General features: G+C 52.4%; 52 protein-coding genes, 1 other RNA gene and 1 other annotated feature (2 of these 54 cut by a window edge). Of the genes, 32 read left to right on the top strand and 21 right to left on the bottom strand.

The genetic code is table 11. The features are described from left to right. Positions 1 to 459, top strand: the 3' portion of a protein-coding gene (locus EYY67_RS10765) for a C39 family peptidase (RefSeq protein ID WP_131693482.1). It extends 192 nt beyond the left edge of the window; only the last 459 of its 651 coding nucleotides appear in the window; the start codon falls outside the window, past its left edge; its stop codon occupies positions 457 to 459. 43 nt (positions 460 to 502) lie between these two features. Here the strand turns inward: EYY67_RS10765 and EYY67_RS10760 are convergent, their stop codons facing one another. The 5 genes from EYY67_RS10760 to yebS all read right to left on the bottom strand — a co-directional run bounded on the left by EYY67_RS10760 (position 503) and on the right by yebS (position 8,487). Then, the gene (locus tag EYY67_RS10760) at positions 503 to 745 is read right to left on the bottom strand and encodes a YebV family protein (RefSeq protein ID WP_013576157.1); all 243 of its coding nucleotides are present in this window, start codon (positions 743 to 745) and stop codon (positions 503 to 505) included. A gap of 201 nt (positions 746 to 946) precedes the next feature. Beyond that, a complete protein-coding gene (locus EYY67_RS10755) occupies positions 947 to 2,668 on the bottom strand; it encodes a sensor domain-containing diguanylate cyclase (RefSeq protein WP_131693481.1) in 1,722 nt (573 codons plus the stop codon). 370 nt (positions 2,669 to 3,038) lie between these two features. Further along, positions 3,039 to 4,556: a 16S rRNA (cytosine(1407)-C(5))-methyltransferase RsmF gene (gene rsmF, locus EYY67_RS10750; protein WP_131693480.1), complete on the bottom strand. Its 1,518-nt coding sequence runs from the start codon at positions 4,554 to 4,556 to the stop codon at positions 3,039 to 3,041. An 84-nt stretch (positions 4,557 to 4,640) separates the two neighbouring features. Beyond that, positions 4,641 to 7,271 carry a PqiB family protein gene (locus EYY67_RS10745; protein WP_119826323.1) on the bottom strand — a complete coding sequence of 877 codons (2,631 nt, stop codon included), beginning with the start codon at positions 7,269 to 7,271 and terminating at the stop codon, positions 4,641 to 4,643. Then, the gene (gene yebS / locus EYY67_RS10740) at positions 7,240 to 8,487 is read right to left on the bottom strand and encodes a membrane integrity lipid transport subunit YebS (protein WP_095921418.1); all 1,248 of its coding nucleotides are present in this window, start codon (positions 8,485 to 8,487) and stop codon (positions 7,240 to 7,242) included. The genes EYY67_RS10745 and yebS overlap by 32 nt, the downstream gene beginning before the upstream one ends. A 255-nt stretch (positions 8,488 to 8,742) precedes the next feature. On the opposite strand from yebS, the gene EYY67_RS10735 reads away from it, so the two are divergent. The 4 genes from EYY67_RS10735 to htpX all read left to right on the top strand — a co-directional run bounded on the left by EYY67_RS10735 (position 8,743) and on the right by htpX (position 13,253). Further along, complete coding sequence (locus tag EYY67_RS10735; RefSeq protein ID WP_131693479.1) at positions 8,743 to 9,228, top strand: GAF domain-containing protein; 486 nt, start codon at positions 8,743 to 8,745, stop codon at positions 9,226 to 9,228. 106 nt (positions 9,229 to 9,334) lie between these two features. Further along, positions 9,335 to 10,024 (top strand): RNA chaperone ProQ, encoded by a 690-nt coding sequence (proQ, locus tag EYY67_RS10730; protein WP_015697850.1) that lies wholly within the window; start codon positions 9,335 to 9,337, stop codon positions 10,022 to 10,024. A gap of 19 nt (positions 10,025 to 10,043) precedes the next feature. Continuing rightward, complete coding sequence (gene prc, locus EYY67_RS10725; protein WP_119826319.1) at positions 10,044 to 12,116, top strand: carboxy terminal-processing peptidase; 2,073 nt, start codon at positions 10,044 to 10,046, stop codon at positions 12,114 to 12,116. A 258-nt stretch (positions 12,117 to 12,374) separates the two neighbouring features. Beyond that, positions 12,375 to 13,253: a protease HtpX gene (htpX, locus tag EYY67_RS10720; protein WP_119826317.1), complete on the top strand. Its 879-nt coding sequence runs from the start codon at positions 12,375 to 12,377 to the stop codon at positions 13,251 to 13,253. Positions 13,254 to 13,306: 53 nt separating this feature from the next. Here the strand turns inward: htpX and EYY67_RS10715 are convergent, their stop codons facing one another. Beyond that, complete coding sequence (locus tag EYY67_RS10715) at positions 13,307 to 14,704, bottom strand: MFS transporter (protein ID WP_119826315.1); 1,398 nt, start codon at positions 14,702 to 14,704, stop codon at positions 13,307 to 13,309. Positions 14,705 to 14,943: 239 nt separating this feature from the next. Here EYY67_RS10715 and kdgR point away from each other — a divergent pair, with 239 nt between their 5' ends. Then, a complete protein-coding gene (gene kdgR, locus EYY67_RS10710) occupies positions 14,944 to 15,735 on the top strand; it encodes a DNA-binding transcriptional regulator KdgR (RefSeq protein ID WP_119826313.1) in 792 nt (263 codons plus the stop codon). 73 nt (positions 15,736 to 15,808) lie between these two features. On the opposite strand, the gene EYY67_RS10705 is transcribed toward kdgR, so the two are convergent. The 5 genes from EYY67_RS10705 to hxpB all read right to left on the bottom strand — a co-directional run bounded on the left by EYY67_RS10705 (position 15,809) and on the right by hxpB (position 20,738). Further along, positions 15,809 to 17,200: an L-cystine transporter gene (locus EYY67_RS10705; RefSeq protein ID WP_131693478.1), complete on the bottom strand. Its 1,392-nt coding sequence runs from the start codon at positions 17,198 to 17,200 to the stop codon at positions 15,809 to 15,811. Between the two features lie 188 nt (positions 17,201 to 17,388). Further along, positions 17,389 to 17,946, bottom strand: a complete 558-nt coding sequence (locus EYY67_RS10700; RefSeq protein ID WP_131693477.1) for a metal-dependent hydrolase — start codon at positions 17,944 to 17,946, stop codon at positions 17,389 to 17,391. Between the two features lie 152 nt (positions 17,947 to 18,098). Then, on the bottom strand, positions 18,099 to 18,860 hold the full coding sequence (kduD, locus tag EYY67_RS10695) for a 2-dehydro-3-deoxy-D-gluconate 5-dehydrogenase KduD (protein WP_131693490.1): 762 nt from the start codon (positions 18,858 to 18,860) through the stop codon (positions 18,099 to 18,101). A 76-nt stretch (positions 18,861 to 18,936) separates the two neighbouring features. Beyond that, positions 18,937 to 19,773: a 5-dehydro-4-deoxy-D-glucuronate isomerase gene (gene kduI / locus EYY67_RS10690; RefSeq protein WP_119826307.1), complete on the bottom strand. Its 837-nt coding sequence runs from the start codon at positions 19,771 to 19,773 to the stop codon at positions 18,937 to 18,939. 299 nt (positions 19,774 to 20,072) lie between these two features. After that, positions 20,073 to 20,738, bottom strand: a complete 666-nt coding sequence (gene hxpB, locus EYY67_RS10685) for a hexitol phosphatase HxpB (protein WP_095921428.1) — start codon at positions 20,736 to 20,738, stop codon at positions 20,073 to 20,075. A 193-nt stretch (positions 20,739 to 20,931) separates the two neighbouring features. Between hxpB and EYY67_RS10680 the strand changes: the two genes are divergently transcribed. Then, positions 20,932 to 21,480, top strand: a complete 549-nt coding sequence (locus tag EYY67_RS10680; RefSeq protein ID WP_119826305.1) for a YniB family protein — start codon at positions 20,932 to 20,934, stop codon at positions 21,478 to 21,480. A 65-nt stretch (positions 21,481 to 21,545) separates the two neighbouring features. Here EYY67_RS10680 and EYY67_RS10675 read toward each other — a convergent pair whose 3' ends face one another. Beyond that, entirely contained in the window at positions 21,546 to 22,415 is an 870-nt protein-coding gene (locus tag EYY67_RS10675; protein ID WP_095921430.1) for a fructosamine kinase family protein, read from the bottom strand. Positions 22,416 to 22,737: 322 nt separating this feature from the next. Between EYY67_RS10675 and EYY67_RS10670 the strand changes: the two genes are divergently transcribed. Then, entirely contained in the window at positions 22,738 to 23,373 is a 636-nt protein-coding gene (locus EYY67_RS10670; RefSeq protein WP_119826303.1) for a transglycosylase SLT domain-containing protein, read from the top strand. A gap of 23 nt (positions 23,374 to 23,396) precedes the next feature. Here the strand turns inward: EYY67_RS10670 and EYY67_RS10665 are convergent, their stop codons facing one another. Continuing rightward, positions 23,397 to 24,077, bottom strand: coding sequence for a MarC family NAAT transporter (locus tag EYY67_RS10665; RefSeq protein WP_095921432.1), 681 nt, complete (start codon positions 24,075 to 24,077; stop codon positions 23,397 to 23,399). Positions 24,078 to 24,366: 289 nt separating this feature from the next. On the opposite strand from EYY67_RS10665, the gene thrS reads away from it, so the two are divergent. The 23 genes from thrS (at position 24,367) to EYY67_RS10550 (ending at position 47,732) form a co-directional block, all read left to right on the top strand. Further along, on the top strand, positions 24,367 to 26,295 hold the full coding sequence (gene thrS, locus EYY67_RS10660) for a threonine--tRNA ligase (RefSeq protein WP_095921433.1): 1,929 nt from the start codon (positions 24,367 to 24,369) through the stop codon (positions 26,293 to 26,295). A 3-nt stretch (positions 26,296 to 26,298) separates the two neighbouring features. Then, the gene (gene infC, locus EYY67_RS10655) at positions 26,299 to 26,850 is read left to right on the top strand and encodes a translation initiation factor IF-3 (RefSeq protein WP_013576136.1); all 552 of its coding nucleotides are present in this window, start codon (positions 26,299 to 26,301) and stop codon (positions 26,848 to 26,850) included. 95 nt (positions 26,851 to 26,945) lie between these two features. Then, positions 26,946 to 27,143, top strand: a complete 198-nt coding sequence (rpmI, locus tag EYY67_RS10650) for a 50S ribosomal protein L35 (protein WP_013576135.1) — start codon at positions 26,946 to 26,948, stop codon at positions 27,141 to 27,143. A 40-nt stretch (positions 27,144 to 27,183) separates the two neighbouring features. Continuing rightward, entirely contained in the window at positions 27,184 to 27,540 is a 357-nt protein-coding gene (gene rplT / locus EYY67_RS10645) for a 50S ribosomal protein L20 (protein ID WP_056773451.1), read from the top strand. 128 nt (positions 27,541 to 27,668) lie between these two features. After that, positions 27,669 to 27,793, top strand: a sequence feature (Phe leader region). Then, the gene (gene pheM / locus EYY67_RS24500; protein WP_106120997.1) at positions 27,674 to 27,718 is read left to right on the top strand and encodes a pheST operon leader peptide PheM; all 45 of its coding nucleotides are present in this window, start codon (positions 27,674 to 27,676) and stop codon (positions 27,716 to 27,718) included. It overlaps the preceding feature by 45 nt. A 99-nt stretch (positions 27,794 to 27,892) precedes the next feature. Then, positions 27,893 to 28,876, top strand: coding sequence for a phenylalanine--tRNA ligase subunit alpha (gene pheS / locus EYY67_RS10635; RefSeq protein WP_095921434.1), 984 nt, complete (start codon positions 27,893 to 27,895; stop codon positions 28,874 to 28,876). A gap of 14 nt (positions 28,877 to 28,890) precedes the next feature. Further along, positions 28,891 to 31,278 (top strand): phenylalanine--tRNA ligase subunit beta, encoded by a 2,388-nt coding sequence (pheT, locus tag EYY67_RS10630; RefSeq protein ID WP_131693476.1) that lies wholly within the window; start codon positions 28,891 to 28,893, stop codon positions 31,276 to 31,278. A gap of 4 nt (positions 31,279 to 31,282) precedes the next feature. Continuing rightward, positions 31,283 to 31,579 carry an integration host factor subunit alpha gene (gene ihfA / locus EYY67_RS10625; protein WP_004089944.1) on the top strand — a complete coding sequence of 99 codons (297 nt, stop codon included), beginning with the start codon at positions 31,283 to 31,285 and terminating at the stop codon, positions 31,577 to 31,579. A gap of 809 nt (positions 31,580 to 32,388) precedes the next feature. After that, on the top strand, positions 32,389 to 32,835 hold the full coding sequence (locus EYY67_RS10620) for a DUF2502 domain-containing protein (RefSeq protein WP_131693475.1): 447 nt from the start codon (positions 32,389 to 32,391) through the stop codon (positions 32,833 to 32,835). Positions 32,836 to 32,986: 151 nt separating this feature from the next. Next, positions 32,987 to 33,994, top strand: a complete 1,008-nt coding sequence (gene btuC, locus EYY67_RS10615; protein ID WP_131693474.1) for a vitamin B12 ABC transporter permease BtuC — start codon at positions 32,987 to 32,989, stop codon at positions 33,992 to 33,994. A 74-nt stretch (positions 33,995 to 34,068) separates the two neighbouring features. Further along, the gene (locus tag EYY67_RS10610; RefSeq protein WP_131693473.1) at positions 34,069 to 34,620 is read left to right on the top strand and encodes a glutathione peroxidase; all 552 of its coding nucleotides are present in this window, start codon (positions 34,069 to 34,071) and stop codon (positions 34,618 to 34,620) included. Between the two features lie 19 nt (positions 34,621 to 34,639). After that, on the top strand, positions 34,640 to 35,407 hold the full coding sequence (gene btuD, locus EYY67_RS10605) for a vitamin B12 ABC transporter ATP-binding protein BtuD (protein WP_119826296.1): 768 nt from the start codon (positions 34,640 to 34,642) through the stop codon (positions 35,405 to 35,407). Between the two features lie 341 nt (positions 35,408 to 35,748). Continuing rightward, positions 35,749 to 36,891: a UDP-4-amino-4-deoxy-L-arabinose aminotransferase gene (gene arnB, locus EYY67_RS10600; RefSeq protein ID WP_131693472.1), complete on the top strand. Its 1,143-nt coding sequence runs from the start codon at positions 35,749 to 35,751 to the stop codon at positions 36,889 to 36,891. Then, a complete protein-coding gene (arnC, locus tag EYY67_RS10595) occupies positions 36,891 to 37,871 on the top strand; it encodes an undecaprenyl-phosphate 4-deoxy-4-formamido-L-arabinose transferase (protein WP_119826292.1) in 981 nt (326 codons plus the stop codon). The genes arnB and arnC overlap by 1 nt, the downstream gene beginning before the upstream one ends. After that, complete coding sequence (gene arnA / locus EYY67_RS10590) at positions 37,871 to 39,853, top strand: bifunctional UDP-4-amino-4-deoxy-L-arabinose formyltransferase/UDP-glucuronic acid oxidase ArnA (RefSeq protein ID WP_131693471.1); 1,983 nt, start codon at positions 37,871 to 37,873, stop codon at positions 39,851 to 39,853. Before arnC ends, arnA begins: the two co-directional genes overlap by 1 nt. A 13-nt stretch (positions 39,854 to 39,866) precedes the next feature. Continuing rightward, on the top strand, positions 39,867 to 40,766 hold the full coding sequence (gene arnD, locus EYY67_RS10585; protein WP_095925099.1) for a 4-deoxy-4-formamido-L-arabinose-phosphoundecaprenol deformylase: 900 nt from the start codon (positions 39,867 to 39,869) through the stop codon (positions 40,764 to 40,766). Then, positions 40,766 to 42,436 carry a lipid IV(A) 4-amino-4-deoxy-L-arabinosyltransferase gene (gene arnT / locus EYY67_RS10580; RefSeq protein WP_119826287.1) on the top strand — a complete coding sequence of 557 codons (1,671 nt, stop codon included), beginning with the start codon at positions 40,766 to 40,768 and terminating at the stop codon, positions 42,434 to 42,436. The genes arnD and arnT overlap by 1 nt, the downstream gene beginning before the upstream one ends. Beyond that, positions 42,433 to 42,765 (top strand): 4-amino-4-deoxy-L-arabinose-phosphoundecaprenol flippase subunit ArnE, encoded by a 333-nt coding sequence (gene arnE, locus EYY67_RS10575; protein WP_095921444.1) that lies wholly within the window; start codon positions 42,433 to 42,435, stop codon positions 42,763 to 42,765. Before arnT ends, arnE begins: the two co-directional genes overlap by 4 nt. Beyond that, positions 42,762 to 43,151, top strand: coding sequence for a 4-amino-4-deoxy-L-arabinose-phosphoundecaprenol flippase subunit ArnF (gene arnF, locus EYY67_RS10570; protein WP_131693470.1), 390 nt, complete (start codon positions 42,762 to 42,764; stop codon positions 43,149 to 43,151). The genes arnE and arnF overlap by 4 nt, the downstream gene beginning before the upstream one ends. Positions 43,152 to 43,306: 155 nt before the next feature. Next, positions 43,307 to 43,786, top strand: coding sequence for an NlpC/P60 family protein (locus tag EYY67_RS10565; protein ID WP_082465713.1), 480 nt, complete (start codon positions 43,307 to 43,309; stop codon positions 43,784 to 43,786). A gap of 96 nt (positions 43,787 to 43,882) precedes the next feature. Further along, positions 43,883 to 44,896: a lipoate--protein ligase gene (gene lplA / locus EYY67_RS10560; RefSeq protein ID WP_095921447.1), complete on the top strand. Its 1,014-nt coding sequence runs from the start codon at positions 43,883 to 43,885 to the stop codon at positions 44,894 to 44,896. Between the two features lie 510 nt (positions 44,897 to 45,406). After that, positions 45,407 to 46,135, top strand: a complete 729-nt coding sequence (locus EYY67_RS10555; RefSeq protein ID WP_119827410.1) for an EAL domain-containing protein — start codon at positions 45,407 to 45,409, stop codon at positions 46,133 to 46,135. Between the two features lie 142 nt (positions 46,136 to 46,277). After that, positions 46,278 to 47,732 carry a protein adenylyltransferase SelO gene (locus EYY67_RS10550; RefSeq protein WP_131693469.1) on the top strand — a complete coding sequence of 485 codons (1,455 nt, stop codon included), beginning with the start codon at positions 46,278 to 46,280 and terminating at the stop codon, positions 47,730 to 47,732. Between the two features lie 58 nt (positions 47,733 to 47,790). On the opposite strand, the gene EYY67_RS10545 is transcribed toward EYY67_RS10550, so the two are convergent. The 6 genes from EYY67_RS10545 to ppsR form a co-directional block, all read right to left on the bottom strand. After that, positions 47,791 to 48,579 (bottom strand): heme ABC transporter ATP-binding protein, encoded by a 789-nt coding sequence (locus tag EYY67_RS10545; RefSeq protein WP_131693468.1) that lies wholly within the window; start codon positions 48,577 to 48,579, stop codon positions 47,791 to 47,793. Then, entirely contained in the window at positions 48,572 to 49,579 is a 1,008-nt protein-coding gene (locus tag EYY67_RS10540) for a FecCD family ABC transporter permease (protein WP_119826279.1), read from the bottom strand. The genes EYY67_RS10545 and EYY67_RS10540 overlap by 8 nt, the downstream gene beginning before the upstream one ends. A 17-nt stretch (positions 49,580 to 49,596) precedes the next feature. Next, a complete protein-coding gene (locus EYY67_RS10535; protein ID WP_131693467.1) occupies positions 49,597 to 50,427 on the bottom strand; it encodes a heme/hemin ABC transporter substrate-binding protein in 831 nt (276 codons plus the stop codon). After that, positions 50,424 to 51,458 carry a hemin-degrading factor gene (locus tag EYY67_RS10530; protein ID WP_131693466.1) on the bottom strand — a complete coding sequence of 345 codons (1,035 nt, stop codon included), beginning with the start codon at positions 51,456 to 51,458 and terminating at the stop codon, positions 50,424 to 50,426. Before EYY67_RS10530 ends, EYY67_RS10535 begins: the two co-directional genes overlap by 4 nt. Before the next feature lie 339 nt (positions 51,459 to 51,797). Continuing rightward, positions 51,798 to 52,844 carry a 3-deoxy-7-phosphoheptulonate synthase gene (locus EYY67_RS10525; RefSeq protein ID WP_095921453.1) on the bottom strand — a complete coding sequence of 349 codons (1,047 nt, stop codon included), beginning with the start codon at positions 52,842 to 52,844 and terminating at the stop codon, positions 51,798 to 51,800. 128 nt (positions 52,845 to 52,972) lie between these two features. Beyond that, entirely contained in the window at positions 52,973 to 53,794 is an 822-nt protein-coding gene (ppsR, locus tag EYY67_RS10520; protein WP_131693465.1) for a posphoenolpyruvate synthetase regulatory kinase/phosphorylase PpsR, read from the bottom strand. A 523-nt stretch (positions 53,795 to 54,317) separates the two neighbouring features. On the opposite strand from ppsR, the gene ppsA reads away from it, so the two are divergent. Then, positions 54,318 to 56,693, top strand: a complete 2,376-nt coding sequence (ppsA, locus tag EYY67_RS10515) for a phosphoenolpyruvate synthase (RefSeq protein WP_131693464.1) — start codon at positions 54,318 to 54,320, stop codon at positions 56,691 to 56,693. A gap of 133 nt (positions 56,694 to 56,826) precedes the next feature. Here ppsA and rprA read toward each other — a convergent pair. Beyond that, an RNA gene (gene rprA / locus EYY67_RS10510) (antisense sRNA RprA) lies at positions 56,827 to 56,937 on the bottom strand. 187 nt (positions 56,938 to 57,124) lie between these two features. After that, on the bottom strand, positions 57,125 to 57,671 hold the 3' end of the coding sequence (gene ydiK, locus EYY67_RS10505; protein ID WP_095921456.1) for an AI-2E family transporter YdiK. Its footprint extends 551 nt past the window's final position; the window shows 547 of its 1,098 coding nt (coding positions 552-1,098); its start codon lies beyond the right edge, outside the window — the gene reads right to left on this strand; its stop codon occupies positions 57,125 to 57,127.

The raw sequence follows: 57,671 nt of genomic DNA, 5'->3' as shown, positions 1-57,671 counted from the left end.
GGAATGTGTTGCCTGAAAATGGTTCTGGCGGCAGTTTCCGGCAAAGTCGAGCCAATCCTGTCGCTGACGCAACGCAGCCTGGCGTATGGCGCTTACGTTCGTGAAGGGGACAATATTAAGGGGCTGATCTACGCACCTTTTGTCGATTATGTTGGTCAGGAATTAGGGTTAACGGCGCGGGTACGGGTAGATATTTCAGCACAAGATATTGCAGGCGAGCTGGAACAGCACCGGTTCTTCATCGCCTCGGTGCATCCGTCGATTCGAATCCCTGATTCTGTGCCGCCTCGCAAAGGCGGGCATCTGGTTCTGGTCACAAGGGCCGATCAGGCGTCGGTGACTTTTCATAATCCATCGGGCCACGATGTGTCCACCCAGCAAGATGTCACCTTGCCCGTGGCGGTTTTCAGCCGCTTTTTTGCCGGACGCGGTATTGCACTTGTCGAAAACGTGGACTGACCGCAAGCGGCATGGCGAACAAAATCCCGTTCGCCATGCTGTGTTACTCCAGTCGCATAATCCACTCATCTTTCTGCTCGTCATACTTTTCCTTGTACAACACAGAGTGACGACCATCGACTACCGCCGGAACACTGGTGTGATCATCCCAGGCATCAAGTTGCATACATAAATCAGGGTCTGACTTGCACGGGATATGCACTTTATCTCCGCCTTTTGCTTCGGGCGTCGAGAGATGTGCATCGTCAATTTCATAACTGCCAATTCTGATACTCGATTTTCCCATCAGGTACTCCTTGCCAGTGGTGACACGATTGATTGATAAAACATCAGGTATGACCAGTTGGTCTCCCCTCTATTGAGGATAGCCGACAGCACAAAAAGTGCCACCCGAATTTTTACGGATGCACAAAGCAGGCAGGGGACATAGGGGAAAACCGGAAGGGTAAGGAACCGTACGGCAGAGGCGCGCGGTTCCCGGATGACGTCAGAGCTGATTAAATCTTACGGAGACCGGCATGGCGTTAATCTGGTTACGGCCATTGTTTTTCGACAGATACAGGGCTTCATCGGCGGCGCTCACGATATCGGACTGATCTTCAATGCCCGGATCCTGATCCGGCATATAGGTCGCAATCCCCTGACTGATGGTCACGCGGTTGAACTCGCTGAAACTGTGTTTAATGCCCAGCGATTCAATCGATTCCATGATGTGCTGTGCCACAATCCACGCGCCTTTCAAATCGGTGTCCGGCAGAATGGCGGCAAATTCTTCGCCACCAAAACGGGTCACCACGTCGGTACTACGTTTGAGAGATCGCCGTAACGTACGGGCGACCAGACGCAGACAGGCATCGCCGGAAAGATGGCCGTAATGATCGTTAAAATGCTTGAAGTAATCGATGTCGATCATCACCACGGTCAGCGGCGTCCGGTTACGTTTGGCGCGCATATATTCGTGGCTGAGCACCTTTTTAAACTCACGGCGGTTGGGCAGCTTGGTCAGCGAATCAGTGCGTGCCTGAATTTCCAGGCGGCGGTTGGCCTTCACCAGTTTCAGTTCCAGCAATTTGCGCTCATGCACGTCTTCGGCGGTGCCATACCAGCGTTGGATGGAACCGTCGGTCGCATAGCTCGCAGCGGCACGAATGCGCATCCAGTTCCAGCCACGATCGACATGGCAGAAACGGACTTCAATATCGAGTGGCGCACCGGTTTTCAGACATTGTTCCCAGGTCTGTACCGCTGCACGGCGGTCTTCGACATGCATGCTCTGGATCCACTTATCCGCCAGAATATCCTGTCGCGTCATGCCGGTGATCCGCTGAAAACGTGAACTCACGTCGTTGAGCATGCCGCGCGGATCCGCCGTCCATGGGATCTGCGGGTTCAGCTCGACCATATTGCGGTAGTGTTCCTGACTTTCACGCAGCGCCCGCTCCATCCGCTTGAGGCTGGTGATATCCGTCATCGCGACAGACAGGCCATTAAGTTGATTTTGCGCGTCATAAGCGGCTTTGATACGCACGAAGAACACCTGATTTTTTCCGGGTACGGAAAATTCGCGGTCGGGTGTCGTTTCGTTGCGCTGTGCCAGTTCCAGTGCGTTATTGAGCAGCGGAGAAAGCCCTGGCAGAAATACCCCGATTTTGCGGCCAATCGCTTCATAGGGTTGCAGGCCGATAATGTTTGCCATGGCATCATTGACCGTGACATAGCGCATCTGCAAATCAATGAAACACAGGCCCACCGGGGCATTGGAATAGATGTTTTCCAGCTGGAAAAGACGCTGACCGGGTGCCTGATCCAGACTGGTCAGGTTGCGGTCGATTCCACGGTATCCGCGAAAATTACCTTCGGCATCGAAGAGCGGAACGCCGCTGGTTTCGAGAATCACTTCCGTACCATCGGGGCGGATATTGCGATTTAACAGACCGCCAAAAGGCGCGCGACGTTCCACGATGGCGGCGAACTGTTCGCCGACCCGTTTTGCCTCATCAGGGGGCATAAAGTCAAAAGGGGTTTTTCCTAATACTTTTTCGGGCGGGACGCCCAGAAATTCGATGCACTTATTCGAGGAGAAAACATAACGCCCCTGCGTATCGACTTCCCAGATCCAGTCAGAATTGTTATCGATAATATCCCGCAGGCTGGCCATTTGCTGTAAAAGCAGTCCATCTGCTGATTCGAGTTTCATTTCATCTGACATGGCACTTCTCCGACTGGCAGGTCTTTACTCAACATCTGGCATTAAGATTTATATCTGAAAAGGATATATCACTGGCAATGTTTTCCAGACGGCAATAATACATGCCACGATAGGATTATTCCTACTTATAATTCAATAAACCTTTCTTGATAATATAAATAGTTATCCACGATAAGCAGCATAAAATTTTCCAGAGGGAATTGTTCTATGCACTTTGTCACCCTGATTTCACCTAAAGGCTATGTTGTACAGAATTCGCCTAAACTCCTATTAGGATAATTTTAATCGTTTTTGCTGCGGATTAAATAGAATATTCTGCGCCATCAGGAGGTTCTCATGGCACAGAAGTTTGCATAATGGTTAAATTAATTTAATCGTTTGATAACGTCTGTGGCCGTATTGCACCGTCTCTCACCAGTTCGCGCGGCAGACTGTTTTTTATCCGGCTGCCGATACGTTTGGCGATCCCCAGTGGCTGATTGAGCCACGTCACCAGACATTCATCGGCGGGCGGAGCCGTTTCCGGATAAATATCCACCCCGCGCAACCAGTTTTGCGCCAGCTCGTCATCGATTTCAAAACGGTTTTTAGCCTGCGGATCGCTGAACGCCACCACGGCTTCATGCTGCCAGCGGAAGCCTTTTGGAAAACGCTCTGCCAGCCTGACGCCGATGCGTGAGAAACGTACTTTACCGAACAAAGGTTCCAGTACAGCAGGGAACAACCAGATCTCTTTGTCACGTTGCCAGATCGTGTACTGCTTCGCGGGCCATGACAGTCCGGACTGACCGGCAGCGGCGATGATTTCCGCGCTGTCCTGACGGGAAAGCGGAGAGAATGGGAAACGGCCCACTTTATATCCCGGTACCGGCAATCGCGGAACGGAATTCGTTTTACGAAAACGGGCAACGAAGAAGCCTTCGCTATCATAAACCTGAGGAAAAACGTGCAGATAGCCTTCCGGGGTGACGGCTTTCTGCGCACCGGCGAACAGGTCTGCCAGCGATTCCGTTTCTACTGCATCAGCATAGGTTTCAAGCAGCCACTGGCAGACTTGCTGATTCTCCTGCGCGTTCAGGGTGCAGGTGGAATAAACCAGCACGCCGCCGGGTTTGAGGGCATGAAATGCACTGTCGATCAGTTCGCGCTGGGTTGCGGCGATTTCCGTCACGCTGTTTTCAGACCAGTTACTCATGGCATCAGGATCTTTGCGGATAACGCCTTCGCCTGAGCAGGGCGCATCCAGCAAAATAGCATCAAAGGTTTCCGGCAGTGCGGCACCAAATACGCGCCCGTCAAAGTGCGTCAGCGCCGTGTTGCTGACGCCACAGCGGCTGATATTGGCATGCAGCACTTTGACACGGCTGGCGGAATACTCATTGGCGACGATGCCGCCCCGGTTTTCCATCAGTGCGGCAATTTGCGTGGTTTTGGAACCCGGTGCGGCCGCGACATCCATCACCAGCGCCGGTTGCGTATCATGCGCAAATAACGCGGTAACCGGCAGCATCGAACTGGCTTCCTGAATGTAGAACAGCCCCGCCAGATGCGACAGGGCATTACCCAGACGTGATTCATCCAGCGCATGGCGGTTGATCCAGAAACCTTCGGCACACCACGGTACCGGTTCTAAATCCCACTGATAACGGCTGGCAAGTGCCAGGAAATCATCCACGCTGATTTTCAGGGTGTTGACCCGCAGGCTGGGACGAAGAGGGCGCTGACAGGCTGCAATAAAATCATCCATGCTCAGGCTGGCAGGCATGATGGCGCGGGTCGCGTCCAGAAAAGCGGCGGGTAATTTATCAGCAAAACTGCTGGCAGGAGTGAGCTTTGACAAGAGTGCGGTTCCAGAACTGAATAAGTTTTCTGTCGCGGAGTTTAGCATATTTACCTGCCGCAATAGGATGTTCCCTCGCGGGCTGGCAATGAAAAGGCCACCCGAAGGTGGCCCCGATAAAAACAATACCGGTTAATTTCTCGGAATTGCCGTTCCCCATTTCTGCCAGTCTTTTGGCGCTTCCGGATTGAGCAGGAAATGGTTGCCGTTGGCGGCTTTCGGTGCCAGTGGCGTGGTCGGTGGCGTCGCGAAGGCGATACCGCCGCGGATAAACTGCTGGAACGTCCCGCTTTTGAACACCCCACCGGTCAGGCCAAACTGCAGGTCATAACCGGATGCCAGCCAGAACACCGAGTTTTCGCGGACCAGATACTGGTATTTCTTGCTGATCCGCAGAGTCACGTTAACGCGGTCGGCCATCGCACCCAGGTAGAAGCCTGACACCGTGCCGACTTCAATGCCACGGAACAGCACCGGAGTGCCGATCTGCAGTGAACCGACTTCAGCCGCATCCACGACAATGCCCAGTCCGTCGGTGTAGCGGGAATCGGTGATAGTGGATTCCTGCAAATCGAAATTCCGCGCCGGGACACCTTTGCCCGCCTCAACGTTGATGTAAGGCTGCAGCAGCGTTTCCAGATTGCTGACGCCGCCGGCTGAAATCTCAGGCGAGACAATGGAGAACCGCGAACCGCGACGGGCGAAATTATCCACGTATTCCGGATACAGCACGGCTTTGGCGGATACCTGATTCAGTTGCGGATCCAGTTTCAGCGATTCAACCTGACCAATCGTGATACCCAGATAACGGATTGGCATACCGGCAGAAAGCTTGCTGGCGTCATAAGTGTTCAGTGTGATCTGACTGCCGACAGCCCGCGCCGAGGTTTCTGAATCATACAGAACCCGCTTCGCCCCCTTGCTGGTGGTGACGCCTTCCAGGTTATCGAAGCTGATGGCGCCTTTCAGCGCACGATCCAGCGGAGAGGCCTGAACGGTCAGTCCGCTGCCGTTTAACTGTACTTTTGCGCCACCCTCTGCCCAGAAAATACTCTTGTCGCTGAGCAGGTTACGGTATTGCGGCTGGATATAAACATCCACTTCAAACTCGTTCGCTTTAGGACGCACGTTGACAATCTGTCCTACCTGGAATTTGCGGTAGAGCACCACAGAACCCGCCTGCACATCTGGCAGGCTTTTGGCTGTCAGCGTCAGGGTGGCGCCGGGCTGGTCGCCCTGAATGCCTTCTGCCGCTTTTTCCGCATTACTGTAAAGCGGGTATTTCTGCGCAGGTGCGCCTTTGCTGCCGGGAATAATGCGGATACCGCCATCTACCCATTCCTGCGCGCTGGCCCCCAGCACTTCCATGCCATCAACACCCAGTTTCACGTCAACGCGGCTGTTAACCACGAACTTACTGTCTTTGTGCAGCAGGTTTTTGTATTCCGGTTTGATGGCGGCATTGAACAGAATGCCTTCATCGGTCAGGGTCCGGTCAATCACCGTACCGACGTTAATACCGTAAAGCTTGATTGGCTGTCCCGCATCAATGCCATAGCTTTGCGGTGCAATCAGCTGGACTTTAACGGCACCGGGGTTTTGCAAAAGCCGCTGGTTACTGTCGAGGACCACAAAGTGTTTTTGGGGTTCGCCGTCGCCCGGGATCAGTTCAAGGGTGTTGCCGGTCAGCAACTGGCTGAGGTTGGCATTATCGAGACTGATTTTCGGGCTGTTCATTTCGATGCGCGTACCGTCGCGCATCATATCGAGCACGGAGGGATCGACCGTCAGCTTGCCGGTGACTTTATTATCCGGCTGTAAGGTGACTTTGGTCAGCGTGCCGACCTGCAGCCCCTGATAGAGCAGCGGCGTCTGTCCTTCGGACAATCCGTTGCCGTTTGGCAGATCCAGCGTGATTTCAACGCCGCGCTGGCTTTGTGCCAGATCGGGATACAGCACGTAAGACTGATCGGCTTTGGCCGGTTTTCCGTCATTCGGGGAGTCCATCGCCACTGCGCCGTTGACCAGCGCGGCGAGGCTTTCCATCTGCACTTTGGCTCCGCTCAGGCTGAAATCGCCCTTGAAACCGGACACATTCCAGAAGCGCGTGTTGTCCTTAACCAGACCGGCGAAACGTTTGTCGATCAGCAAATCAATGGTGACGCCGTCGTTACCGCTTTCAATGTCGTAATCGTAAACTTTACCGATCGGGATTTTACGGTAATACACCAGCGAGCCGGTGCTGAGTGAGCCCAGATCTTTTGCGTGCAGATGAATCATCAGTTCGCCGGTATTCAGGCGGAATTTAGGCTGAGTATCGAGGGCGGTGAAATGATTTTTCTCGTTGCCCGGACCGGGCATCATGCCGATGTAGTTACCGCCTACCAGCGCATCCAGACCGGAAACCCCGGCCAGTGACGCCTTCGGCGTGACCAGCCAGAACTGTGTCCCGTCGCGCAGTGCATCTGATAAATCACTTTTGATACTGACTTTCACCTGAATAGTGCGCAGGTCTTTCGTCAGGCTGATGGATTCCACGGTGCCGACTTCTACGCCCTGATAGCGTACAGGTGTCCGGCCCGCAACAATGCCCGCTGCCGACTGGAAATCAATCGTGACAGTGGTTCCGCGTTCCTGATAGTTGCTGTAAATCAGCCATCCGGCGATGAGTAAAGCAATAAACGGCAGAAGCCAGAAAGGCGAAATCCGGCGCCTGTGTTTTATCCGTGCTTCAGTCGGTGTATTCGGCGTTTCCTGTTGCATGTGCATCCCAAATCAAGCGGCTATCAAGCCATTCAACGGCAAGAATGGTCAGGATCACGGCAGAGCCAAAGTAAAAGGCAGCCGGTCCCATTGTAAAAGACAAAAGCTGGTCACGGTTTACCAGCGACATCATTAATGAAATAACAAATAAATCGAGCATCGACCAGCGTCCGATCCAGGTGACCAGCCGGAGTAAACGGATACGCGTTTTCAGTCCCTGAATCGCTTTGAAATGAATACTGAGCAACAGCGTCAGCATCACAATGACTTTGGTAAAAGGCACCAGCACGCTGGCGATAAACACAATCGCCGCAATCGGTACGTTCCCGGACGTGGCGAGGGAAACAACGCCGGAAAATATGGTGTCCTTCAGTTGCTGCCCGTTGGCGTAAATGATGGAAATCGGCAGCAAATTGGCGGGAATGAGAAACATGATTGCCGCGATCAATGCCGCCCAGGTTTTTTGCAGACTGTGTTTGTAGCGTAGTCGCATGGGGACATGACAGCGAGGACAACGATCGCGCTCATCCGGCAAACCGGTGAATTTACAGGCGAGGCACAGACGCAGTGATGACGGTACGCCCTTCGGCTGGCGCTGCGGATAAAACTCTTCCCACAGTTGTTCAATATTCAGATTAATCATCGTCAGCGTGACCATCACGGTCATCATCAGATAGGCCGCCAGCGCCATACCGGCATTGATATCGGCATATTCTTTGACCTTGATGCTGGCGACGGCCATGCCGATCAGATAGATATCGAGCATTACCCAGTCTTTCAGGCGATCAAGCATCAGCAACACGGGTTTGAGATTCATCCCCAGTTTGTGGCCAAAATGCAGATAAAGAATGGAAACCGCCAGTGTCAGTGGCGCACCGATGGTACAAAACGCCACCATGCTTGCGGTGACCGGATCGCCCTGACGCGACATCTGCCAGATGCCTTCGAGCAGGCTGGCATCGATACGCGTGCCGAGAAGACGGATGCTGATCAGCGGTTCGGTATAGGCGAATGGCATCAGCAACAAAATACTGATGGCCATCGTGATCAGCCGGGGCAGGGAGCAGACCTTGCCTTTCTCCACTTTGGCGTTACAACGCGGGCAATGCGCTGTCTGCGTCCGTTTCAGCGCCGGGAGCGTGAAAAGGTAATCGCATTCATTGCATCGCTGGTAACGAACGTGCGGTAACTGGGCTGATATTGTGTGTATTTTCATAGTACCTGGAATAGTAAAGAATACCTGTTGTTACAATTACGCATCCCCGTCAGGGGTCAGGCGAGGCCATCAGGCCAAGATCAGCCAGGTTTTTTTGACAAAATAACGTATTATGCGGTCGGCAAACAGTTATTGTAGGTGAGTCTTTTTGATGTCACACAGGATTAACCTTGTTCATATGGGCATTTAATGCTTATTTTATAGAGGTTAAGCACAACAGAACGGCTCAGTGCCCTTAGGTTATTATTGGTTACTATGAATAAAGAAGCATTCTACACGGAATTAAAACGTGATTTGAACGCGTTGATCGCCGGAGAAAACAATTTCATTGCGACTCTGTCGAACGCAAGTGCCTTACTTTATGAGCGTCTTGAAGGCGTGAACTGGGTAGGTTTTTATCTGATGGACGGCACAACGCTGGTGCTGGGGCCATTCCAGGGTAAAATTGCCTGCGTGCGTATTCCGGTAGGAAAAGGCGTCTGCGGTACTGCAGTAGCGGAAAACACCGTACAGCGTGTAGGGGATGTTCATGCCTTCCCGGGGCATATCGCCTGTGACGCAGCAAGTAATGCTGAAATTGTGTTGCCGGTGACGGTAAATGGCACAGTGATCGGCGTATTAGACATTGATAGCACCGTTTATCAACGCTTCGATGAAGCTGATGAACAGGGGCTGACAGAGTTGGTCAGCGGGCTTTGCCAGCATCTCGAACACTGCGATGCTAAAAATATGTCAATCTGATCGTAAGTTGATCGTCGGATAACGTGGCATTTAATAACGGCGTCATTATAATGACGCCTGTTCATGCCTGCGCCGGTTGGCAAACCCGTTGTAATCAGGAAATTTCATGGAAAATCAACCTAAGTTGAACAGTAGTAAAGAAGTCATCGCCTTTTTGGCTGAGCGGTTCCCGCTCTGTTTTACCGCCGAAGGCGAAGCACGCCCATTAAAGATCGGTATCTTTGCGGATTTGGTCGAACGCGTGCAAGGTGAAGAGAATCTGAGCAAAACTCAGTTACGCTCTGCTCTGCGTCTGTATACCTCAAGCTGGCGCTATCTGTACGGCGTTAAAGTTGGCGCGGAACGCGTTGACCTTGATGGTAATTCATGTGGCGTTCTCGAAGAGCAGCACGTAGAACATGCCCGTAAACAGTTGGAAGAAGCGAAAGCCCGTGTTCAGGCACAACGTGCAGAACAACAGGCTAAACGTCGTGAAGCCGGTGAAACCACTGAGCCACGTCGTCCACGTCCGGCCGCTAAAAAACCTGCGCCGCGTCGTGAAAATGCGCCCGCAGCTGTGGCTGGTCAGGAAAATCGCAAACCACGTACACCTCGCCCACCGCGTGAGGAAAAACGTGAACCGCGTCAGGTGCCAGTAACAGACATTTCAAAACTGCAAATTGGCCAGGAAATCAAAGTCAGAGCAGGTAAGAGTGCGATGGATGCAACCGTATTGGAAATTGCCAAAGACGGTGTTCGCGTTCAACTCTCTTCGGGTCTGGCGATGATTGTACGCGCAGAACATTTGCAGTTCTGATACGGAGGCCAACTCAGGCATGAACAAATTTGTCAGATTAAGCGTTATTGCGGGTCTGTTAATGGCGGGAGCAGGGCTGGTGAATACCAGCTTTGCAGCGAACGAGAGTACACCGGTGACTCTCGCTCAACTTCCTGACTTAACGCAAGATCCGCAGGATGCAACGGTGAGCGAGCGTGTCACTGCTCGTTTTACCCGTTCGCATTATCGTCAGTTCGACCTTAATGCAGATTTCTCAGCGAAAATCTTCGACCGTTACCTCAACATGCTCGATTATGGCCATAACGTATTAATGGCTTCCGATGTTGCACAATTTACTGATAAACGTGCCACGTTGGGGGAGGAACTGAAATCCGGTCAGTTAACCACACCTTATGCCTTATTCAATCTGGCGCAGAAACGCCGCTTTGAACGCTATGATTATGCGTTGAAAGTGCTTGAGCGCCCGATGGATTTCACCGGCAATGACACCATTGAACTTGATCGCAGTAAATCACCGTGGCCGAAAGACCGCGCTGAGCTGGATAAATTGTGGGATGCGAAAGTCAAATATGACGAGCTGAACCTCAAACTGACCGGCAAAAACGATCAGGAAATTCGTGATGTGCTGTCCAAGCGTTATCATTTTGCGATGAAGCGCCTGACACAAAGCAACAGCGAAGATGTTTTCCAGCTGGTCATGAATGCCTTCGCGCATGAAATTGACCCGCACACTAACTATCTTTCCCCGCGCAGCACTGAGCAGTTTAATACCGAAATGAGCCTGTCTCTGGAAGGTATTGGTGCGGTCCTGCAGGGTGACGACGATTATACCGTTATCAACTCGATGGTAGCTGGCGGCCCGGCGGCCAAAAGCAAAGCCATTGCAGTGGGTGATCGTATTGTCGGCGTCGGCCAGGTTCAGGCTGGCAAGCAGACCCCTATTGTTGATGTGATTGGCTGGCGTCTCGACGATGTGGTGGCGTTAATCAAAGGGCCGAAAGGCAGTAAAGTCCGCTTGCAGATCTTGCCCGCGGGTAAAAATGCCAAGAACCATGTGATTACGCTGACCCGCGAGAAGATTCGTCTGGAAGACCGCGCCGTCAAGATGACCATTAAAAATGTAGGTGCCCAGAAAGTTGCAGTGATGGACATTCCTGGCTTCTATGTCGGTCTGACCGATGACGTCAAAGTTCAGTTGCAGAAAATGGCCAAGCAGAACGTTAACAGTCTGGTTATCGATCTGCGGACCAACGGCGGTGGCGCACTGACAGAAGCGGTTTCTCTGTCTGGTCTGTTTATCCCAAGTGGTCCGGTGGTTCAGGTTCGTGACAACAACGGCCGCATCCGTCAGGACAGCGATACCGATGGTGTCGTTTATTACAAAGGCCCGCTGGTGGTGTTGGTTGACCGTTTCAGTGCCTCTGCATCTGAAATCTTTGCCGCAGCCATGCAGGATTATGGCCGTGCGCTGATTGTCGGTGAACCGACCTTCGGGAAAGGTACCGTTCAGCAGTACCGCTCACTGAACCGTATTTACGACCAGATGCTGCGTCCTGAGTGGCCTGCTCTCGGTTCTGTGCAATACACTATCCAGAAGTTCTATCGTATCAACGGTGGCAGTACTCAGCGTAAAGGCGTAACGCCTGATATCCTGATGCCAACCGGTATCGAATCGATTGAAACCGGCGAGAAGTTCGAAGATAACGCCCTTCCGTGGGATAGCATTAACGCGGCCACTTACACCAGATTAGGCGACATGAAACCGTTCCTGCCTGAACTGTTGAAAGCGCACGAAGCCCGTATTGCGCAAGATCCTGAATTCCAGTACATCCAGGAAGATATCGCCCGTTACAAGGCGCTGAAAGACAAACGTAACATCGCTTCTCTTAATTACATGCAACGTGATAAAGAAGATAAAGAAGATGATGCACTGCGTCTTAATCGCCTGAATGAACGCTTCAAGCGTGAAGGCAAGAAGCCACTGAAATCTCTCGACGATCTGCCGAAAGATTACGTTGCTCCGGATCCTTACCTTGATGAAGCTGACCATATTGCTGTCGATCTGGGCAAGCTGGAAAAGTCTCAGGCTGATCAGGCCCCGGCGAAATAATCCTTGTGAAAGTCACACTGAAAGCGCACTCCGGTGCGCTTTTTTTTGTCCTGAATTTAGGGGGATTGTCGATATTTCAGGCCTGTCTGTGAAATCAAACACTTCAAAATGTAAAGTATTGTGAATTAAGGCCTTCAGAACGCATGGGCTCTTGAATCCTGATAAGAAGCCCATAGGATCAGTACAACCGTGCGTGCTATGTGCCGGTGGTATGACTCTGCTAATAACAACGAAGTAACAATGAGGAAGTAAAATTTTATGATGCGTATAGCGTTGTTCCTGCTGACTAACCTGGCCGTTATGCTGGTATTCGGGCTGGTGCTTAGCCTGACTGGCATTCAGCACAGCAGCGTGCCGGGGCTGATGATCATGGCCGGGCTGTTTGGCTTCGGTGGTGCAATTGTTTCATTGCTGATGTCGAAATGGATGGCGTTACGCTCAGTGGGTGGTGAAGTCATTGAGCAGCCGCGTAATGAAACTGAGCGCTGGTTGATGAACACCGTACGTCGCCAGTCTCAGCAGGCAGGTATTGCGATGCCGCAGGTGGCGATTTACCACGCACCCGATATTAATGCGTTCGCCACGGGCGCGCGCCGCGACGCCTCACTGGTGGCCGTCAGTACCGGTTTGCTGCAAAGCATGAGTCAGGATGAAGCCGAGGCGGTTATCGCCCACGAAATCAGCCATATTGCTAACGGCGATATGGTGACGATGACGCTGATTCAGGGCATCGTGAACACCTTCGTGATTTTCATTTCACGTATTATTGCGCAGGTGGCTTCCGGGTTCCTTTCCGGTAACCGTGATGGCGAAGAAAGTAACGGTAACCCGATGATTTATTTTGCTGTAGCGACCGTGCTGGAACTGGTTTTCGGTATCCTCGCCAGCATCATTACGATGTGGTTCTCGCGTCACCGTGAGTTCCATGCGGATGCGGGTTCAGCAAAACTGGTGGGCCGTGAGAAAATGATTGCTGCGTTGCAGCGCCTGAAAACCAGCCATGAACCGCAGGAAGCGGGCAGCATGATGGCGTTTTGCATCAACGGCAAATCGAAATCATTCAGCGAGCTGTTTATGTCTCACCCGCCGCTGGATAAACGTATCGAAGCGCTGCGCAGTGGTGCTTACATTAAGTAATTCGCTTGTGCGATACACACAAAAGCCCGGCTATTTTGCCGGGCTTTTTCATATCAGGATTTCAGGTTTTCAGCCTCTTTCTGACTGCTGGTCTTCTGGGTCATCCTCAGCAAACTGACTAATGCTCCGGTCCCCGCCAGCGTGCCGGCAAGGATCAGCGAGGCGTGGGTGCCGTGCTGCGGGAACAGGTTAAACATCAGTGCCACCATCGCCGCACCGGTTGTCTGACCTAAAAGACGGGCGGTGCCCAGCAGTCCGCTCGCGCCGCCACTGCGGTTGCGCGGGGCTGAACTGATGATCGTATGGTTGTTTGGCGACTGGAATAAGCCGAAGCCTGCGCCGCACAGCAACATGCGCCAGATGATATTCAGATGCGAAGGTTCCGGCGGCAGTAACGACAGGGAAAAGAGGCCGAAGGAAAAGACCACCAGACCAATGCCACCGAGCATTCCCGGATGGAAACGCTCGACCAGACGTCCCGCTATCGGAGCCATCACCATGGTTGCCAGCGGCCACGGCGTCAGCAGAAGTCCGGTATCTACGGAATTCAGTCCCAGCGTATTTTGCAGGAAGAAGGGCAGCGAAACGAAGGCCAGCATCTGAGCACTGAAAGAACACAGCGAGGTTCCCAGAGACATGCTGAAAATCGGGATGCGCAACAAATCGATCGGCAGCAACGGGAAGGGCTGCGAAAGCTGCCGGCGCACGAAGAACCAGCCGATGACCAGCAGGGCAATCACTTCACCCAGTATCAGCAGGTGGTTCTGGCCTTGTGCAAAGCCGCTGATGGCGCTGATCAGCAGGCCGAACGTCAGGGCATTCATCACGCTGCTGACAATATCAAAGCGTTGTCCCTGACTGCGCGTCGAGTTAGCGGGTAAAAACTTCAGGCCAAGGATCAGCGCCACAATACCGATAGGGACATTAATGGCGAACAGCCATTGCCATGAGGCAACGGACAGAATACCGGCCGCAATTGTCGGACCTGCCGCCGCAGAGACTGCCACAATCAGCGCGTTGATGCCGACACCGCGACCCAGGAAACGTTGCGGGTAAATAATGCGTATCAGCGCCGTATTCACGCTCATGATCGCCGCCGCCCCGAAACCCTGTAACACGCGGGCTACGGTCAGCGTCATCAGGGAATCCGACAGGGCGCAGAACAGAGAGGTAATACTGAACACCAGTAAACCGGTCTGGTAAATCCGCCGGTAGCCGAATATGTCACCGAGCGAAGCCAGTGAAAGCAGCGAGATGGTGATCGCCAGCTGATAGGCGTTCACTACCCAGATGGAGGTTGCCGGGCTGGCATGGAAATCATTGGCAATCGTCGGCAGCGCCACGTTCGCGATCGCGCCATCCAGTACGGAAACGGTGATACCCAGCGCAATCGCCAGAATGGCACCGTATCGTTGCGGTATAGGAAGTCCGTCAGTCGGTGTTGAAGTCATGAGTTATGTCAGTACGTAGTCATCAGTGAGGGGAATATTACTACGCTAATCAACCTAAAGTGACAATTGTCACATGATGAAATGAATTTTATCTCTCTCTCGCAGGAATGAAACTGGCTTAACAGTTCTTACATTCTCAATCAATGGGTTGATTGCTTCTCAGCGATGCTTGCCACTATAATAAAAACCACGTTCTATTTTTTTTGAAACAAAACTAACGCGAGCAGGTAACTCACCCTATGGCTATCGCAGATCTTGATAAGCAACCCGATTCCGTTTCCTCTGTCCTGAAAGTGTTCGGTATTTTACAGGCACTGGGCGAAGAGCGTGAGATTGGTATTACAGAACTTTCTCAGCGCGTAATGATGTCTAAAAGCACGGTGTACCGTTTTCTTCAGACGATGAAATCGCTGGGTTATGTGGCACAGGAAGGGGAGTCAGAGAAATATTCCCTGACGCTAAAGTTGTTCGAACTGGGAGCCAGGGCGCTGCAAAACGTCGATCTGATCCGCAGTGCCGATATTCAGATGCGCGAACTGTCCCGCCTGACCCGCGAAACGATCCACCTGGGTGCGCTGGATGAAGACGGGATTGTCTACATTCATAAAATCGATTCCATGTACAACTTACGCATGCACTCGCGTATCGGTCGCCGCAACCCGTTGCATACCACCGCGATTGGTAAAGTGCTGCTGGCCTGGGGCGATAAAGCGGAAGTCAGTGCGTTGTTGCAGGAAATTGAGTTCACCCGCAGCACTGAAAACACCATCATGAATGCCGCCGATTTACAGACAGCGTTGGATCAGGTGCGTGCGCAGGGTTACGGTGAAGATAATGAAGAGCAGGAGCAGGGACTGCGTTGCATTGCGGTGCCGGTATTCGACCGCTTTGGCGTGGTGATTGCCGGTCTGAGCATTTCATTCCCGACCATTCGTTTCTCCGAAGAAAGCAAAAGTCACTACGTGGAAATGCTGCATACCGCCGCACGGAATATTTCAGAGCAAATCGGTTTTCACGATTATCCGTTCTGAATAAAACGGCCGTTTCAGATATAAAAAAAACCGAAGCCACTGGCTTCGGTTTTTTGTTTATCAGGGTCCGGACTTAACGGTGAGCCAGCTCAGCCGTTTCCTCAGAATCCATCACGGTTTTGTCGGTTTGTTTCAGTAACTGGCTGGTGATCGTCCCGGCAGTCATTGAACCGCTGACATTCAGCGCAGTACGGCCCATATCAATCAGTGGCTCGACCGAAATCAGCAGGGCAACCAATGTCACCGGCAGCCCCATAGCAGGCAGAACGATCAGCGCGGCGAAGGTTGCGCCACCGCCCACACCCGCAACGCCGGCAGAGCTCAGGGTAACGATACCCACTAAGGTAGCAATCCACACCGGATCAAACGGGTTGATGCCCACCGTCGGTGCAACCATCACTGCCAGCATCGTCGGATACAGACCCGCACAACCATTCTGACCAATTGTTGCGCCGAAAGAGGCCGCAAAGCTGGCGATAGATTCCGGAATACCCAGACGACGAGTCTGCGCTTCCACGCTCAGCGGGATCGTTGCGGCACTGGAACGACTGGTGAACGCAAAGGTCAGCACCGGCCAGACTTTACGGAAGAATTTCGCCGGGTTCACGCCGGTGAAAGACAACAGCACTGCGTGAATGACAAACATAATCGCCAGACCCAGGTAAGACGCGACAACGAAGCTGCCGAGCTTAATGATGTCCTGAATGTTCGAACCTGCGACCACTTTGGTCATCAGCGCCAGCACGCCGTACGGGGTCAGTTTCATGATCAGACGTACCAGCTTCATCACCCAGGCCTGAAGGGTATCAATGAAGGCCAGAACACGCGGGCCTTTTTCAGCATCGTCTTTTACCAGTTGCAGGGCAGCGACACCCACAAAGGCAGCAAAAATCACCACGCTGATGATTGACGTCGGGCTTGCGCCGGTCAGATCAGCAAACGGGTTCTTAGGAATAAAGGAAAGGATCAGCTGCGGAACGCTCAGGTCAGCCACTTTGCCGACATAGTTGGACTGAATCGCGGTCAGTCGTGCCGTTTCCTGCGTACCTTGTACCAGCCCGTCAGCGGTCAGGCCGAACAGACCCGTGACGAAGATACCCACCAGAGAGGCAATCAGCGTAGTGAACAGCAGGGTGCCGATGGTCAGGAAGCTGATTTTGCCCAGAGACGACGCGTTATGCAGTTTCGCTACTGCACTCAAAATCGACACGAAGACCAGCGGCATGACGATCATTTGCAGCAACTGAACGTAGCCATTACCGACAATATTGAACCATGTGATTGAGGTTTTCAGAACCGGGTCATCTGAACCGTAAATCAGCTGTAATGCCAGGCCAAAGACGACGCCCATCGCCAGACCCAGAAGGACTTTTTTTGCCAGACTCCATTGCTTATGGCGGGTTTGCGCCAGCAGCAACAGCAGGACCACGAAAGCCACTACGTTTAGAACGAGCGGAAGATTCATACCAGACTCCAGTCTTATAATTTTGATAAACGAAACGGGTGTTTCCGGAAAGGATTGCACCATCCCAAAGCAATGCGGTGAAGAATATCAGTTTGGGAGCCTGAGTATTTATATCCAAAAGGAATTCATTATAACTTTTTGGTGGTATTTGTATAAATTACATCCGATGCGGGCGTATTTTGTTCACGTCAGATGAACAGTTTCAGAATGTGATTAAAAAAGTCCGGATTGATTGCACCAATGATGGGCGTCCAGTCTGGCCAGAAAAGCGTTAAACCGACCAGCAATAAGCAGAGCGTTCTTTCCAGCTGGTTGCCTTTCTGGCTGTTAATCAGCGGCAAACGGAAACGCCAGCGGCAGGGCCAGAGCAACGGTACACCCGCAGGCGTCAGCATATCAGCCAGAATGTGACTCAGATACCCTATGATCATGGCGTGGAATGCATCGGCTGGGATCACCCAGTCGTGGGGGAAATGGGTACGCAGCAGGAAAATACCGCCTGCCACTGCCAGCAAACTGTGGGTAAATCCTCGGTGACCGAAAGCGCGGGCGATAGGTGTGGAAAGCCATTTGAGCCGCTGACCCAGTACGGATTTCGGATGGTCGATATCAGGTAACAGACAGGTGAGCAAAGACCCTGGAATGATGTGCCACCAGTCACCATGCGCCAGTTCGGGAGAAAGCTGTGCCTTTTTAGCAAATACTGCACAGGCTATTGAGAAAATGAGATGGCCTTCCGCCGTCATGACGCGTCCGAACTGGATAACTGTTATTTTATCCAGTATAAGTGAAACTGTCACAATCTTGGAAGAGCGACCCTGTAACTAATTGTCAACGGCATGATAAAAAAGAAAAAGGCGTATATAAATACGCCTTAATCATGTCACTTATCTTGTTGCTACCGTGCCAGCCACCCGCCATCGACAGCAATAGTGTAGCCATTCACATAATCCGACGCTTTTGACGCCAGGAAGACCACCGGCCCCATGACATCTTCCGGCAATCCCCAGCGTCCGGCCGGGATCCTGTCGAGGATTTCTTTGCTGCGATCTCCATCAGCACGTAACTGCTCGGTGTTATTCGTGGCCATGTATCCCGGAGCAATCGCATTCACATTCACGTTGTGCTTCGCCCATTCATTGGCCATCAGTCGTGTCAGACCCATGACGGCGCTTTTGGATGCGGTATAGGAAGGCACGCGGATCCCGCCCTGATAGGACAACATGGAAGCGATATTGATGATTTTGCCGCCGTTGCCCTGTTTGATGAATTGCTTCGCCACGGCCTGTGACATAAAGAACAACGTTTTGCTGTTCACATTCATCACATCGTCCCAGTTTTTCTCGCTGAATTCGATGGCATCTTCACGACGGATAATCCCGGCGTTATTAATCAGAATATCGATATGACCAAATTCCCCGACCGCTTTCTCAATCAGATCAGGAATGCCGTTGATACTACTCAAATCCGCCCGCAGGTCGAGAAAACGACGGCCCAGCGCGGTGACTTTCTTTTCGGTGTCTTCCGGTGCGGAGACGTTAACGCCGACGATATCACATCCCGCCTGCGCAAGGCCGAGCGCCATGCCCTGACCCAGTCCGGTATTGCATCCGGTTACGATGGCGACTTTGCCGCTTAATTCAAAGGAATTGAGGATCATATTCAGAGTCTCTTTTGCCACGGCACATTCGCCATAAAGATGAGTCGCTCTGCCGGTTAAGGCAGAGCGCGGGGGGTTAGCGCAGTTCGCTGACTTTGACGTGATCCATGTCGTCGAATACCTGATTTTCACCGACCATACCCCAGATAAAGGTATAGTTTTTAGTGCCCACGCCAGCATGAATCGACCAGCTTGGGGAGATAACAGCCTGTTCGTTATGCACCAGCAAGTGACGGGTTTCCTGTGGTTGCCCCATCATGTGGAACACTGCTGTTTCCGCTTCCATATTGAAGTAGAAATACACTTCCATACGGCGTTCATGGGTATGGCAAGGCATGGTGTTCCACAGGCTGCCTTCTTCCAGTTTGGTCAGCCCCATGGTCAGCTGGCAGGTTTCCAGCACGTCAGGCACGATGAATTTATTGATGGTCCGGCGGTTGCTGGTCGCAGCGTCGCCGATAGTTTGCGGAGAGGCTTCCGCCAGGGTGATTTTTTTGTTCGGGAAAGTGGTATGCGCCGGGGCGCTGTTGTAATAGAACTTCGCCGGTTTGGCCGCATCTACACTGCTGAATTCGACCTGTTTCGCCCCTTTACCGACATACAACGCTTCTTCATGACCGATTTCATAGGTTGTGCCATCAACCACAATCAGGCCCGGTCCGCCAATATTAATGACGCCCAGCTCACGCCGTTCCAGAAAATAGCTCACACCGAGTTGCTTACCGACTTCATCGCCTACGGTGACCGTTTTTTCAGCAGGCATGACACCGCCGACAATAATGCGGTCAATGTGGCTGTAGGTCATGGTGTAGGCATTTTTTTCAAAGATTTTCTCAATGAGAAATTCACGGCGTAATTCAGCGGTATCAAGCGTTTTAGCGTGGTCGCTGTGGATGCTTTGACGAACTTGCATGTCGGTGCCTCTCATAGATTGACAATATTAAGGAGGACTTACCGGGCTAGTCTGACCGTTGCGTGGCAGTGACAGCGTACAGAAGCAGGAGAGCTCCCGGCTCGTCCTTGTTGCAGGAATCATAGGTTCATTGGCATACGAATTCAATAAAAATGAAATAACGTTTTATTTATTTTATGAGTCAGTTCAAGCTTTACGAAATTAAACGTCGCCTGGAAAATGATGGCAGGGGAAATGCGTGAGGAACGGGAAGGAAAGTGCGGAAGGTGCGCAGCAACGCCCGCTGCTGCGCATTCCATTCAACTGATATGCGCCGGACGCAATTCTTCGAGAGAAGACAGTTTGACATCGGCCAGTGCCCAGCGGGGATCGGCGCTGTATTCATGGTCAGGCACCACCACCGAACGCATGCGTGCGGCTTTGGTGGCGATCATGCCATTAAAGGAATCTTCCAGCGTGACGCAGTTCAGAGGATCAACCTGCAATTGCCCGGCTGCGAGCAGATAGACTTCCGGATGAGGCTTGCTGTACGGCAGATTCTCGGCAGAGACACGGACCTGAAAATAGGATTGCAGGTTAAACATTTCCAGCACGGTATCGAGCATATAAAGCGGTGAAGCAGAAGCGAGACCAATCTTCAGCCCCTGATCACGGCAAAGCTCAAGGGCATGGTTCACGCCTGGCAGCAGAGGGCGGGTTTGTTCCACCAGTTCAATGGTCCGGGCAATGATCCGTGAAGAGACCTCCTCAAGACCCGGCCCCTGCCAAGGCAGCGCCTGATACCACATCCTGACCACCTGATCGATGCGCAAACCCAGCGTATCCGGTAACAAATGTCGCTGGGAAATATCCACGCCCAGACTACTGAAAACATCCAGTTCGGCCTGAACCCATAACCGTTCAGAATCAATTAACAGACCATCCATATCAAAAATTGCTGCATTAACAGGGCGGACATAAGCCATGAAAGCGGACTCCCTTACAATAAATTGAAACCCACTCTACCATTGGCTGTCAGGCAGGTGAAACCCGTTGTGAACGGGGGCGCGTTGCCTGTTGTGGGGATACCGGTACGCTAACTGATTAAAACATTGGGCGGGAAAACCTTTCTGTGGGTAAACTTAGCAGTTGCTTCAGGCATCCTAACAAGGGGAATTCATGACGTACCAACAAGCCGGACGTGTGGCAGTGATTAAACGAATTGCAGGATGGATCATTTTTATCCCTGCGCTGCTTTCTACGCTGATTTCATTGCTGACTTTTATCAATGAGCATACTAAAACCGAACAGGGCATCAACGCCGTCATGCTGGATTTCGTCCATGTGATGGTGGATATGGTCAAATTTAATACTTCGTTTCTCAATGTCTTTTGGTACAACTCACCGGTGCCGGCTTTAGGCCAGGGCGTTACTACCGCCAACATCATGTTTTTCATTATTTACTGGCTGATTTTTGTGGGGCTGGCGTTGCAGGCGTCTGGCGCGAGAATGTCCCGTCAGGTGAAACACATCCGTGAAGGTATTCAGGATCAGCTGATCCTGGAGCAGGCGAAAGGCACGGAAGGGCGCACCCGTCCGCAAATTGAAGAACGTATCGTGATACCGCGACACACCATTTTGGTACAGTATTTCCCGCTCTATATTTTGCCGATTATCATTGCGGTTATTGGCTATTTCATTCTGAAATTATTAGGTTTAATCGCCTGATCAATAAGGCCAGAATATTGATATGTTCTGGCCTTATTTGTCTTATCGCGAAAGCCTCCTTTCGGCTAACTGATATCTTCGTGCAACAGTCTTTCCACTGCACGTTGCGCGACGACAAGATGCTGACCTCCAAATAAATTACTGCGGTTAAGCAAATAATATAACTGGTAGACCGCTTGCCTCGAAATGAAGTCATCAGGGAGCGGCGTCTTACTCTGATAACCGTCATATAATTGCGGGGGGACATTGGGATATAACGGCAGCATCGCCAGATCACATTCCCGATCACCCCAGTAACACGCCGGGTCGAAAATGACCGGTCCCTCCCCGGATAATCCGCAGTTATGTGGCCACAAATCGCCGTGCAAAAGTGAAGGCTGGGGCTGATGGTTTTGCAGTCGGGCATGAACCATGGCGGTGATATCTTCAATGCTGCCGAACGTCATGCCTTTTTCCGCCGCCAGCTGCAGCTGCCAGCCAATGCGCTGCTCGGCGAAGAACGTGGCCCAGCGGCGTTGCCAGCTGTTGGGTTGCACAAGCGTTGCCAGTTCATTATCAAAATCCAGACCGAATTGCAGTTGCTCACTCCACTGATGCAGCGCGGCCAGTTGCTGGCCTAATACGAAAGCATTATGTGCATCGAGAGGTTTCAGCGGGATGTATTCGAGAAGCAGAAAACTGTAATCGCGATCGCTCCCCACGCCATACACTTCCGGCACCCTGACGCTCTGACTGCGGGCGAGCAGGGCGAGCTGATCGGCTTCCGCCGCAAAGATAGGCAGCATTTCGCGCGCATTGCATTTTACAAACACGTCCCTGTCGCCGTAGCTCAGCCGCCATGCCGGATGGATTTCCCCTCCGGGCAGCTCAACACGTTCGCGGATTTCAGCACTGCCAAGGTGTTCACTCAACAAACGATTGACGGCTTGCCACATGGTATTACCCCTTCTGACTGGCCCGATAATTCATTAAGTTAGCGTTTTTTCTGCTTCGAAAACCCGATCCGGCGCACGGCTGAATCAGATGATGATGTTAATTTATGCATTTTTTGGAATGACGAAATAGAAAGTGTAATCAGTGAATCACTTAATTTAGGAATATGTGACATCAAACGGGTTTTATAACCGGAATTGTCTTATCGACATGTTCCTAACCCCCTTGTTTAACAAAACAATAATAATAATAGACTAAAAATATATTCAGGTGTGGGAAGAAGATGTATATGCTACATCTCGTCCCAGTCGCGAGAGAGATAACGTGAAACCAAACATTCTTTATTTGATGGCCGCGCTATTGCTGGCGGGTTGCGCTAAAGAAACACCGGTTCAAAGTACGCATTTTCTGAATCCTTCGCCGCCACCTCAGCGGGAAACTTCATTAATGCATCCGGGGCCTTATGGTGATGTTATTCATCAGGCGGCAAATACTTACGGCGTCGACGAAACACTTGTTAAAGCAATCATTCAGGTCGAATCTGGATATAACCCAACCGTTGTCAGTAAATCGAATGCGATTGGGTTAATGCAGCTAAAGGCCTCAACGGCAGGACGCGATGCCTACCGGATGAAAGGACGTTATGGACAGCCGACACCGCGTGATTTAAAAGATCCGGCGGTAAATATTGACCTGGGTACGGCCTACCTGAGTATTTTACAACAGCAGCTGGCAGGTATTAACAACCCGGAAACCCGTCGTTATGCCACCACGCTGGCGTATGTGAACGGGGCAGGGGCACTGCTGAGAACGTTCGATAAAGACAAGACTTATGCGATTGCGAAAATCAATCTGATGACGCCAGCTGAGTTTTCTGCCCATGTGCAGAAAAAACACCCGGCGCCTCAGGCTCCACGTTATCTGTGGAAAGTGAACAATGCCTACCTCGCGATGCGGTAAGCATTGAGTTTTCCGCCAGCGGCTCAGGCTGCTGGCGGAAAGTTTTTAATAATCTCAATAATGCCGTTGATCACGAACTGAACGCCCATACACACCAGCAAAAATCCCATCAGACGCGAAATCGCTTCAATCCCGCTTTTCCCCACCAGTCGCATAATGGCACCCGAACTGCGCAGGGAAATCCATAAAATCAAACCGACCAAAAAGAAAATCATCACTGGCGCGACCGTAATGATCCAGCCGGGGAAATCAGACGTTCTGACCGTTGAGGCGCTGCTGATTATCATGGCAATGGTGCCCGGTCCCGCTGTGCTTGGCATGGCAAGAGGGACAAACGCAATGTTCGGTGAATCCTGTTTCTTCATTTCCGCCGTTTTGTTTTCGATCATGACTTTCTCTTCCACATGAGGCTGCGGGAAAAGCATTCTGAAACCGATAAACGTAACGATCAGACCGCCCGCGATGCGCAGGCCGGGAATGGAAATCCCGAACGTGTTCATCACCACCTGGCCGGCGTAGTAGGCCACCATCATGATGATGAAGACATACACAGAGGCCATCAGCGACTGATGGTTTCTTTCCTGTGTCGTCATATTCCCTGAAAGACCGAGCATCAGGGCTACGGTGGTCAGGGGATTTGCCAGCGGAAGCAGCACCACCAGACCTAATCCAAGTGCCTCAAATAATTGCCTGACTTCTGTCATATCCTTCCCTTTTTTTAAATGCTGCCCTGATTACCTTAACGTGTCCGGGGGATTACACGAAAAATATCCGCGTTTAGCAACACAGGTTGCTGGAAATTCGCACTTTACGAATGGTAAACTCATCGCCTGTTTTCACGTCGCATCCCGGTACAATTCTCTGATGTATACAGGGTGTCTATATTTGGCAAGGTAAAGCTAAATAGCGTGAATAACTACGTGAATTTAAACTCAAATATTTTTCTAGATGTGCTCTGTCGTGTGGGGCACCACTGTAGATTAAGGAATTAGCATGCCTGTCATTACTCTTCCTGATGGAAGCCAGCGCGTTTTTGATCGCCCCGTTTCTCCTCTTGATGTTGCCCTTGATATCGGTCCTGGTCTGGCGAAAGCCTGTATCGCCGGACGTGTTAACGGCGAACTTGTTGATGCTACCGATCTCATTGAGGTGGATGCACAACTGGCGATCATCACCGCGAAAGACGAAGCCGGTCTTGAAATTTTGCGTCACTCCTGTGCGCACCTTTTGGGTCATGCCATTAAACAACTGTGGCCAGACACCAAAATGGCAATCGGCCCGGTTATCGATAATGGCTTCTATTACGACGTCGATTTAGATCGCACGCTGACTCAGGAAGATATCGAACTGCTTGAAAAGCGCATGCACGAACTGGCTGAAAAGAATTACGACGTAATTAAAAAGAAAGTCAGCTGGCAGGAAGCACGCGATACCTTTGCAAGCCGTGGCGAAGAATACAAAGTGGCGATTCTGGATGAAAACATCAGTCATGATGATCGTCCGGGTCTGTATCACCACGAAGAATACGTCGATATGTGCCGCGGTCCGCACGTACCGAACATGCGTTTCTGCCATCATTTCAAACTGCAGAAAACCTCCGGTGCTTACTGGCGTGGCAACAGCGACAACAAAATGCTGCAACGTATTTACGGCACTGCGTGGGCGGATAAAAAGCAGCTGAATGCTTACATCCAGCGTCTGGAAGAAGCCGGTAAACGTGACCACCGTAAAATCGGTAAGCAGCTTGACCTGTACCACATGCAGGAAGAAGCGCCGGGTATGGTGTTCTGGCATAACGACGGCTGGACTATCTTCCGTGAACTGGAAGCCTTTGTACGCATGAAACTGAAGTCTTATGACTATCAGGAAGTTAAAGGTCCGTTCATGATGGACCGCGTACTGTGGGAAAAAACAGGTCACTGGGAAAACTACAAAGAAGCGATGTTCACCACGTCTTCTGAGAACCGTGAATATTGCATCAAGCCAATGAACTGTCCGGGCCATGTTCAGATCTTCAATCAGGGTCTGAAATCCTACCGTGACCTGCCATTGCGTATGGCGGAGTTCGGCAGCTGCCACCGTAATGAGCCATCCGGCGCATTGCACGGCCTGATGCGTGTTCGCGGCTTCACACAGGACGATGCGCACATCTTCTGTACTGAAGAGCAGGTGCGTGATGAAGTAAACAGCTGTATCCGCATGGTGTACGACATGTACAGCACTTTTGGCTTTGAAAAGATCGTGGTGAAATTGTCCACCCGTCCTGAGAAGCGCATCGGTACTGACGAAATGTGGACGCGTGCTGAGGATGACCTGGCCGCTGCGCTGACTGAAAACGACATTCCGTTCGAATATCAGCCAGGTGAAGGGGCGTTCTACGGTCCAAAAATTGAATTTACCTTGCATGATTGTTTGGATCGTGCGTGGCAGTGTGGTACCGTGCAGCTCGACTTTTCATTACCGGGTCGTTTGAACGCCTCTTATATTGGCGAAAGCAACGACCGTCAGGTACCGGTAATGATTCACCGTGCTATCCTGGGTTCAATGGAGCGCTTCATCGGTATTCTGACTGAAGAATACGCGGGCTTCTTCCCAACCTGGATGGCTCCGGTTCAGGTAGTGATCATGAACATCACTGATGCACAAGCTACCTATGTCGAAGAATTAACTAAAAAACTGCAAGATGCAGGCATTCGCGTTAAAGCCGACTTGAGAAATGAGAAGATTGGCTTTAAAATTCGCGAACACACGCTACGCCGTGTTCCTTACATGTTAGTTTGTGGCGATAAAGAGGTCGAAGCAGGCAAAGTTGCTGTTCGTACCCGCCGCGGCAAAGACCTGGGAAGCATGGATGTTAGCGAAGTCGTTGACAAACTGCTGGCGGAAATCCGCAGCAGAAGTCTTCATCAACTGGAGGAATAAAGTATTAAAGGCGGAAAACGAGTTCAACCGGCGCGTCCTAATCGCATTAACAAAGAGATTCGCGCGCAAGAAGTTCGCCTCACAGGCGTCGATGGCGAGCAGATTGGTATTGTCAGTCTGAATGAAGCTCTTGAAAAAGCTGAGGAAGCGGGCGTCGATTTAGTAGAAATCAGTCCGAATGCCGAGCCGCCAGTTTGTCGAATCATGGATTACGGCAAATTCCTCTACGAGAAGAGCAAGTCGACCAAAGAGCAGAAGAAGAAACAAAAAGTTATTCAGGTTAAGGAAATCAAATTCCGACCTGGTACCGATGATGGCGACTATCAGGTCAAACTACGCAACCTGATTCGCTTTCTGGAAGATGGCGATAAAGCCAAAATCACCCTGCGTTTCCGTGGGCGTGAAATGGCGCACCAACAGATCGGTATGGAAGTGCTTAACCGCGTCCGTAAAGACCTGTGTGAAGATTCTGAACTGGCCGTTGTCGAATCCTTCCCTACGAAGATCGAAGGTCGTCAGATGATCATGGTGCTCGCACCTAAGAAGAAACAGTAAGGCTTCCAAGTAATCCTGTTACGCGGTGTTCGCACCGCGTATGCTGGATTCGCCTTTCTGATTCATGTTAATAACAATGCGAAGTGGAATTTAAAATGCCAAAGATCAAAACAGTACGCGGCGCCGCTAAACGCTTCAAAAAAACCGCCAACGGTGGTTTTAAGCGTAAGCACGCAAACCTGCGTCATATTCTGACCAAAAAAGCTACTAAGCGTAAACGTCACTTGCGTCCAAAAGGCCTGGTATCCAAGAACGATTTGGGTCTGGTCTCTGCATGTCTGCCGTACGCATAAATACACTTTTTCATTTAGAATATAAAACTCAGGAGAGCATATGGCTCGCGTAAAACGTGGTGTGATTGCACGTGCACGTCACAAGAAAATCTTAAAACAGGCGAAAGGTTACTACGGTGCCCGTTCTCGCGTATATCGTGTTGCATTCCAGGCTGTTATCAAAGCTGGTCAATACGCTTACCGTGACCGTCGTCAAAAGAAACGTCAGTTCCGTCAGCTGTGGATCGCGCGTATCAACGCAGCAGCTCGTCAGAACGACATGTCTTACAGCAAATTCATTAACGGCTTGAAAAAAGCTTCTATTGAAATTGACCGTAAGATCTTGGCTGACATCGCAGTCTTCGACAAAGTGGTATTTGCCGCTCTGGTTGAGAAAGCGAAAGCAGCACTGGCGTAAGTCAGGTGAAAGAGGGAGCTTGCTCCCTCTTTTATATTTTGTGTTTAAAAACATTCTGTTTCGTTGTTTAATACCACCGGTAGTTTCGTTTGAACGTCAGCACAAGATTTCCAACCGATAAGGTAACGCAAGCATGAATGCTGCTATTTTCCGTTTCTTTTTTTACTTTAGCGCCTGACTCAGGAAGGCTTTCGCGCGTAAGAGAAGAAACGAAAAGTAGCGCCTAAGCCTCCCTCGTGGAGGCTTTTTTGTATCTGTGCTTTATACACTAAGGTTCAGGGTCAAAATCGCGCCCCTGATTAATCACGGTTATTTTACATCGGGCCATATTGGCCAGAAGAAGAGGAAAGCAATGCCACATCTCGCAGAGCTGGTTGCCAATGCCAAGGCAGCCGTAGAGAGTGCTCAGGATATCGCCGCGCTGGATAACGTGCGTGTCGAATATCTGGGTAAGAAAGGCCACCTGACACTCCAGATGACAACCCTCCGTGAATTACCTGCGGAAGAACGCCCGGCTGCGGGCGCGGTCATCAATGAAGCGAAAGCGCAGGTTCAGGAAGCCCTGAACGCGCGTAAAAATACGCTGGAGTCCGCCGAGCTGAACGCCCGTCTGGCGGAGGAAACCATCGACGTTTCCCTGCCTGGTCGTCGCATCGAAAACGGTGGCCTGCACCCGGTGACCCGTACTATCGATCGCATTGAAACTTTCTTCGGTGAATTAGGCTTTACCGTGGAAACCGGCCCTGAAATCGAAGATGACTATCACAACTTTGATGCGCTGAACATTCCGGGTCACCATCCGGCACGTGCCGACCACGATACTTTCTGGTTTGACGCCAGGCGTTTGCTGCGTACACAAACTTCCGGCGTTCAGATCCGTACAATGAAAGATCAGCAGCCGCCGATCCGTATCATTGCGCCGGGTCGCGTTTATCGTAATGACTACGACCAGACGCACACCCCGATGTTCCATCAGATGGAAGGTCTGATCGTTGATAAAGACATCAGCTTCTCCAACCTGAAAGGCACACTGCACGATTTCCTGAACAACTTCTTTGAAGCTGATTTGCAGATCCGTTTCCGTCCTTCCTATTTCCCGTTCACTGAACCTTCCGCTGAAGTGGATGTGATGGGTAAAAATGGTAAATGGCTGGAAGTGCTGGGTTGCGGCATGGTGCATCCCAATGTCCTGCGCAACGTCGGCATTGACCCGGAAGTCTATTCCGGTTTTGCCTTCGGCATGGGGATGGAGCGCCTGACCATGTTGCGCTATGGCGTGACAGACCTGCGTGCATTCTTCGAAAATGATCTGCGTTTCCTCAAACAGTTTAAGTAAGGCGGGAATATCACATGAAATTCAGTGAACTCTGGTTGCGTGAATGGGTAAACCCAGCCATCAGCAGCGAAGCATTATCAGACCAAATCACCATGGCCGGCCTTGAAGTCGATGGCGTGGATCCTGTTGCCGGCACATTTACTGGTGTCGTTGTCGGTGAAGTTGTCGAATGTGGTCAGCACCCGAACGCAGATAAACTGCGTGTCACCAAAGTGAATGTGGGCGGCGCTCGCCTGCTGGACATCGTGTGTGGCGCACCAAACTGCCGTCAGGGCCTGAAAGTGGCGGTTGCCACTGTGGGGGCTGTCTTGCCGGGTGATTTCAAAATCAAAGCCGCTAAGCTGCGTGGCGAGCCTTCAGAAGGCATGCTGTGCTCCTTCTCTGAGCTGGGTATTTCAGAAGATCACGACGGTATTATCGAATTACCGCTGGATGCACCCGTCGGTACGGATATCCGCGAATTCCTGAAACTGGATGACACCACCATTGAAATCAGCGTGACGCCAAACCGTGCTGATTGTCTGGGGATCCTCGGCGTGGCGCGTGATGTTGCGGTGATTAATCAGTTGCCGCTGGTCGAGCCGGAAATCAATCCGGTGAAAGCCACCGTTGATGCCACAATCTCCATTGATGTGCAGGCGCCACAGGCGTGTCCGCGTTATCTGGGTCGTGTTGTCAAAGGCATCAACGTTAAGGCGCCTACACCACTGTGGATGCGTGAAAAGCTGCGTCGTTGTGGCACCCGCTCTATTGATGCGGTAGTGGATATCACCAACTACGTGCTGCTCGAACTCGGTCAGCCAATGCATGCGTTCGACCTGAACCGCATCCAGGGTGGCATCGTTGTGCGTATGGCACAGCAGGGCGAACCGCTGACCCTGCTTGACGGCACGCAGGCGAAACTGAACGAAGATACGCTGGTTATCGCTGACCATGAAAAAGCACTGGCGATGGCCGGTATCTTTGGCGGCGAACATTCCGGTGTGAACGATGAAACGCAGGATGTTCTGCTGGAGTCTGCGTTCTTCGCGCCACTGTCCATTACTGGCCGCGCACGCCGCCAGGGGCTGCACACCGACGCCTCACATCGCTATGAGCGTGGTGTTGACCCGCAACTGCAATACAAGGCTATCGAGCGCGCTACCGCGCTGTTGCTGAGCATTTGTGGTGGTGAAGCCGGTCCGGTGATTGACGCATCTTCTGAAGAGCATCTGCCGAAAGCGGCGACCATCACGCTGCGTCGTGAAAAGCTGGATCGCCTGATCGGGCATCACGTTGAAGATGCACAGGTCACGGACATTCTGACCCGTCTGGGCTGCCAGGTTCAGCATCACGGCGATCACTGGGTGGCTGTGGCACCGAGCTGGCGCTTCGATATGCAAATCGAAGAAGATTTGGTGGAAGAAGTGGCCCGCGTTTACGGCTACAACAACATTCCTGATGTGCCGGTGAAAGCCAGTCTGGTGATGACTAAACACCGCGAAGCGAACCTGTCGCTGAAACGTGTGAAAAATCTGCTGGTTGACCGCGGTTTCCAGGAAGCGATTACCTACAGTTTTGTCGATCCAAAAGTGCAGGCTCTGCTGCATCCTGGCGAAGAAGCGCTGATTCTGCCTAGCCCGATCTCGGTAGAAATGTCCGCCATGCGTCTTTCCCTGTGGTCAGGTCTGCTGACTGCGGTGGTAAATAACCAGAATCGTCAGCAAAGTCGCGTGCGTTTATTTGAAAGCGGCCTGCGCTTTGTCCCTGATACACAAGCCGATTTGGGTATCCGTCAGGACGTCATGCTGTCTGGTGTGATCTCCGGCACGAAAAATGAAGAGCATTGGGATCTGGCGCGTCAGGCAGTTGACTACTACGATTTGAAAGGTGATCTTGAGGCTATTCTTGAGCTTACCGGCAAAATGAACGATGTACAGTTCAAGGTGGAAGCGAATCCTGCGTTGCACCCTGGACAGAGCGCAGCGATTTATTTACGCGGCGAACGTATTGGTTTCATTGGTGTAGTCCACCCTGAGCTGGAACGTAAACTCGATCTTAATGGTCGTACTGTGGTCTTCGAACTGTTATGGAATAAGGTTGTAGACCGCGTACTGCCTGATGCGAAAGAGATTTCTCGCTTCCCGGCGAACCGTCGTGACATCGCTGTTGTAGTCGCCGAAAACGTGCCCGCAGACGATATTTTGGCAGAGTGCAAGAAAGTTGGCGCAAATCAGGTAGTTGGCGTAAACTTGTTTGATGTGTACCGTGGCAAGGGCGTAGCTGAGGGTTACAAGAGCCTGGCTATCAGTCTGGTGTTGCAGGATACCGGCCGTACACTGGAAGAAGAGGAGATCGCCGCTACCGTTGCAAAATGTGTAGAGGCTCTAAAACAGCGATTCCAAGCATCCTTGAGGGATTGAACCTATGGCGCTTACTAAAGCTGAAATGTCAGAACACCTGTTTGAGAAGCTCGGGCTGAGCAAACGGGATGCCAAAGACCTTGTTGAAATATTTTTCGAAGAAGTTCGTCGTGCTTTGGAAAATGGTGAGCAAGTTAAACTGTCTGGCTTTGGCAACTTTGATCTGCGTGACAAAAACCAACGTCCGGGACGTAACCCGAAAACCGGTGAAGATATTCCGATCACGGCGCGTCGTGTGGTGACTTTCCGTCCGGGACAGAAATTGAAAAGTCGTGTAGAGAATGCCACGCCGAAAGAATAAGTGAAAACATCAAAAAGGCCGCGAGAGCGGCCTTTTTTTTCGCCTGCGATTTACGCCGCATTTCCCCGGTTATTTTGTGAGCACCTTCACAACTTTCCGGCCTGTCATTTTACGGATTTAAGTAATCAGCACAGGAAGTGAAAAGATAGTGTTAAGAGGGTGGGCGGTTCAGGATTAGTCTGATAGATTAAATTTCAAGGCAGGAAGAGCAGTGTGCTTTATTCTTTCTTCACAAGCCTGATAATAAAAAAGGGGCCGAAGCCCCAGGAGTCAATGACTCATATTGTTCAGTGAATAATGCGCGCACATTAATTACTGAAGCAAGGGTTCCGCAGAAATAACCGGGAACCCGAAGAGTATACTTTTTAGAATGTGATTAATGGTTATAGAACATACGAGGTCCGCCCGGACCACCACCACCGTGGCCACCACCGCCGTGACCGCCGCCACCACCAGGGCCCCAGAACGGAGGGAATAAACAGCCGCTGAGGCTGACGACGACCAGAGCCACGCTAAACAGAGCTAAAATACGACGCATAAAGTACTTCCTTTGTTTGAATAAACAGGGCGAGTATAAATAGAATGCAGCCAGGTTGTTGTCAGGCTTGCGTTAAGATTTGTTAGCGTCGTAATAAGAATTGAATAGATAATAAACTTCATCCTGTTGATGTATTTCAATCAGGATATGTTTGTATTGTTATTGTAAGGTCTCGGCAAGTTAACTGAAAATCCGCTCCTGTCTTATATTCTCTCCTCTTACCGCCTGATATAAAAAACACGTCATAAAAAATAAAGAAGGCGTGACTATCGTGAAAAAATCTCTCTTATTGCTTTGTTGTGCACTGGCGTTGCCTGTGATCGCGCAGGCAAATGTTTCTATTGACCTCAATGTACCTGGCGTATCACTTCACCTCGGGGATCAGGATCAGCGCGGTTACTACTGGGATGGTTATGACTGGCGTCCGCCGCAGTGGTGGCATGATCATCAGGGCCATCATTATGGTGAACGTAATGAGCATGGCATGTACTGGCATGGTAACCGCTGGGATGCCAAACCGCCGCAGCGCAGCCACGGTAATCCGGGGCACAACACGCCGCGTCCTCCGCAGCAGCCTCATAATCAGGGGCGTCCGAACGGCAATGACCATCATGATAACAACGGTCATCAGGGCGGCGGCAAGGATCAGCAGGGCGGTCATAACGATCATCAGGGTAACGGACAACCGATCCCGCCAAATGGTCATCAGGGCCACTGATCTTCCCTGTCAGGGGCAGTCAGTCCGAAGCCGGTGCTCAGTCACCGGCTTTTTTATTTCTCATTTGCCCATAATCCGGTTCAGCGCTAGAGCTAACTGCCTAATATCGGTAGGATAGTCAATTCCCGTCCGCCTCAGGAAACTGCACGTCATGCCTATCCCGCAGACTTTTTCTGCCCTTGAACATCAACAGAAATGTCGTGACCGTCGCTGGTTATACGGGCTGAGTCTGCTGCTTTTGCTGACCGGCGTACTCAGCCTCTGTGCGGGCGAGCGCTGGCTGTGGCCGGATCACTGGCTGAGCAGCGAGGCGCGTCTTTTTGTCTGGCAATTGCGTTTCCCCCGTGCCATCGCCGTGATCCTGGTCGGCGCGAGTCTGGCGGTCGCCGGAACCGTGATGCAGTCATTATTTGAAAATCCGCTGGCAGAGCCGGGGCTGCTCGGTGTGGCGAACGGTGCCGGTGTTGCGCTGGTAGGTTGCGTGATGCTCGGGCAGGGTATGTTACCCGTCTGGGTCATTAGTCTGGCCGCCGTGGCCGGTGCGCTGGTTGTGACATTCTTCCTGTTGTATATCGCCCGAAAACGCCTGCTGACGAATGCGCGGATGCTGCTGGTCGGGGTGGCGATTGGCATTGTGTGCAGTGCATTAATGACCTGGGCCATTTATTTCAGCAGCAATCTCGATTTACGCCAGCTGATGTACTGGATGATGGGAGGATTTGGCGGGGTCGACTGGAGCCAGATCTGGCTGGGATTAATGCTGCTGCCGGTGTTGATGTGGCTGGTGTGGCAGGGCAACACGCTGAATTTGCTCTCGCTGGGGACACAACAGGCGCGCCAGCTGGGGATATCGCTGAACGCCTGGCGCTATATTCTGGTGCTGGCTGTCGGCTGGATGGTCGGGCTGAGTGTCGCGCTGGCGGGGGTGATTGGCTTTATCGGTCTGGTGATCCCCCATATTCTCAGGCTGTGCGATATTACCGATCAGCGCCGCTTACTGCCTGCCAGCGCACTGGGCGGGGCGTCGGTGCTGTTGCTGGCGGATGTGCTGGCGCGCATTGGCTTATATGCCGCTGAGTTGCCGATTGGCGTGGTCACGGCCACGCTCGGCGCACCGGTATTCATCTGGTTATTAATCAGAACCGGACAAATCCGCTGATCCTTTGCAGCGTGTCGTCTATGCTGTTCCCTGAAACCCCCTTTACCTAACCTACACCTCTTAGGATAAACACGATGAGCAATGACATTTTTGATATCACCCTGAAAACGATCGATGGCGAAACGACTACGCTGGGCGCTTACAAAGGTTCGGTATTGCTGGTGGTCAACGTGGCTTCGCAATGTGGCCTGACCAAGCAATACGAAGGTCTGGAAAATATTTATCAGGCGTGGCATGACCGTGGCTTCGAAGTGCTGGGCTTCCCGTGCAATGAATTTGCCGGGCAGGAGCCGGGTACGGAAGAGGAAATCAAAACCTTCTGCACCGCCAATTTTGGCGTGAAATTCCCGATGTTCAGTAAAATTAACGTCAATGGTGAACAGCGTCATCCGCTGTACTCGGCACTGATTGCCGCCTGTCCGACAGCGGTAAAACCGGAAGACAGTGCCTTCTATGAGCGTCTTGCCAGCAAAGGTCGCCAGCCATTGAAACCGGATGACATCTTGTGGAACTTTGAAAAATTCCTGATTGGTCGTGACGGCACCGTGGTTCAGCGTTTTGCGCCGGATATGGCACCGGAAGATCCGATCCTGATGGAAACCATCAAAGCCGCTCTGGCGAAATGATTTACGCGTGAGAACACAGATGCTGGAATGTCGCGATATCACCGTTGAAGGCCGTCTGCGGGCCTTCACCACACAGATTGCGCCGGGCAAACGGATCCATATCATCGGGCCGAACGGTGCCGGAAAAAGCACCTTGCTGGCGCGGCTGGCGGGTATGTCCGGCGGTGGCGGTGAAGTGTTGCTCGACGGGCAGCCGCTGGCGGAGATTTCCGGTCCGCGGCTGGCCCGTCTTCGCGCCTGGTTATGCCAGCAACTGACACCGGCATCGCTGATGCCGGTATTCCAGTATCTTTCTCTTCACCAGCCACAACAAGCCGATCCCGCCGCACTGGAAAAGACCATCGCGCGGTTATGCAGTGCATTGCAGTTAGGTGACAAACTGGCGCGGCCGGTCACCCATCTGTCGGGAGGAGAATGGCAACGTGTCAGGCTGGCGGCGGTACTGTTGCAGGTCTGGCCGCAGGTGAATCCTGACAGCCAGATATTGTTTCTGGATGAGCCGATGAACAGTCTGGATGTGGCGCAGCAGCAGGCGCTGGATCAGCTACTGACGGAATTCTGTGCAAGCGGACGTTCGGTGGTGATAAGCGATCACGATCTCAATCACACCCTGCATTACGCGCATCAGGTGTGGTTAATGTCTTCCGGATCGGTCATTGCGGCGGGGGAATGTACTGCGGTGATGCAGGCGGAGATACTTTCCGGCGTCTATAACGTAGCATTTCAGATACACCAGATGGCTGGGCGGCAGTGGATAATGGCGACAGAAACATCGGTCAGCGTTTAATGTGTAGCGCTGTCATTATATAAATATTGCGTCTTCTTACCCTCAGGGACTTTACGTTGTTCGAAAAAAGAACAGTGTTTTCACTTTTTAAATAAAGTTCATTTTTAAAATAATCAGAGGAATAATTTATCTCTCTGTTTTTCTTGCTGTTTAATCTCTCCTTTTATTTATTTCCCCTTGATTTACTTTCTATTTAACTTCGCAATACTGGCAAATCCTTAAGGTTAAATTAAGCTTAAACCGACATCCTAAGAGTCATAAATTCAGGGCGGCGTTTACTTACGGTTAAATAAATGCGGTCTACAGTCGGTATGAGTTAATTACCTTTTCGGGATAGCGTAATGGAAAACTTTTTGCCTTTCTCTCGTCCTTCCATGGGCGAAGAAGAGATTGCGGCTGTTGGGCAGGTTTTACGTTCTGGCTGGATAACCACCGGGCCGCAAACACATCAGCTTGAACAGGATTTTTCTGCCGCTTTCGGTTGTAAACATGCCATTGCTGTCAGTTCCGCGACCGGCGGGATGCACGTGACATTAATGGCGCTGGGCATCGGTCCCGGCGATGAAGTCATTACTCCTTCCCAGACCTGGGTTTCGACCCTGAATATGATTGTTTTGCTCGGTGCAGAACCGGTCATGATCGATGTTGATCCGGACACCCTGATGGTCAGCGCCGACGCCATCGCTGCGGCGATCACCCCAAAAACCAAAGCCATTATTCCTGTCCATTACGCCGGTGCGCCGCTGGATCTTGACCCGATCTATGCCGTGGCCAACCAGCATGGTATCCCGGTCATTGAAGATGCCGCGCACGCGGCGGGCACAAAATACCGTGACCGCTGGATTGGCGCGCAGGGCACCGCGATTTTCTCCTTCCACGCCATCAAAAACATGACGTGTGCCGAAGGCGGTCTGATCGCCACCGACGACGATGCGCTGGCCGCTAAAGTCCGCGCCCTGAAATTCCACGGTCTGGCCGTTGATGCGTTTGATCGCCAGGTGCTGGGGCGGAAGCCGCAGGCGGAAGTGGTCGCGCCGGGGTTTAAATACAACCTGTCGGATATCCATGCCGCCATCGCCGTTGTGCAACTGAAACGTCTGGCACAAATGAATGCCCGCCGTGCAGAACTGGCGCAACGCTATATGGATAAATTACAGGGTTCGCCTTATCTGCCGATGCATGTGCCGGCTTATCCGCATCTTCATGCGTGGCACTTATTCATGATCCGTGTCGACGAACAACGTTGCGGCATCAGCCGTGATGATCTGATGGAACGCCTGAAAGAGCAGGGGATCGGAACCGGATTGCATTTCCGCGCAGCTCACACCCAAAAATATTACCGCGAACGTTATCCGCATCTGAATCTGCCAGCCAGCGAATGGAACTCGGCACGTCTGTGCAGTTTGCCTTTGTTCCCTGATATGCAGGACAGCGATGTGGACCGTGTTGTCGCGGCTCTCTTTTCCCTTCTGGAGGCGCAGTAGTGGCGCATTATGAACCCATTCGTAAAGTCTCGGTGGTCATCCCGGTCTACAACGAAGAAGAAAGCCTGCCTGCGCTTCTCTCGCGCACTCAGGCCGCATGTAAAGAATTAACCCAGCAATACGAAATCATCCTGGTGGATGACGGCAGTGCGGACAGCTCAGGCGACATGCTTTCCGCTGCGGCAGAACAACCGGACAGTCACATTATCGCCGTGCTGCTTAACCGTAACTACGGACAGCATTCCGCCATCATGGCCGGTTTCAGCCATGTGACGGGCGATCTGGTCATTACACTTGACGCTGATTTGCAAAACCCGCCGGAAGAAATTCCGCGTCTGGTGGCTAAAGCCGATGAAGGTTATGACGTGGTGGGCACGGTGCGCGCCAACCGCCGCGATTCCTGGTTCCGTAAAACCGCATCCAAAATGATCAACATGATGATCCAGCGTGCCACCGGAAAATCGATGGGAGATTACGGCTGCATGTTGCGTGCATACCGCCGCCACATTATTGAAGCCATGCTGCATTGCCATGAGCGAAGCACTTTTATCCCGATCCTCGCCAACACCTTTGCGCGTAAGACGGTGGAAATCCCGGTTCAGCATTCCGAACGTGAATTTGGCGATTCCAAATACAGTCTGATGAAACTGATTAACCTGATGTATGACCTGATCACCTGTCTGACGACCACGCCGCTCAGAATGCTCAGTGTGGTGGGCAGCGTGATTGCGCTCTTCGGTTTCCTGCTGGCCGTGTTCCTGATTTTAATGCGCCTTATCAACGGCCCGGAGTGGGCGGCGGAAGGCGTGTTCACGCTGTTTGCGGTGTTATTTATGTTTATTGGTGCGCAGTTTGTCGGCATGGGATTACTCGGTGAATACATCGGGCGGATCTATAACGATGTGCGCGCACGTCCCCGTTATTTCGTTCAAAAAGTCGTCGGCGTTCGTTCCGAAGAAAACAGTCAGGAAAAAGAGTGATGAAAGCGATTGTATTTGCCTACCATGATATCGGTTGCGTTGGTTTACAGGCTCTGGTTGATGCCGGTTACGACGTGCAGGCGGTGTTTACTCACACGGATGCCCCGAATGAAAACCAGTTCTTTTCTTCTGTTGCCCGTCAGGGGGCTGAATTAAATCTGCCGGTTTATGCGCCGGAAGATGTGAATCATCCGCTGTGGCTCGATCGCATCCGCGCTTTACAGCCTGATGTTATTTTCTCGTTCTATTACCGCAACATGCTGAGCGAAGAGATTTTATCTCTGGCCCCGCAGGGCGGGTTTAATCTGCATGGTTCATTACTGCCACGCTACCGTGGCCGCGCACCGGTGAACTGGGCGCTGCTCAGGGGTGAAACCGAGACCGGTGTGACGCTGCATAAAATGGTGAAACGCCCGGATGCGGGCGATATCGTCGGCCAGCGTAAAGTGACCATTGCGCCAGATGATACGGCCCTGACATTGCATGCCAAAGTGCGTGACGCGGCAAAAGCGTTACTGACTGATGTGCTGCCGGAGATGAAAGCGGGTGCGTTCACGCTGACGCCACAAGATGAAACACAGGCCACTTACTTTGGCCGTCGCACGGCCGCCGATGGTGAAATTCACTGGCACAAACCGGCCACTGACATTAACAACCTGATCCGCGCCGTCACCGAACCTTATCCGGGCGCGTTCTCTTTCCTCGGTCAGCGCAAACTGACGGTCTGGCGCGCGCGTCCGCTGGCAACTCAGCATGACAAACAACCGGGGACCGTGCTTTCTTCCGATCCGCTGACTATCGCCTGTGGCAAAGGCGCACTGGAAATTCTGGCCGGGCAGAGTGAAAACGGCCTGTACGTGCAGGGTTCCCGTCTGGCGCTGGAACTGGGCATCATGCCGGATATGCGCGTGGCGACATTGCCTACTGCGGCGATGAAACGCCGTACCCGCGTACTGATCCTCGGTGTTAACGGGTTTATCGGTAACCACCTGAGTGAACGCCTGCTGCGCGAAGATCGTTATGAAATTTACGGTCTGGACATCAGCTCTGACGCCGTCAGCCGCTTTATGGATAATCCGCACTTCCACTTTGTTGAAGGCGATATCAGCATCCATTCCGAGTGGATCGAATACCACATTAAAAAATGTGACGTCGTGCTGCCGCTGGTAGCCATCGCCACGCCAATCGAATACACCCGAAATCCGCTGCGTGTGTTCGAACTGGATTTCGAAGAAAACCTGAAAATCGTCCGCGATTGCGTGAAATACAAAAAACGCATCATCTTCCCGTCAACGTCTGAAGTTTACGGCATGTGTGATGACAAGGAATTCGACGAAGATCATTCCCGTCTTATCGTCGGCCCGATCAACAAACAGCGCTGGATTTACTCCGTATCCAAGCAACTGCTGGACCGGGTGATCTGGGCATACGGCGCGAAAGAAGGGCTGAAATTTACCCTGTTCCGTCCGTTCAACTGGATGGGACCCCGTCTGGATAACCTGGATGCGGCGCGTATCGGCAGTTCCCGCGCGATCACCCAGCTGATCCTGAATCTGGTCGAAGGTTCACCGATCAAACTGGTGGATGGTGGCGAACAGAAGCGTTGTTTCACCGATATCAACGACGGTATCGAAGCGCTGTTCCGCATTATTGAAAACCGCGACAACCTGTGTGACGGCCAGATCATCAACATCGGTAACCCGACCAATGAAGCGAGCATCCGTGAACTGGCCGAAATGCTGCTGAGCAGCTTCGAGGCGCACCCGCTGCGCGCGCAGTTCCCGCCGTTTGCCGGTTTCAATCTGGTGGAAAGCAGCACGTACTACGGTAAAGGTTATCAGGATGTAGAACACCGTACGCCGAGCATCAAAAATGCCCGCCGGTTGCTGGACTGGAAACCTGAAATCGGCATGGAGAAAACCGTCGCCGAAACGCTGGATTTCTTCCTGCGCTCTGTCAATCCTGATGCTGACAAAGCCTGAAACGGTGCCGGTCATGAAGAACGTGGGTCTGCGTATTGATGTGGATACCTGGAGCGGCACCCGGGAGGGTGTCCCTCAGCTTCTGCACACCCTTGCAAAACATAACATTACCGCCAGTTTCTTCTTCAGCGTAGGGCCGGATAACATGGGGCGCCATTTGTGGCGCCTGCTTAAACCGCGCTTTCTGTGGAAAATGCTGCGCTCTAATGCCGCGTCCCTCTATGGCTGGGATATCCTGCTGGCCGGTACGGCGTGGCCGGGCAAGCTTATCGCCAAAGATCTCGGTTATCTGATGAAAGAAACCACCAAACGCGGTCATGAAGTCGGGCTGCATGCGTGGGATCATCAGGGCTGGCAGGCGAAAGTGGGGAAGTGGTCCGATAAACAACTGGAAGAACAGATCCGGCTGGGGCTGGAGGCGCTGGAAAAAAGCCTCGGGCACGATGTCGAATGTTCAGCCGTCGCGGGCTGGCGCGCCGACGAGCGGGTGGTGGAAGTGAAAGAGCGTTTCCATTTCTACTACAACAGTGATTGTCGTGGTACGCACCCGTTCCTGCCGGTGCTGGAAAACGGCACGCCGGGCACGGTGCAAATTCCCGTGACATTGCCCACGTATGATGAAGTGGCGGGCGGGGAGATCACGGCAGATAACTTCAACGATTTTATTCTCGATGCAATAGAGAACGATCACGGCGTGCCGGTGTATACCATCCATGCCGAAGTGGAAGGCATGTCGCTGGCAACACAATTTGACGACTTACTCACCCGCGCGCAGGCGCAGGGGATCCGGTTTTGTACGCTGGGCGAGTTGCTGCCGCAAGATCTCAGTACGTTGCCAACAGGCAAAGTGGTTCGCGCCAGTTTCCCGGGCCGGGAAGGTTGGCTGGGCTGTCAGCAAGAAGGTTTTTCCTGATGTCAAAAACGATTAAAGGCGTATGGAGCACCCTGATTCTGGTGTTCTTTGCGCTGGTTTATCTTGTCCCTCTGAATACCCGCCTGTTATGGCAGCCCGATGAAACCCGTTATGCCGAGATCAGCCGCGAAATGCTTCAGCGCGGCGACTGGGTTGTGCCGCATCTGCTCGGGTTACGTTATTTCGAAAAACCGGTCGCCGGTTACTGGTTTAACAACTTCAGCCAGATGATTTTTGGTGACAGTAACTTTGCCGTGCGTTTTGGCTCGGTCTTCAGCACCGCGCTTAGCGCACTGCTGGTGTTCTGGCTGGCGCATCTGATGTGGCGTAATCGTCAGACCGCATGCACTGCAGTGCTGATTTATCTCTCCTGCACGCTGGTGTTCAGCATCGGTACTTACAGTGTGCTGGATCCGATGATTACGCTATGGATGACCGTTGCGATGGTCGCCAGCTATTTCTGTCTGCGGGTCTCGCGGACACCACAAAAAGCCGCGAGCTGGATCGCACTGGGGCTGGCCTGTGGTATGGGCTTTATGACCAAAGGTTTTCTGGCGCTGGCATTGCCGGTGATCGCTGTCCTGCCCATTATCTGGCGTGAAAAGCGTTTCAAAACCCTGTTTGGCTGGGGGCCGCTGGCGGTGCTCAGCGCCGTGATCCTCAGCATGCCGTGGGTGCTGGCGATCGCCCGCCGCGAGCCGGATTACTGGAATTACTTCTTCTGGGTCGAACATATTCAGCGTTTTGCTGAAGCCGATGCCCAGCATAAAGCGCCGTTCTGGTATTACCTGCCGGTACTGATCCTCGGTGCGTTACCCTGGGTGGGGTTGTTACCCGGCGCGCTGCGTGATGGCTGGACCAAACGCGTGATGCGTCCGGAACTGTTCTTCCTGTTGAGCTGGGCGGTGATGCCGCTGATTTTCTTCAGTATCGCCAAAGGCAAATTGCCGACCTATATCCTGCCGTGCTTTGCGCCGCTGGCTCTGCTGATGGCTGACCATCTGGAACAGATCCGTCAGTCCGGCAAACTGCGGGCGCTGAAAGCTAACGGCATCATCAATATTGTGTTCGGTGTGCTGATGGCGGTGGCGGTCCTGGTGATATCCGGTATTTTACCGGTTCACGTTAAGCCGGTATTTGGCCGCCCGGAGCTGCCACGGGCGCTGATTGGCATCCTGTGTTTTGCCGTCTGGGCGCTGGCCGGTGCGATGTCGCTGACCGATCTGAAAAAACGCTGGTATTGGGCGGCGGCCTGTCCGGTGGTGCTGGCGCTTCTGATCGGGCAGGCCATTCCGCAGAAAGTGATGGATTCCAAACAGCCACAGGTGTTTTTAGACAATAACATCGGATTGCTGCACGACAGCCGCTATATCCTTGCTGACAATGTCGGGGTGGCGACCGGACTGGCGTGGATGCTCAAACGCAGCGATATCATGATGTTTGACGAAAGGGGCGAGCTGCAATACGGTCTGAGTTATCCTGATGCACAGGCTAATTTCGTCGATGCCGCCGGATTCCCGGCATGGTTACAAAAGGCACGACAGCAGGGGAATATCTCCGTGATCATGAAACTCGATAAAAATGCCGTCTCCATCGGAAAACTGCCTCCGGCAGATGCGACAGTAAAAATGGATCGTATGGCTCTGCTGTTCTACAAAAAACTGCCATGACCGGATTTCTTCTGGTTCTCGCCGTCAGCGTCATCACCTGTGCCGGTCAGCTTTGTCAGAAGCAGGCCGCGCAGGTGGCGGGGCACGGCATGGCAGCCATTTTACGCTGGCTCGGGCTGGCGGTGCTGCTGCTGGGCATCGGTATGCTGTTATGGCTTCGGGTCTTGCAGTTGCTGCCCCTGAGTCTGGCCTATCCGATGCTCAGCCTTAACTTTGTCCTGATTACGTTGTGCGCCCGCTGGTTTTTCCATGAAGTGGTTGACGGACGGCACTGGTGTGGCGTCGCACTGATTATGTCGGGGATTGCGCTGATGAGTGTCAGCTTATGAAGGGCTATCTGTGGGGCGCGGGCAGTGTGTTACTGGTCACCGCAGCCCAGTTACTGATGAAATGGGGCATGGTGCAGATCCCGTCAGATGCACTGTCGCTGTGGCATGTTTCTTTTATTCTTAATAACTTACCCCCCCTGATCGCCGTGTTTCTTGGGCTGTGTGGTTATGTCCTATCGATGGGATGCTGGTTTTTTGCCTTACGCTATTTACCGCTTAACCGCGCGTATACGCTGCTCAGCCTGAGCTATGCGCTGGTGTACATCGCTGCCGTCACACTGCCGTGGTTCAATGAAAGCATCAGCTTAACCAAAACCCTGGGCGGTCTGCTTATCCTGTCCGGCGTCTGGCTGATCCACAGTAAACCGGTAAAAAAATCACACTGAATCGTTTTTGAGATGATAAAAAACATCATTAAATATTGGATGACGGATAAAATAGCGCTAAATTCTATTAGTTCTTAGATAACGGCGACTTATCCGGCCCGCGCAACCCTTCGCGTTCTGGTCATGCCGTGACGCTATTCGAGAAGGAATGCACTATGCGCTGGTCGTCCGTATCCATGTATTCCCTGCTGGCTGTTGCCGCGTTAATTCTTAACGGTTGCAGCAGCCACGCCCCGCCGCCAAGTGGCCGGTTTGCCGATTCGATTACCGTGGTTGCCGAGCTTAACGATCAGCTCAGCCAGTGGCACGGTGCACCTTATCGCTACGGTGGATTGCAGCCGAGCGGCGTCGACTGTTCAGGCTTTGTCTTCCGCACTTACCGCGACCGTTTTGGCGTCGTGCTGCCCAGAACCACGGCTGACCAGACTAAAATCGGCACCAAAGTGTCCCGCGATGAACTGTTGCCCGGAGACTTAGTGTTCTTCAAAACCGGCAGTGGCGAAAATGGCCTGCACGTAGGCATCTATGACACCGCCGATCAGTTTATTCATGCCTCCACCAGCCAGGGTGTAACGCGGTCCTCACTGGACAACGTTTACTGGCGCAAAGTGTACTGGCAGGCGCGCCGCATCTGACGCGGCGTTAAATCGCATTCCCCCTGATTTCACTGCGTATTTCATCCTGATTTTTGCTGTTATTATCCGGACAGACTCTTTCAGGATGAATATGCGATGAAACCTCTCAGACTATTACTTTCCGACTCTTATGATCCCTGGTTCAATCTGGCGGTGGAAGACTGCATCTTTCGCGAGATGACCACGCAGCGGGTGTTATTCCTCTGGCGTAATGCTGAAACTGTGGTGATCGGGCAGGCGCAAAACCCGTGGAAAGAATGCAACACCCGCCGGATGGAAGAAGACGGCATCCGGCTGGCGCGCCGCAGCAGCGGCGGCGGGGCGGTTTTCCACGATCTGGGCAATACCTGCTTTACATTTATGGCAGGCAAGCCGGAATACGATAAAAGCGTCTCCACCGGCATTATCCTGAACGCATTAAACTCGCTCGGTATTCAGGCCAGCGCCTCAGGCCGCAACGATCTGGTGGTACAGACTGCGGAAGGTGAGCGGAAAATCTCCGGCTCGGCGTACCGTGAAACGGCTGACCGGGGATTTCATCATGGCACGCTGCTGCTCAATGCCGATCTCAGCCGTCTGGCAAATTATCTCAATCCCGATGTGAAAAAATTACAGGCGAAAGGCATTACCTCGGTGCGCTCACGGGTGGCCAATCTCAGCGAATTTGTCCCGGAGATCAACCACGAGCAAATTTGCGAAGCCGTCACCTCGGCTTTCTTTGACTGGTACGGTGCGCGCGTTGAACCTGAAATCATCTCACCGGATGTTTACCCGGACATTCCCGGATTCCCTGAGCGGTTTGCCAAACAAAGTAGCTGGGAATGGAATTTCGGTAAGGCACCGGCTTTCAGCCATCTGCTGAATGAGCGTTTTGTCTGGGGCGGTGTGGATATTCACTTTGATGTGGAGAAAGGCAATATCAGCCGCGCACAGATTTTCACTGACAGCCTGAATCCGGCACCGTTGCTGGCCCTGGCCGATGCGCTGGCGGGAACGCGCTACCATGCGCAGGATGTGGCTCTGACCTGCCAGAACGTCATGGCGCAGTACCCGTCGATGCGGGCAGAACTCGCCGAACTGCAAAACTGGCTGGTGCGTTGTGTGCAGTAGTGGTCCCGTGCAGACATAACGCAAATAAACTTCGATTTATTATCGTGTTAGAAAAATAACCCATTAGTCCGAAAAAGCCACATTGTACGCAGTGTGGCTTGCGCAATATTTCATAAGCCACTATAACCATTAGCTAAAATATTCAGTGACATGCTTTATTGTGCGTTAGCACAAATTCTGAGCGGAATTCTTGTTGAAATAAGTCTGACAGCGTTCACCGTGCAAGTTGCGCGTTTTCATGGCTGACGATAAGATTAGTCTGAAACCCCTGTATCTGCTGACATAACCCTCAAAAAGAAGGTGTTAAGGGGAAACGCACAATTAAAAACATTTGATTTCGCAGCCGTTCGCGTGGTCTGTGCAGCACATTTACAACCGGACAAGCTCTTTCTTGATATCAATTTCTCTAACGTTTCGGTTATGCCTCGGGGCTCCGGCATCATGATGATCTGATTGATAGTCAAAAAAGTTATTAATCAATACGCAGTGCCGTTGACGTTTTGGACAAAAATGAAAATACAATTCGATACGGCCTTTAACAGCAGCTACCTGTGCCAGCCGATCTACTCGGTCGGGGGGAAATTACTGGCGGTTGAACTCATTTGCCGCTTCTCCAGCACAGACAGTAAGTTAGTCATGCCCACGGAACTGGTGCTCAACTTGTTGACCCGCCAGCAATTACTGCGCTTTCTCACTGAGCAACAGTGTTGGGCGGATGAGCATGCTCAATGGTTTAACGATAATCAGGTCATATTGAATATCGCCGTTGAGGAAAAACAGGTGGCGTTGTTGCTGGAAGATGACGGGCTTCGCAATGCTCTTAAGGCTCATACCTTCATTCATCTTAATCTGAGTGAATCTTTTCCACGTCTTGCTGAAGGCAGAAATAACCCACAACTTATCGCCCTGAAGCAGCATTTCCCTTTATGGCTGGACAATTTTGGTTCAGGCAATATCACCATGGCACCGATTTTTGATCATCTGTTCCAGTGGGTGAAGCTGGATAAAAACCTGTTCTGGCAGCTTTGCGAAGGTGAAAATTTTACTATCGTAATGCCGTCTCTGATCCGAAACGTTAACCGGTTTTGCCGCAACGTGGTGGTCGACGGACTGGATAATCAGGACTATTTTGAGGCGCTGCGCAGAACCGAGGTTCAGGGCTTAAAAGGTCTGCTGTGGCCGGGCGTAGAGCCTGCCGAACTGGACCGCCTGCTGGTACGGCCTGCCCAATTTCATTAATTGCCATCACCCGCATACAGAACGACATCCCGGTCAGCGCCTGCTGCACCGGGATTTTTTGCCTCTGCATTCGCTAATCTCCCTGCGGTTAGTCCGTGTTAATCGCGGCATTGCAGTCCTACACTATTAAAAAGGGGGATTTATGCCGCAATTTGAACATCATTATGCTGACCAGTTGCCGGGTTTTTACACGGCGCTGCAACCGACGCCACTCAAAGGCGCCCGGCTGCTTTATCACAGTGAACCGCTGGCGCGGGAACTGGGACTGGAAGACGCGCTTTTCGATACCGCGCACCGTGGATACTGGTGCGGTGAAACATTATTCCCCGGCATGCTGCCTCTGGCGCAGGTTTACAGCGGGCATCAGTTCGGGCAATGGGCCGGACAACTCGGTGACGGGCGCGGCATTTTACTGGGTGAGCAGGTTTTGCCTTCCGGAAAGCGTCTGGACTGGCATCTGAAAGGTGCGGGGCTGACTCCCTATTCGCGGATGGGCGACGGGCGTGCCGTATTACGTTCGGTGGTGCGTGAATTTCTGGCTTCCGAAGCCTTGCATCATCTGTCGATACCGACCACCCGCGCACTGACGATCGCCACCAGCGACCAGCCGGTCTTCCGCGAGCAGCCGGAGCGCGGCGCGATGCTGATCCGTGTGGCGGAAAGTCACGTCCGTTTCGGCCATTTTGAACATTTTTATTACCGTAAACAGCCGGATCAGGTGAAGCAGCTGGCCGATTATGTCATTGCGCATCACTGGCCGCAGTTACTGGAAAGTGAACCGGCAGAGGCTTCGCGTTATCAGCAATGGTTTACGGATGTCGTTGAACGAACCGCCAGGCTGATTGCGCAATGGCAGAGTGTCGGGTTTGCTCATGGTGTGATGAACACCGATAACATGTCGATTCTCGGGCTGACCATTGATTACGGCCCTTACGGATTCCTCGATGATTATCAGCCGGGTTACATCTGTAATCATTCTGATCATCAGGGTCGCTACAGCTACGATAATCAGCCCGCCGTGGCGTACTGGAACCTGCATCGTCTGGCACAAACGCTTTCTGGCCTGATGTCTGCGGAACAGTTGCAAAGCGCGCTGGGTGCCTATGAACCGGCACTGATGAAAGCCTATGGCACGCTGATGCGCGGCAAGCTGGGATTCTTTAGCGAGAACAAACAGGATAATGACCTGCTGACCGGCCTGCTCAGTCTGATGGCGAAGGAAGGCCGGGATTTCACCCAAACCTTCAGATTGCTCAGCCAGACAGAACAGCAACAGGCTTCCTCCCCGTTGCGTGATGAATTCATTGACCGTGCGGCTTTCGACAGCTGGTATCAGGCGTATCGCCAGCGCCTGCAAACGGAAGAGGTGGATGACGCCACGCGGCAGGATGCGATGAAACAGAGCAATCCGCGGGTGATTTTGCGTAATTATCTGGCGCAGCAAGCCATTGAAAGGGCAGAAGAAGATGACATCAGCGTGCTGACGCAACTGCATCAGGCGCTGCGTGATCCATACAGCGATGCGCCGCAATATGACGAGATGGCGGCGCTGCCGCCGGACTGGGGAAAACATCTCGAAATATCCTGCTCAAGTTGACATAAAAAATGCCACATCTGCTGTGGCATTTTTTTATTTCCGCTGACCGGGGCCGGATCTACTGGCGCAAAAACACCTGAGGCAGCGCCGTTTCCGGATGCGGACAGACATTCAGATCGGCCTGATACCAGCGACTCAAAATCCCTTCACTCAGCACTTCGGCAGGCGTACCGCTGGCGACCACGCTGCCGCTGTGCAACAAAATGATCCGGTCAGCATACAGTGCGGCAAGATTCAGATCGTGCAGCACGCAACACACGGTCAGTGGCGTCTGCCGGGTTAACTGACGCAGCAGACGCAATGAACGTTGCTGATGGTATAAATCCAGCGCCGAGGTCGGCTCATCGAGAAACAGCCAGCGCGGCGAGGGCTCAGGCTGCCACAGCTGGATCAGTACCCGGGCAAGCTGAACGCGTTGTTGCTCACCGCCGGAAAGATGGCGGTAATCGCGTTCAGCGAGACTCAGGCAGTCCGTCTGCGCCATCACTTCCGTCAGCGCGCGCTGCATATTTTGCTGTCCGTGAGGTGAGCGCCCCAACGTCAGCACTTCCCGCACCGTGAAACCAAAGGCTAATGTGTTGTTCTGGCGCATAACGGCGCGTGTCCGGGCCAGTTCCTGCGCGGTCCATTCGGTGAGGGGTTTTCCCAGAAGCAAGCACTGGCCTGACTGCGGCGTCAGATAACCGGTCAGTATCCGCATCAGTGTCGATTTTCCGGCACCGTTTGGCCCGATCAGCGCCACCATTTCGCCGCTTTGCAGACTGAGCGACACATCATTGATCAGGCGACGCCCGCCGGCGGAATAGGAGAGGTTTTCTGCATGCATTGATGAACTGAAATCAGACATTGCGCGGCACTCCTGAACGCAGGATCAGCCATAAAAAGTATGGACCGCCGATCAGGCTGGTCAGCAATCCCACCGGCATTTCAGCCGGCGCCACCAGCGTGCGTGCCAGGGTATCGGCCAGCAACAGCAGACAGGCACCCGCCATCGCTGAACCCGGCAGCAGCCAGCGGTGATCCGCGCCGATACGCATGCGCAACAGATGAGGGATCACCAGACCGATAAAGCCGATCACACCCGACACCGCCACTGCCGCGCCCACCAGCAGGGCACTGAGCAACAGCAACTGCAACTGAGTGCGACGGACGTTGACGCCCAGATAGTGCGCATCCTCCTCACCCAGTTGCAAAATATTCAGGCGGCGGGCCATAAACATGGCGGCGACACAGGCGGGCAGGATCAGCGAGGCGGCGACGGCCAGCGTAGGCCATTGCGCCTGTCCCAGACTGCCCATGCTCCAGAGAGAGAACTGGCGTAACTGCTGATCATCACTGACATAGGTGAGCACGCCGACCGCCGCGCCGCACAGCGCATTGATGGCAATCCCCGCGAGCAACAACCGGGACAACCCGCCATGCCCGAAACGGCTCAGCGTAAAGACAATGGCGGAAATCGCCAGACTGCCAATAAATGCGCTGATCATGTGGCTGTAAAGCGCCAGCAAGGGCGGCAGCGCCAGTGGCATGACAATCGTCAGCGCCACGGCCAGCGCAGCTCCGCTGCTGATACCAAGCAAACCCGGATCCGCCAGCGGATTGCGGAACAGTCCCTGCATTACTGCGCCGGAACAGGCCAGCGCACACCCGACCACCACCGCGAGTAACACTCTTGGCAGGCGGATAGTCAGCCAGACCTGCCACAAACCATCATCAAATGGCCGCGTGAACAAGGTTCTCAGTGACAGGGACATGGCGCCGGTATTGGTTGCCAGAACCGCCAGTACCAGCAGAGCACCGCCGAGGCCGATCAGCGCCCAAACCGGCGAGCGGCGTCGTGATGGCATTGGAGGGCTCATGCTGCTCATGGGTGCTGTTCCGCTGCCTGACGAAGCTGCGCCATCACGGCCGGGGTCTGCAGGCCGAAGCCCAGCAATGACATATCATCCAGCACCAGCACGCGCTTGTTTTTGCCCGCAGGCGTCATGGCCACACCCGGTAACTTCCACACCTGATCCATTCCGCCCAGTGATTTGACGCCGTCTGACGTCAGCAGAATGATATCCGGCGCGCTGGCGATCACACCTTCCTGCGAGAGCGGGCGATAACGGCTGAAACCCTGCATGGCATTTTGCGCACCGACGGAGGTGATCATCGCATCTGCGGCGGTATTCTGACCGGCCGCCATCGAGGACATGCCACCGTGACTCATCACAAACAGCATTTTCACCGGCAGGGCATCGTGATGAATGGCAGCAATCTGAGCACGATACGTCGCGATCAGTTTGTCACCTTCTGCCTGACGGCTCAGCGCCGCAGCAATCACCTCGATTTTTTTCGGCACGGTATCAGCAGAAGGCGTGCCCGGGACCCGGACAACCTTCACGCCGTTTTGCTCCAGTTGCTGTAATACCAGCGAAGGCTCAGCCAGTTCACTGCTCAGCACCAGCGAAGGGTGCATGGACAGAATGCCTTCCGTGTTCAGTTGGCGCATATAGCCGACATCCGGCAGCGCCAGTACCGCCTGCGGATGCAGGCTGGTGCTGTCACGGGCGACCATCTCATTGCCTGCACCCAGCGCGTAGACAATCTCAGTAACATCGCCACCGATGCTGATCAGCTTTTCAGCCGCCTGCAACGCCGGAGCCGCCAGCAAAACAGCGGCAGCCATCAGTGTTTTCAGCGTGTATTTCATGCGGCAACGCCTTCATGACTGAGCTGAGCCAGCTGCTCGCGCCACTGCGTTTGCTCCGGATTGCCTTCGGTGCGCTGACCATAAAGTTGCGCGATCTGGGTGCCATCGGCAGCGAACAATTCCAGACTGGTCACGAAACCGTCTTTGGTCGGCTTACGGGTGATCCAGCTTTGTGCAATGGCACTTTCTACCAGATGCAGGGTGAAGCGTGAGTTAAAGACGTTAATCCATTCACCGTGCGGCATGACTTTTTCAATCTGCCCGGTGAAGATCTGCACACAGCCACGGTTACCGACGAAAATCATAATTTCATTCTGGTCTTCTTTGGCGATGTTCAGTAAGCGGGTCAGCGAACCATTTTCGACACGCCATGCCAGATCGTCACCGACAGCCTGGAAAGCCTGCTGACGGGTGATGTCATGGCGTTTCAATAACTGGAAGAACTGATGAACGTCGGTCATTGCGCGCCAGTCAGCATCGATAGCCTGGGCATCGGCGGCATTCAGGGCAGGTACTGCCGGCGCGGCTTCAGGCTGCAACGGCGGGTTAACATCACTTTTGTACTGCGCGATCAGCGCGTCCCATGCCGCCATATCGGTTTCATCAGTGTTATAGACTTTATGCACCGCATCGCCTTGCGCATCGAAGAACTGAATGCTGTGACGCACACCACGGGCCGTGGTTTCTGACATGCTGAAAATATGCTGCCAGTGTTGCAGGAACAGACGCAGATCCAGCGCACGCGGGTTAAGGATCAGACCTGCATGGCCGTTCAGATGTTGGTTCTCGTAACGCCCCTGTTGTTCATGCACTGCATAGTCGTTACGGGTAATGGATTTGGTGCCACCGACATTTTCCAGCGCAGCGAGGAGCGTGCGGGCATCAACATCCAGTCGTGAGGCATCGTGGGAAACGCGCAGGGCGGTTAATTCCGCTTCGCTGATCCCCAAAATTTCCGCCAGATCGCGGGCATATTTACCGGGATTGGCTTCTTTGGCCTGTAAATAGTCCTGATAGTGAACTGAATGCATTGCTGTCTCCTCGTTTTCTAAAGTCATCCGCGCGGGGCGCGGATAAAAACTCGCGATGTTATGTGAATGATTTGTAAAAATATTCGGGTCAGAAGCCCGGATTATCCATGGATAGTAATGGGAATTAATATCAATTTGATAATCATTATCAAATCATTACCAGAACACATCAAGGAAATTTTTGTGGCGGGAATGTAATTATTCGCTGATAACCTCTTCATTTAAGAGGGGAAGCGGCATTTAAGAAAGTGAAACAAACAGTGCTGACAGGGTGTCAGCCATAAGACGAGAGTAAAAAGGGCAACATTTGTTGCCCTCAGTCAGGTTACAGCGAGGTGATCAAAAGCGGCTGTCGGTGGCGTTTGCCAGCATCTCCAGCAAGGTTTCGGTATCTTCCCAGCTCAGGCAAGGATCGGTAATCGATTTGCCGTAAACCAGTGGCTTACCCGCGACGATAGGCTGAGTGCCTTCAACCAGGAAGCTTTCCGCCATAATGCCCGCAACGGCGGTCGAACCGCTGATGATTTGCTGGCAAATATCGTCTGCCACTTCCAGCTGACGGCGGTGCTGTTTCTGGCAATTGCCATGACTGAAATCGACCACCAGACGCTGAGGTAAATCGAATTCCGCCAGATTCAGACAGGCTTGCTCAAGATCATCCGCATGATAATTCGGCTTTTTACCTCCACGCATAATCACATGCCCGTAAGGGTTACCGGCGGTGCGGTAAATGGTCATCTGACCATTTTTGTCCGGCGACAGGAACATATGGCTGGTGCGTGAAGACCGGATCGCATCAATGGCGATACGGGTGTTGCCATCCGTCCCGTTTTTGAAACCTACCGGGCAAGACAGCGCCGATGCCATTTCGCGATGGATCTGGCTTTCCGTGGTGCGGGCACCGATGGCACCCCAGCTGATGAGGTCGGCAATATACTGGCCGATCACCATATCCAGAAACTCAGTGGCGGTCGGGATACCCATCTGGTTGACGGTCAGCAGCACTTTACGCGCCAGCTCAATACCGTCATTAACCCGGCAAGACCCGTTGAGTTCCGGGTCTGAGATCAGGCCCTTCCAGCCGACAACAGTACGTGGCTTTTCAAAGTAGGTACGCATGACGATTTCAAGACGGTCCTGATACTTTTCACGCATTACGCTGAGCTTACCCGCGTAATCAATAGCCGCTTCGATATCGTGGATAGAGCAGGGACCGACAACGACCAGCAACCGCTGATCTTCACCACTGATAATCTTTTCAATCCGTTTACGTGATTCCATCACGTGTTGTGCGACCGACGGGGAAATTGGCAATTTGTCTGCCAGTGCCTGAGGCGTGATCAGGCTGTCGATGCGCGTCGTACGCAGTTCATCTGTTTGTGACATCGTGTTCTCGAAAATTTGTTTCTTCTCTGCGGCAGGAATACCGGGAAGTGATGCCGATCACAATAACGCAAAAACCGACGAATTCAACCACTGTTGGCAGGATATGCCATCCACATCAGTAAAAGGATTCAGAACATACGTCGGCTCATGCCAAAGCTGTCCATGATCTTCGCTGAAATCTCCTCAACGGAATAATTTGTGCTGTTGAGGTAGCGGATCTGGTTCTTGCGAAATAAGGCTTCGACTTCAGAGACTTCCATCCGGCACTGGCGTAAAGAGGCATAACGGCTGTTTTCAACACGCTCCTGACGAATTGCCGTCAGACGATCCGGGTCAATCGTCAGCCCGAACAGCTTGTGCATATGTGGCTTTAAGGCGGCGGGTAACTGGATGTTGTCCATGTCGTCGGCGGTAAAGGGATAGTTAGCGGCACGGATACCAAACTGCAACGCCAGATAGAGGCTGGTGGGCGTTTTACCGCAGCGGGACACGCCGAGCAAAATGACCTGCGCCTGATCGAGATTACGCAGGGAGATGCCGTCGTCATGCGCCAGTGTGTAATCAATCGCGGCGATACGGGCATCATATTTGCTGATGTTGCTTGCCGTCAGGCCATGAGTCCGGTTGGCGATGGGGGTCGGATCTACACCGAGTTCATTTTGCAGGGGCGCAACCAGTGACTGAACAATGTCCTGACAAAAGCCTTCACTGCCTTTAATGATGTCGCGGATATTGGGTGAAATGATGGAATAAAACACCAGCGGGCGGGCACCGGTTTTTTCATAAATGTCATTGATCTGGCGGCAGACCGCTTTGGCGCGTTCTTCACTTTCTACAAAGGGCAACGAGTAAGTTGTCGCGTTGACCGGAAATTGAGAAAGCACAGCATGGCCTAACACCTCAGCCGTGATGGCGGTACCGTCGGAAATATAAAACACGCTTCTGTCCACGCACTGCTCCTGATTGATATCACTTCATTTACTGATCGGCTCATCACACCCTTCCGGTGCGTATTTAGTAATAACCAGAATTTGCGGAAATAAAAAGCCTAATTCTTATGCTGCGGGATGTTCTGTTCATTGCTGCGAGGCAGTGCGCAAAATGGCTGTAATAAATGAAATGGCATTTTAAATTTTCCACGATATCTCGCAGCTTTTTGAATTGCTTCAGCAGAACTTCAGCAGCTCTGATAGCATTAATTCCGCTGAGAAACTAAATGCGATTTATCCATGATTCATAAGGAATAATAACGATTTTGTCCCGATCACAAAATTTGAAGCGCTGGAATTTTCCTAAACAAAAATAGTTTGATTTGCTGGATCGATTCACCTGTCTGTTCCTTATGGATCATTATGCTAGTCTCAAAATGACAGCGTTGTTAAAACCCCTCAAAAAGGTGGCAGGCAACGACTGAATAACCGGTTCGCATTCCTCCTGACCTTTACTGTAAATAAATTAAGAAAGGACTGTTTCATGGCTCATCTCGATCCCGATTTACGCAATGTTATCTGGTACAACCAACTGGGTATGAACGACGTTGATAAAGTCGGGGGCAAGAACGCATCCCTCGGGGAAATGATCACCAATCTGTCTGATCTGGGTGTTTCCGTTCCTAACGGTTTTGCCACGACGTCTCAGGCATTCAATGATTTTCTCGATCAGAGCGGCGTAAACCACCGAATCCATGAATTGCTGGATAACACGGATGTGGATGATATCGGGCAACTGACTAAAGCGGGCACCCAAATCCGTCAGTGGATCATTGAAACACCCTTCCAGCCTGAACTGGAAAAATCCATCCGCGAAGCTTATCAGCAGCTTTCCGAGGGTGAGCCAGATGCCTCATTTGCTGTTCGTTCCTCGGCCACCGCGGAGGATATGCCGGATGCCTCATTCGCCGGGCAGCAGGAAACCTTCCTGAATGTTCAGGGCTTTGATGCCGTGCTGACCGCGGTGAAACATGTTTATGCGTCTTTATTTAATGACCGCGCGATTTCTTATCGTGTGCATCAGGGTTACGACCATCGTGGCGTCGCGCTTTCGGCCGGTGTGCAGCGCATGGTGCGTTCAGATCTCGCTGCGGCGGGCGTGATGTTCACCATCGATACGGAATCAGGTTTTGATCAGGTGGTGTTTATTACCTCGGCTTACGGCCTCGGTGAAATGGTGGTTCAGGGCGCGGTGAATCCGGATGAGTTCTACGTGCACAAACCGACGCTGGAGAAGAAAAAACCCGCGATTGTGCGCCGCACGATGGGCTCGAAAAAAATCCGCATGGTGTATGCACCGAGTCAGGAACACGGCAAGCAGGTACAGATTGAAGATGTCCCTGCCGAACTGAGCAGCCGTTTTTCACTGACGGATGACGAAGTTCAGGCGCTGGCGCGTCAGGCTCTGTTGATTGAAAAACACTATGGTCGTCCGATGGATATCGAATGGGCGAAAGACGGGCATAACGGCAAACTGTATATCGTACAGGCGCGTCCGGAGACTGTGCGTTCAAACGGTCAGGTTATGGAACGCTATCAGCTCAATGGCAGCAGCAACGTGCTGGTAGAAGGGCGTGCAATCGGCCACCGTATCGGTGCCGGTCCGGTCAAAATCATTCATGACATCAGCGAAATGCACCACGTTAAAGCCGGTGATGTGCTGGTGACCGACATGACGGATCCCGACTGGGAGCCGATCATGAAAAAAGCCTCGGCGATTGTCACCAACCGTGGCGGTCGTACCTGTCACGCGGCCATTATTGCCCGTGAACTGGGCATTCCTGCGGTGGTCGGATGTGGCGATGCCACCGAAAAACTGACAGAAAACCAGAAAGTGACGGTTTCCTGTTCTGAAGGCGACACCGGTTATGTGTATCAGGATGAGCTGGATTTCTCCGTGCAGAGTTCAGAAATTGATGAACTGCCGGCATTGCCGCTGAAAATTATGATGAATATTGGCAACCCGGATCGTGCGTTTGATTTCGCCTGTCTGCCAAACGAAGGCGTCGGACTGGCGCGTTTAGAATTCATCATCAACCGCATGATTGGCGTGCATCCAAAAGCATTGCTGGAGTTTGACCAGCAAACGCCAGAGCTTCAGGAAGAGATCAGCAAACTCATTCAGGGTTATGACAGCCCGAGAGAATATTACGTCGCAAGACTGACGGAAGGGATCTCTACACTGGGCGCGGCGTTCTGGCCAAAGCGTGTGATCGTCCGTTTATCTGATTTCAAATCAAATGAATACGCCAATCTGGTCGGTGGCGAGAAATACGAACCTCATGAAGAAAACCCGATGTTAGGTTTCCGTGGCGCCGGTCGGTATGTTGCTGACAGCTTCCGTGATTGCTTCGCGCTTGAATGCGAGGCAATGAAACGGGTGCGCAATGATATGGGGCTGACGAACGTTGAAGTGATGATTCCGTTTGTGCGTACCGTGGCACAGGCTGAAGCGGTGGTGGCTGAGCTGGCAAACCAGGGGCTGAAACGCGGCGAAAATGGTCTGAAAGTGATCATGATGTGTGAAATCCCGTCAAATGCCTTGTTGGCAGATCAGTTCCTGGAGCACTTTGATGGCTTCTCTATCGGGTCTAACGACATGACTCAGCTGGCACTGGGGCTGGATCGCGATTCGGGTGTGGTGTCTGAACTCTTTGATGAACGTAACGACGCCGTGAAAGCGCTTCTGTCGATGGCCATCAAAGCCGCGAAGAAACAGGGTAAGTATGTCGGTATCTGTGGGCAGGGCCCGTCAGATCATCAGGACTTTGCCCAGTGGCTGATGGATGAGGGCATCGACAGTTTGTCGCTGAATCCTGATACTGTCGTACAAACCTGGCTGGCGCTGGCTGAGAAGTAAATAAATTCCTAATGCCCTAAATTAAAGGCTGTCACTTACAGGTGATGGCCTTTTCTTTTTTCTGAGCCGCTCATTTCGGGAAATAAAAAAAATAAGAATGAAGGAAGAAATAACAAAATGGCGGGAAAAAGATTAAAAAAAAAGCCCGTCTTGGGAGACAGGCAAAGACTACACACAGCAATTTGGGGTATACAGGCTCAGGGGAAAGCATGTATATAAATCAGTGAGTTGAAATCCGAACTGTTAATAATACTAAGTTTCTCAATGTATTTAGTCTGTAAGAATTCTCCTAATAGAGTTTATTCTCATTCTCATGGATGAAGCGGGATGTTTTTTTCGGTTAAAAAGTCATGGCGGGATTTGAATAAAGAAAAAGGCGTTGCCCGTTAAATTTTCGGAGCAACGCCTGTATGCATTAACGCGTGATGAAATTACTCGTCCAGTGCTTTCAGCGCCTCGACTGGATCTGCATCAGGTTCCGGTGCTTCATTCACCCAAAGTGAAATCAGGCGATAGGATACCGCCAGCACAACCGGTCCGATGAACAGGCCAATCATACCGAAGGCAAACAGGCCACCGATAACGCCGGATAAAATCAGTAACATCGGCAAATCTGCACCCATCCGGATAAGAACCGGGCGCAGTACGTTATCGAGTGAACCGACCACGCAACTCCACACCAGCAGCACGGTGCCCCAGGTATTGTCGCCAGACCAGTACAGCCAGATGATGGCCGGGATCAATATCAGCAATGGCCCGATTTGCGCGACACAGCAGACGAACATCACGACCGTCAGCACCGTGGCGTAAGGGATCCCGGCGATTGCCAGCCCGATACCGCCCAGCACAGACTGCACAATCGCAGTCACCACCACGCCCAATGCCACGGCCCGGATCGCCTGACCGGCAAGGATCACTGCCGCATCACCGCGCTCTGCCGCCAGACGCACCGCGAAATGACGGATGCCCATCGCAACA

Origin of the sequence: Rahnella victoriana, from assembly GCF_004330295.1 — a bacterium.
GTDB classification, from domain to species: domain Bacteria; phylum Pseudomonadota; class Gammaproteobacteria; order Enterobacterales; family Enterobacteriaceae; genus Rahnella; species Rahnella victoriana.
Note: the sequence above shows the minus strand (reverse complement) of the source record. Positions and strands in the feature narration are given on the sequence as shown.

Bases quoted from the DNA above. Each gene is read 5' to 3' on its own strand.
- EYY67_RS10700 (WP_131693477.1), bottom strand. From the start codon at position 17,946: ATGACGGCGGAAGGCCATCTCATTTTCTCAATAGCCTGTGCAGTATTT.
- pheT (WP_131693476.1), top strand. From the start codon at position 28,891: ATGAAATTCAGTGAACTCTGGTTGCGTGAATGGGTAAACCCAGCCATC.
- ppsA (WP_131693464.1), top strand. From the start codon at position 54,318: ATGGCTCATCTCGATCCCGATTTACGCAATGTTATCTGGTACAACCAA.
- thrS (WP_095921433.1), top strand. From the start codon at position 24,367: ATGCCTGTCATTACTCTTCCTGATGGAAGCCAGCGCGTTTTTGATCGC.
- rpmI (WP_013576135.1), top strand. From the start codon at position 26,946: ATGCCAAAGATCAAAACAGTACGCGGCGCCGCTAAACGCTTCAAAAAA.
- arnF (WP_131693470.1), top strand. From the start codon at position 42,762: ATGAAGGGCTATCTGTGGGGCGCGGGCAGTGTGTTACTGGTCACCGCA.
- arnD (WP_095925099.1), top strand. From the start codon at position 39,867: ATGAAGAACGTGGGTCTGCGTATTGATGTGGATACCTGGAGCGGCACC.
- prc (WP_119826319.1), top strand. From the start codon at position 10,044: ATGAACAAATTTGTCAGATTAAGCGTTATTGCGGGTCTGTTAATGGCG.
- yebS (WP_095921418.1), bottom strand. From the start codon at position 8,487: ATGAAAATACACACAATATCAGCCCAGTTACCGCACGTTCGTTACCAG.
- EYY67_RS10705 (WP_131693478.1), bottom strand. From the start codon at position 17,200: ATGAATCTTCCGCTCGTTCTAAACGTAGTGGCTTTCGTGGTCCTGCTG.
- EYY67_RS10760 (WP_013576157.1), bottom strand. From the start codon at position 745: ATGGGAAAATCGAGTATCAGAATTGGCAGTTATGAAATTGACGATGCA.
- EYY67_RS10610 (WP_131693473.1), top strand. From the start codon at position 34,069: ATGAGCAATGACATTTTTGATATCACCCTGAAAACGATCGATGGCGAA.
- EYY67_RS10680 (WP_119826305.1), top strand. From the start codon at position 20,932: ATGACGTACCAACAAGCCGGACGTGTGGCAGTGATTAAACGAATTGCA.
- arnB (WP_131693472.1), top strand. From the start codon at position 35,749: ATGGAAAACTTTTTGCCTTTCTCTCGTCCTTCCATGGGCGAAGAAGAG.
- proQ (WP_015697850.1), top strand. From the start codon at position 9,335: ATGGAAAATCAACCTAAGTTGAACAGTAGTAAAGAAGTCATCGCCTTT.
- arnT (WP_119826287.1), top strand. From the start codon at position 40,766: ATGTCAAAAACGATTAAAGGCGTATGGAGCACCCTGATTCTGGTGTTC.
- EYY67_RS10665 (WP_095921432.1), bottom strand. From the start codon at position 24,077: ATGACAGAAGTCAGGCAATTATTTGAGGCACTTGGATTAGGTCTGGTG.
- btuC (WP_131693474.1), top strand. From the start codon at position 32,987: ATGCCTATCCCGCAGACTTTTTCTGCCCTTGAACATCAACAGAAATGT.
- EYY67_RS10545 (WP_131693468.1), bottom strand. From the start codon at position 48,579: ATGTCTGATTTCAGTTCATCAATGCATGCAGAAAACCTCTCCTATTCC.
- kdgR (WP_119826313.1), top strand. From the start codon at position 14,944: ATGGCTATCGCAGATCTTGATAAGCAACCCGATTCCGTTTCCTCTGTC.
- hxpB (WP_095921428.1), bottom strand. From the start codon at position 20,738: ATGGCTTATGTCCGCCCTGTTAATGCAGCAATTTTTGATATGGATGGT.
- EYY67_RS10530 (WP_131693466.1), bottom strand. From the start codon at position 51,458: ATGCATTCAGTTCACTATCAGGACTATTTACAGGCCAAAGAAGCCAAT.
- pheS (WP_095921434.1), top strand. From the start codon at position 27,893: ATGCCACATCTCGCAGAGCTGGTTGCCAATGCCAAGGCAGCCGTAGAG.
- EYY67_RS10550 (WP_131693469.1), top strand. From the start codon at position 46,278: ATGCCGCAATTTGAACATCATTATGCTGACCAGTTGCCGGGTTTTTAC.
- EYY67_RS10735 (WP_131693479.1), top strand. From the start codon at position 8,743: ATGAATAAAGAAGCATTCTACACGGAATTAAAACGTGATTTGAACGCG.
- htpX (WP_119826317.1), top strand. From the start codon at position 12,375: ATGATGCGTATAGCGTTGTTCCTGCTGACTAACCTGGCCGTTATGCTG.
- EYY67_RS10535 (WP_131693467.1), bottom strand. From the start codon at position 50,427: ATGAAATACACGCTGAAAACACTGATGGCTGCCGCTGTTTTGCTGGCG.
- ihfA (WP_004089944.1), top strand. From the start codon at position 31,283: ATGGCGCTTACTAAAGCTGAAATGTCAGAACACCTGTTTGAGAAGCTC.
- arnE (WP_095921444.1), top strand. From the start codon at position 42,433: ATGACCGGATTTCTTCTGGTTCTCGCCGTCAGCGTCATCACCTGTGCC.
- EYY67_RS10755 (WP_131693481.1), bottom strand. From the start codon at position 2,668: ATGTCAGATGAAATGAAACTCGAATCAGCAGATGGACTGCTTTTACAG.
- btuD (WP_119826296.1), top strand. From the start codon at position 34,640: ATGCTGGAATGTCGCGATATCACCGTTGAAGGCCGTCTGCGGGCCTTC.
- rsmF (WP_131693480.1), bottom strand. From the start codon at position 4,556: ATGCTAAACTCCGCGACAGAAAACTTATTCAGTTCTGGAACCGCACTC.
- EYY67_RS10715 (WP_119826315.1), bottom strand. From the start codon at position 14,704: ATGACTTCAACACCGACTGACGGACTTCCTATACCGCAACGATACGGT.
- kduI (WP_119826307.1), bottom strand. From the start codon at position 19,773: ATGCAAGTTCGTCAAAGCATCCACAGCGACCACGCTAAAACGCTTGAT.
- EYY67_RS10525 (WP_095921453.1), bottom strand. From the start codon at position 52,844: ATGTCACAAACAGATGAACTGCGTACGACGCGCATCGACAGCCTGATC.
- EYY67_RS10555 (WP_119827410.1), top strand. From the start codon at position 45,407: ATGAAAATACAATTCGATACGGCCTTTAACAGCAGCTACCTGTGCCAG.
- EYY67_RS10565 (WP_082465713.1), top strand. From the start codon at position 43,307: ATGCGCTGGTCGTCCGTATCCATGTATTCCCTGCTGGCTGTTGCCGCG.
- rplT (WP_056773451.1), top strand. From the start codon at position 27,184: ATGGCTCGCGTAAAACGTGGTGTGATTGCACGTGCACGTCACAAGAAA.
- arnA (WP_131693471.1), top strand. From the start codon at position 37,871: ATGAAAGCGATTGTATTTGCCTACCATGATATCGGTTGCGTTGGTTTA.
- EYY67_RS10675 (WP_095921430.1), bottom strand. From the start codon at position 22,415: ATGTGGCAAGCCGTCAATCGTTTGTTGAGTGAACACCTTGGCAGTGCT.
- EYY67_RS10745 (WP_119826323.1), bottom strand. From the start codon at position 7,271: ATGCAACAGGAAACGCCGAATACACCGACTGAAGCACGGATAAAACAC.
- lplA (WP_095921447.1), top strand. From the start codon at position 43,883: ATGAAACCTCTCAGACTATTACTTTCCGACTCTTATGATCCCTGGTTC.
- EYY67_RS10540 (WP_119826279.1), bottom strand. From the start codon at position 49,579: ATGCCATCACGACGCCGCTCGCCGGTTTGGGCGCTGATCGGCCTCGGC.
- kduD (WP_131693490.1), bottom strand. From the start codon at position 18,860: ATGATCCTCAATTCCTTTGAATTAAGCGGCAAAGTCGCCATCGTAACC.